Annotated in this window: 46 protein-coding genes and 2 pseudogenes; 19 read left to right on the forward strand and 29 right to left on the reverse strand. The window is 39.2% G+C overall.

Annotation, left to right across the window (positions count from 1 at the left end; all coding sequences use genetic code 11):
- Positions 1-181 precede the first annotated feature (181 nt).
- On the forward strand, positions 182-439 hold the full coding sequence (locus tag IQ259_RS16120; protein ID WP_193886522.1) for a hypothetical protein: 258 nt from the start codon (positions 182-184) through the stop codon (positions 437-439).
- Between the two features lie 236 nt (positions 440-675).
- Here the strand turns inward: IQ259_RS16120 and IQ259_RS16125 are convergent.
- Positions 676-903: pseudogene (locus IQ259_RS16125) on the reverse strand (transposase); the annotation flags it as partial.
- Positions 904-1,088: 185 nt separating this feature from the next.
- On the opposite strand from IQ259_RS16125, the gene IQ259_RS16130 reads away from it, so the two are divergent.
- Entirely contained in the window at positions 1,089-1,883 is a 795-nt protein-coding gene (locus IQ259_RS16130) for a DUF2993 domain-containing protein (RefSeq protein ID WP_193886524.1), read from the forward strand.
- Between the two features lie 278 nt (positions 1,884-2,161).
- Positions 2,162-3,640, forward strand: coding sequence for a dolichyl-phosphate-mannose--protein mannosyltransferase (locus tag IQ259_RS16135; RefSeq protein ID WP_193886534.1), 1,479 nt, complete (start codon positions 2,162-2,164; stop codon positions 3,638-3,640).
- 31 nt (positions 3,641-3,671) lie between these two features.
- Here IQ259_RS16135 and IQ259_RS16140 read toward each other — a convergent pair.
- Positions 3,672-4,631 (reverse strand): annotated as a pseudogene (locus tag IQ259_RS16140) (aldo/keto reductase).
- 79 nt (positions 4,632-4,710) lie between these two features.
- Between IQ259_RS16140 and IQ259_RS16145 the strand changes: the two are divergent.
- Complete coding sequence (locus tag IQ259_RS16145; RefSeq protein ID WP_193886536.1) at positions 4,711-5,304, forward strand: DUF1802 family protein; 594 nt, start codon at positions 4,711-4,713, stop codon at positions 5,302-5,304.
- A gap of 490 nt (positions 5,305-5,794) precedes the next feature.
- Positions 5,795-6,061: a hypothetical protein gene (locus tag IQ259_RS16150; protein ID WP_193886538.1), complete on the forward strand. Its 267-nt coding sequence runs from the start codon at positions 5,795-5,797 to the stop codon at positions 6,059-6,061.
- Between the two features lie 601 nt (positions 6,062-6,662).
- On the opposite strand, the gene ggt is transcribed toward IQ259_RS16150, so the two are convergent.
- Complete coding sequence (gene ggt, locus IQ259_RS16155) at positions 6,663-8,462, reverse strand: gamma-glutamyltransferase (protein WP_193886540.1); 1,800 nt, start codon at positions 8,460-8,462, stop codon at positions 6,663-6,665.
- A gap of 136 nt (positions 8,463-8,598) precedes the next feature.
- Between ggt and IQ259_RS16160 the strand changes: the two genes are divergently transcribed.
- Both IQ259_RS16160 and IQ259_RS16165 read left to right on the forward strand, forming a co-directional pair.
- Positions 8,599-8,910 carry a DUF1778 domain-containing protein gene (locus IQ259_RS16160; RefSeq protein WP_193886542.1) on the forward strand — a complete coding sequence of 104 codons (312 nt, stop codon included), beginning with the start codon at positions 8,599-8,601 and terminating at the stop codon, positions 8,908-8,910.
- Between the two features lie 3 nt (positions 8,911-8,913).
- On the forward strand, positions 8,914-9,426 hold the full coding sequence (locus IQ259_RS16165) for a GNAT family N-acetyltransferase (protein WP_193886544.1): 513 nt from the start codon (positions 8,914-8,916) through the stop codon (positions 9,424-9,426).
- A 91-nt stretch (positions 9,427-9,517) separates the two neighbouring features.
- On the opposite strand, the gene IQ259_RS16170 is transcribed toward IQ259_RS16165, so the two are convergent.
- From IQ259_RS16170 to IQ259_RS16215, 10 genes are all read right to left on the reverse strand, one after another.
- Positions 9,518-10,705 carry a pentapeptide repeat-containing protein gene (locus tag IQ259_RS16170; RefSeq protein WP_193886546.1) on the reverse strand — a complete coding sequence of 396 codons (1,188 nt, stop codon included), beginning with the start codon at positions 10,703-10,705 and terminating at the stop codon, positions 9,518-9,520.
- A gap of 244 nt (positions 10,706-10,949) precedes the next feature.
- Positions 10,950-11,129, reverse strand: coding sequence for a hypothetical protein (locus IQ259_RS27775; RefSeq protein ID WP_370568041.1), 180 nt, complete (start codon positions 11,127-11,129; stop codon positions 10,950-10,952).
- Between the two features lie 36 nt (positions 11,130-11,165).
- Positions 11,166-12,071, reverse strand: coding sequence for a glycine betaine ABC transporter substrate-binding protein (locus tag IQ259_RS16180; RefSeq protein WP_193886548.1), 906 nt, complete (start codon positions 12,069-12,071; stop codon positions 11,166-11,168).
- 26 nt (positions 12,072-12,097) lie between these two features.
- Entirely contained in the window at positions 12,098-12,730 is a 633-nt protein-coding gene (locus IQ259_RS16185) for an ABC transporter permease (protein WP_193886550.1), read from the reverse strand.
- Positions 12,727-13,509 (reverse strand): ATP-binding cassette domain-containing protein, encoded by a 783-nt coding sequence (locus IQ259_RS16190; RefSeq protein WP_193886552.1) that lies wholly within the window; start codon positions 13,507-13,509, stop codon positions 12,727-12,729. Before IQ259_RS16190 ends, IQ259_RS16185 begins: the two co-directional genes overlap by 4 nt.
- A gap of 90 nt (positions 13,510-13,599) precedes the next feature.
- Positions 13,600-15,303: a hypothetical protein gene (locus tag IQ259_RS16195; RefSeq protein WP_193886554.1), complete on the reverse strand. Its 1,704-nt coding sequence runs from the start codon at positions 15,301-15,303 to the stop codon at positions 13,600-13,602.
- Between the two features lie 88 nt (positions 15,304-15,391).
- Positions 15,392-17,302: an ABC transporter permease subunit gene (locus tag IQ259_RS16200; RefSeq protein ID WP_193886556.1), complete on the reverse strand. Its 1,911-nt coding sequence runs from the start codon at positions 17,300-17,302 to the stop codon at positions 15,392-15,394.
- Between the two features lie 34 nt (positions 17,303-17,336).
- Positions 17,337-18,287 carry an ABC transporter ATP-binding protein gene (locus tag IQ259_RS16205; protein ID WP_193886558.1) on the reverse strand — a complete coding sequence of 317 codons (951 nt, stop codon included), beginning with the start codon at positions 18,285-18,287 and terminating at the stop codon, positions 17,337-17,339.
- Positions 18,288-18,442: 155 nt separating this feature from the next.
- The gene (locus tag IQ259_RS16210; protein ID WP_193886560.1) at positions 18,443-19,297 is read right to left on the reverse strand and encodes a mechanosensitive ion channel family protein; all 855 of its coding nucleotides are present in this window, start codon (positions 19,295-19,297) and stop codon (positions 18,443-18,445) included.
- A 463-nt stretch (positions 19,298-19,760) separates the two neighbouring features.
- A complete protein-coding gene (locus IQ259_RS16215) occupies positions 19,761-20,627 on the reverse strand; it encodes a mechanosensitive ion channel family protein (protein WP_193886562.1) in 867 nt (288 codons plus the stop codon).
- 210 nt (positions 20,628-20,837) lie between these two features.
- On the opposite strand from IQ259_RS16215, the gene IQ259_RS16220 reads away from it, so the two are divergent.
- Positions 20,838-21,536 (forward strand): glutathione binding-like protein, encoded by a 699-nt coding sequence (locus IQ259_RS16220; RefSeq protein ID WP_193886563.1) that lies wholly within the window; start codon positions 20,838-20,840, stop codon positions 21,534-21,536.
- A gap of 120 nt (positions 21,537-21,656) precedes the next feature.
- On the opposite strand, the gene IQ259_RS16225 is transcribed toward IQ259_RS16220, so the two are convergent.
- Entirely contained in the window at positions 21,657-22,559 is a 903-nt protein-coding gene (locus tag IQ259_RS16225) for a class I SAM-dependent methyltransferase (protein WP_193886566.1), read from the reverse strand.
- Positions 22,560-22,950: 391 nt separating this feature from the next.
- On the opposite strand from IQ259_RS16225, the gene IQ259_RS16230 reads away from it, so the two are divergent.
- Entirely contained in the window at positions 22,951-23,748 is a 798-nt protein-coding gene (locus tag IQ259_RS16230) for an alpha/beta fold hydrolase (protein ID WP_193886568.1), read from the forward strand.
- 198 nt (positions 23,749-23,946) lie between these two features.
- Here IQ259_RS16230 and IQ259_RS16235 read toward each other — a convergent pair whose 3' ends face one another.
- The 7 genes from IQ259_RS16235 to IQ259_RS16265 form a co-directional block, all read right to left on the reverse strand.
- The gene (locus IQ259_RS16235) at positions 23,947-24,219 is read right to left on the reverse strand and encodes a type II toxin-antitoxin system PemK/MazF family toxin (protein WP_339383920.1); all 273 of its coding nucleotides are present in this window, start codon (positions 24,217-24,219) and stop codon (positions 23,947-23,949) included.
- Positions 24,220-24,285: 66 nt separating this feature from the next.
- The gene (locus IQ259_RS16240) at positions 24,286-24,519 is read right to left on the reverse strand and encodes a hypothetical protein (protein ID WP_193886572.1); all 234 of its coding nucleotides are present in this window, start codon (positions 24,517-24,519) and stop codon (positions 24,286-24,288) included.
- A gap of 133 nt (positions 24,520-24,652) precedes the next feature.
- Positions 24,653-25,387, reverse strand: a complete 735-nt coding sequence (locus tag IQ259_RS16245) for a peptidylprolyl isomerase (RefSeq protein WP_193886575.1) — start codon at positions 25,385-25,387, stop codon at positions 24,653-24,655.
- A gap of 73 nt (positions 25,388-25,460) precedes the next feature.
- Positions 25,461-26,066, reverse strand: a complete 606-nt coding sequence (locus IQ259_RS16250; RefSeq protein WP_193886576.1) for a helix-turn-helix domain-containing protein — start codon at positions 26,064-26,066, stop codon at positions 25,461-25,463.
- 746 nt (positions 26,067-26,812) lie between these two features.
- Positions 26,813-27,934, reverse strand: a complete 1,122-nt coding sequence (locus tag IQ259_RS16255; protein WP_193886578.1) for a T3SS effector HopA1 family protein — start codon at positions 27,932-27,934, stop codon at positions 26,813-26,815.
- Between the two features lie 723 nt (positions 27,935-28,657).
- Positions 28,658-28,906 carry a hypothetical protein gene (locus IQ259_RS16260; protein ID WP_193886580.1) on the reverse strand — a complete coding sequence of 83 codons (249 nt, stop codon included), beginning with the start codon at positions 28,904-28,906 and terminating at the stop codon, positions 28,658-28,660.
- 762 nt (positions 28,907-29,668) lie between these two features.
- On the reverse strand, positions 29,669-30,385 hold the full coding sequence (locus IQ259_RS16265) for a response regulator transcription factor (protein WP_193886582.1): 717 nt from the start codon (positions 30,383-30,385) through the stop codon (positions 29,669-29,671).
- A 537-nt stretch (positions 30,386-30,922) separates the two neighbouring features.
- On the opposite strand from IQ259_RS16265, the gene IQ259_RS16270 reads away from it, so the two are divergent.
- Both IQ259_RS16270 and IQ259_RS16275 read left to right on the forward strand, forming a co-directional pair.
- Entirely contained in the window at positions 30,923-33,307 is a 2,385-nt protein-coding gene (locus IQ259_RS16270; RefSeq protein WP_193886583.1) for an NACHT domain-containing NTPase, read from the forward strand.
- 192 nt (positions 33,308-33,499) lie between these two features.
- A complete protein-coding gene (locus tag IQ259_RS16275; RefSeq protein WP_193886585.1) occupies positions 33,500-33,955 on the forward strand; it encodes a rhodanese-like domain-containing protein in 456 nt (151 codons plus the stop codon).
- 92 nt (positions 33,956-34,047) lie between these two features.
- On the opposite strand, the gene IQ259_RS16280 is transcribed toward IQ259_RS16275, so the two are convergent.
- A complete protein-coding gene (locus IQ259_RS16280; RefSeq protein ID WP_193886587.1) occupies positions 34,048-34,677 on the reverse strand; it encodes a ribonuclease H-like domain-containing protein in 630 nt (209 codons plus the stop codon).
- A 185-nt stretch (positions 34,678-34,862) separates the two neighbouring features.
- Entirely contained in the window at positions 34,863-35,399 is a 537-nt protein-coding gene (locus tag IQ259_RS16285; protein ID WP_193886588.1) for a CAP domain-containing protein, read from the reverse strand.
- 405 nt (positions 35,400-35,804) lie between these two features.
- Here IQ259_RS16285 and purB point away from each other — a divergent pair, with 405 nt between their 5' ends.
- From purB to IQ259_RS16300, 3 genes are all read left to right on the forward strand, one after another.
- On the forward strand, positions 35,805-37,100 hold the full coding sequence (gene purB, locus IQ259_RS16290; protein ID WP_193886591.1) for an adenylosuccinate lyase: 1,296 nt from the start codon (positions 35,805-35,807) through the stop codon (positions 37,098-37,100).
- A gap of 239 nt (positions 37,101-37,339) precedes the next feature.
- The gene (locus tag IQ259_RS16295; protein WP_193886593.1) at positions 37,340-37,888 is read left to right on the forward strand and encodes a DUF4126 domain-containing protein; all 549 of its coding nucleotides are present in this window, start codon (positions 37,340-37,342) and stop codon (positions 37,886-37,888) included.
- Between the two features lie 197 nt (positions 37,889-38,085).
- The gene (locus tag IQ259_RS16300; RefSeq protein WP_193886594.1) at positions 38,086-38,553 is read left to right on the forward strand and encodes a hypothetical protein; all 468 of its coding nucleotides are present in this window, start codon (positions 38,086-38,088) and stop codon (positions 38,551-38,553) included.
- A 278-nt stretch (positions 38,554-38,831) separates the two neighbouring features.
- Here IQ259_RS16300 and IQ259_RS16305 read toward each other — a convergent pair whose 3' ends face one another.
- Together IQ259_RS16305 and IQ259_RS16310 are read right to left on the reverse strand one after the other, a co-directional pair.
- Positions 38,832-39,284: an HNH endonuclease gene (locus IQ259_RS16305; RefSeq protein WP_339383921.1), complete on the reverse strand. Its 453-nt coding sequence runs from the start codon at positions 39,282-39,284 to the stop codon at positions 38,832-38,834.
- The gene (locus IQ259_RS16310; RefSeq protein WP_193886597.1) at positions 39,274-39,513 is read right to left on the reverse strand and encodes a hypothetical protein; all 240 of its coding nucleotides are present in this window, start codon (positions 39,511-39,513) and stop codon (positions 39,274-39,276) included. Before IQ259_RS16310 ends, IQ259_RS16305 begins: the two co-directional genes overlap by 11 nt.
- A gap of 233 nt (positions 39,514-39,746) precedes the next feature.
- Here IQ259_RS16310 and IQ259_RS16315 point away from each other — a divergent pair, with 233 nt between their 5' ends.
- From IQ259_RS16315 to cobM, 3 genes are all read left to right on the forward strand, one after another.
- Positions 39,747-43,235, forward strand: a complete 3,489-nt coding sequence (locus tag IQ259_RS16315) for a tetratricopeptide repeat protein (RefSeq protein WP_193886598.1) — start codon at positions 39,747-39,749, stop codon at positions 43,233-43,235.
- A 336-nt stretch (positions 43,236-43,571) separates the two neighbouring features.
- Positions 43,572-44,426: a prolipoprotein diacylglyceryl transferase gene (gene lgt / locus IQ259_RS16320; RefSeq protein ID WP_193886599.1), complete on the forward strand. Its 855-nt coding sequence runs from the start codon at positions 43,572-43,574 to the stop codon at positions 44,424-44,426.
- A gap of 199 nt (positions 44,427-44,625) precedes the next feature.
- On the forward strand, positions 44,626-45,402 hold the full coding sequence (gene cobM, locus IQ259_RS16325) for a precorrin-4 C(11)-methyltransferase (protein ID WP_193886600.1): 777 nt from the start codon (positions 44,626-44,628) through the stop codon (positions 45,400-45,402).
- Positions 45,403-45,461: 59 nt separating this feature from the next.
- On the opposite strand, the gene clpB is transcribed toward cobM, so the two are convergent.
- From clpB to IQ259_RS16345, 4 genes are all read right to left on the reverse strand, one after another.
- Positions 45,462-48,080 carry an ATP-dependent chaperone ClpB gene (gene clpB / locus IQ259_RS16330; RefSeq protein ID WP_193886601.1) on the reverse strand — a complete coding sequence of 873 codons (2,619 nt, stop codon included), beginning with the start codon at positions 48,078-48,080 and terminating at the stop codon, positions 45,462-45,464.
- Positions 48,081-48,369: 289 nt separating this feature from the next.
- Positions 48,370-48,720 (reverse strand): type II toxin-antitoxin system PemK/MazF family toxin, encoded by a 351-nt coding sequence (locus tag IQ259_RS16335; RefSeq protein ID WP_193886602.1) that lies wholly within the window; start codon positions 48,718-48,720, stop codon positions 48,370-48,372.
- A complete protein-coding gene (locus IQ259_RS16340) occupies positions 48,720-48,926 on the reverse strand; it encodes a hypothetical protein (RefSeq protein ID WP_193886603.1) in 207 nt (68 codons plus the stop codon). Before IQ259_RS16340 ends, IQ259_RS16335 begins: the two co-directional genes overlap by 1 nt.
- A 50-nt stretch (positions 48,927-48,976) precedes the next feature.
- Positions 48,977-49,324 (reverse strand): translation initiation factor, encoded by a 348-nt coding sequence (locus IQ259_RS16345; RefSeq protein ID WP_193886605.1) that lies wholly within the window; start codon positions 49,322-49,324, stop codon positions 48,977-48,979.
- 143 nt (positions 49,325-49,467) lie between these two features.
- Between IQ259_RS16345 and trpB the strand changes: the two genes are divergently transcribed.
- Both trpB and IQ259_RS16355 read left to right on the forward strand, forming a co-directional pair.
- Entirely contained in the window at positions 49,468-50,709 is a 1,242-nt protein-coding gene (trpB, locus tag IQ259_RS16350) for a tryptophan synthase subunit beta (protein ID WP_193886607.1), read from the forward strand.
- A gap of 405 nt (positions 50,710-51,114) precedes the next feature.
- Positions 51,115-51,675 (forward strand): CAP domain-containing protein, encoded by a 561-nt coding sequence (locus IQ259_RS16355; RefSeq protein WP_193886609.1) that lies wholly within the window; start codon positions 51,115-51,117, stop codon positions 51,673-51,675.
- Positions 51,676-51,736 lie beyond the last annotated feature (61 nt).

Below are 51,736 nucleotides of genomic sequence, written 5' to 3' on the forward strand. Positions count from 1 at the left end.
TTACAGAAGAGAGCTTTTCTCACCTCACGGGCATCTGGGCGACTATCTATAAATTCTTGTAGTTCTGCGATGGCTACGCCCGCCGCAGGCATCGCAGGTTGTAGATGCTGATCTATCATTGTTTGTTCTTAGACAGATATATTCCTCCGTATTATCTCGTACACTTTTTCAGAAATCAAATATGATTCCTATACCTGTTTTCGCTGTACGTATGATGCCGAAATCATGGATTGATAAATTAATAAACAATGGTGGATTTGCATTGATTTTTCAGTATCAGCTCTATCCTTGGTCTCACAGTGAGTTAGCTAAACAAGTTTCTAAAAACTTAAAATTGCCTGTGGATTCCCCAAAAGCTATTCAAGATGGAACAATGCAGAGGTTTATCAACTGGCATTTGAATGTGATTTCCAAATTAAATTCACATGGCACTTCTTAAAAACCACGTAATAATAGGCATTACAGCCATTTTTTCCTCTACCCCTATGAATACGTAGTGTCTACTCTCTCCTAGATTCTTTAGCTAGATGTAGCTGTAGTGACCCCACTTGCAATTAAAAATGCCCTTAAGCCACGACCGCACAACTCCCACTAAAAAAGATGCTTACAGCACAATAATTTTCCTTTAAATAAAATAGCGTTTCTTACTTTTTACCTAATCAACCTGAGTTCGGGTTAAAGATAAGGAGGTAAAAGCCACTCTAGTTGAAGGCTAGGTTTCTTAGGTTGATGACAATAAGCGATTAATCCGCAAAGAACGTTAACGCAAAAATTAACGGGGCTGACGCCGGGGTACCGGCTACCGCTTCGCTATCGGTGTCTGGAATGTTCAATCTGAGAAATGTTCTTGAGTTGGTCGTTAATCGTCTCAATAATTGAGCGTTTACGAGACACAAGCTTGTCAGATTAAAATACTGAAATTATGGCTCCTGAATTGTATTTGATAAGCTGTAAAATCGGACACACTATTCACAGAAACATCAGCTATCTCAGATCAGTCTATCAGCACAATTAATCAGGGGATCGCTTGCTGTATTCTTTATATTTTGTTACAAAAGTACAAAGAACTTCTAGAGACCCATAACCAAATGTTCGGCGGACTAACTGGTTTACAAGATCCTAAAGGCACCGACTGGGGTGAGCGGATGCTCAACACAGTCGCCAGCCAAACGATTCGCCATTTGTTTACGCAAAGCGAGTCAGTAGAAGTCTTTGTACGCTGCTATCCCTCCAGCAAGTTGTTGCAAGGCAGCATTGATAGTTTCAAAATGAGTGGTCGTGGCTTAGTCATCCGTAGAGACTTTGCGGTAGAGGAGATGTCTTTTGAAACGGATGCGGTGGCAATTGATTTTGGTGCGGTGTTGAGTGGGAAATTGAACCTCAAGCAAACTACCCAAGCGATCGCTCAAGTTGTATTATCCGAAGCAGGCATTAACCAAGCCTTCAAGGCAGAACTGGTGAAGAAGCGGCTTGTAAATCTTGATGTACCTACCTTGACACAATTATCTGGTGGTAAGCCAGTTTCTTTTCCTGAAGTTCAGGTACAACTGCTGCCAGAAAATCGCCTGCGGATTGCGGCAAAGGCAGATTTAGATAATGGCGAACTAGTTCCTATCAACATGACAGTCACCATAGCTGTGGAAAGGCGGAGGCAGATTTCTTTTAAAAACCCACAAATAAATCTTGAGCAAGTACCAGCAGCCCAAAAGGAAATTTCTCAAACCCTCGGCGTGGCACTAGCAAATATTTTAGATAATATGGTCGATTTAGATCGATTTGACCTCGATGGAGTCAAAATGCGGCTCAACCGTTTAGAAACTGAAGGGCAAAAATTAATTTTTAGTGGATATGCGGAGATTGAACGTATTCCAAGTAACGCTTGAAATTACAGTTTTATGTCAAAACATGCAGCATATCTTGGCTAATTGATTACTTATAATCGCACCGCCGAATTGCTGCTGAACACATGATTTAAGGATTTTTCTGATCATGACTTACCAAAAATCAGATGGTGTTGAGACTTTGAACTGAGGATAGATTCAGAATTTGCGATCGCATAATAGTAGTGGTAGGGTGGGCAATGCTCACCCTAAAAATTTTTGTTAAAAAGCAAGACAAAGGGGAAAATAACTAAAGATTAATGACTGATGACGGTTGAGTAATGACTAAAACTTGGTTCCACATTGGGTTGGTGAGTATATTTCTGTTTTCACTTGCTTTGAGATTTTGGGGACTAGATAGATTTAACACCTTAGTCTTTGATGAAGTTTACTACGCTAAATTTGGGAATAACTATCTCACCCATGTCCCATTTTTTGATGGTCATCCACCATTAGGTAAATATATTATTGCAATCGGTATTTGGTTGGGTAGCCATGTGCCATTTTGGCATAATAACGTGAATGGACTCACAGGTTCACTGCGATCGCCTTGGGACTATCGGTGGATGAATGCGTTCTTAGGTTCATTTATTCCTTTACTAATTGCTGGAATTGCTTATCAGTTAAGTTATCGTCGCAGTTTTGCTTTACTGGCTGGTTTATTTACCGCTGTTGATGGTATATTTATCGTCGAGTCTCGCTATGCTTTAATCAATATATATATAGTTTTATTTGGTTTATTGGGGCAGTGGTTATTTCTTTTAGCATTAAATAATCAGAGAAAAAAGCGCAAATTATTTTTAGCAATTGCTGGTATTGCTTTTGGTGCATCCATTGCTACCAAGTGGAATGGTTTATTTTTTCTTGCAGGGATCTATTTCCTGTGGATAATTGCTTGGATATGGCAAATATTAGTCAAAAAAATTGATGGAATTGATAATTTATCTAATTCATCTATTAGCTATGAAAAATCAAATTCACAATGGTTATCGCCATTACAAAAATTAACACAATTGCATGTTTGGCAAGTTTCATTGTTTTTAGGAATTCTCCCAATTATTGTTTATAGCCTGACTTGGATTCCCCATTTACAGTTAGATACAAAGTATGAATTTATAGAAGTACACAAGCAAATTTTGGCTTTTCATGAACGCCTTGGTGGTAATAATGCCCAAGTTCACCCCTACTGTGCTGCTTGGTATAAATGGCCATTGATAACGCGACCAATGGCATATTATTATCAAACAGCCCAAAATACTACCGCTCCATTACCTGTATTTGGCCCTACTTTACCATCTGGTACAGGAAAAGTTATTTATGATGTTCATGCAATGGGCAATCCTTTTTTGTGGTGGTTTGGGATAGCGGCTATTTTCTTTTTATTTGGGATGCTAATTGTATCAATGGTCATGTTTTGGGAGCAACAAAAGCGTTTTACTTTACCTAAAAATTTCAGTGTCGATACATGGATTGCTCTGTATTTAGTGGTGAATTACGCCGCTAACTTAGTACCTTGGATGAAGGTGACACGGTGCGTTTTTATTTACCATTACATGACGGCTGTGGTATTTGTCTTTTTAGCGATCGCTTGGTTTGTCGATCAGTGTCTTCGCAGCTATTATCATCCACTCCGGGCTATAGGTGTTACTATTTCTATCGTCATTTTCGGCGCTTTTGTGTTTTGGTTGCCCGTTTATTTAGGTTTACCTCTTTCATCCGAAGGTTATAAACTACGGATGTGGTTTAACTCATGGATTTAAATCTTCGCTAATTTTTTTATTTGCAAGTCTTTTACCAATTCCACATGACTGGGTTGTTATCGAGGTGATCGGTGACAATTCTCCCAATAGCATCGATTTCGGCAATTTCATCAGCAGACAATTTCACATCAGCTGCTAAAGCGTTGTCTTTTGCTTGTTCAGGATAACGCGCACCTGCGATCGCATTTGTTTGGGGTTGGGCAATTAACCAAGCCAGGGCTAACTGAGCCAGGGTACAATTATGGCGTTTAGCTATGGGGCGCAATTTATCTAAGGCTTGTTGAGCGCGTTCAAAGTTTTCACCTTGAAATAGTTTATTCTTCGCCCGGTTATCTTCTGGCGGAAATTTCTGGCTGCGGCTAAACTTTTCCGTTAACAATCCTTGAGCTAAGGGTGAATAAGCCACGATGGAAATTTGATTTTCGATACAATAGGGCATAGCATCTTGTTCAACTTGCCGCCAAAATAGAGAATAAGCGGGTTGCAAGCTATCAATACGTCCATATTGTGATGCTTCTACCAATTGAACGCGAGAAAAGTTAGAAACACCAATCGCCTTAATTTTTCCCTGATCTTTGAGATAATTTAAAGCATTCATTGTTTCCTGAATCGGCACGATCGCACTATTAAAAGCTCCGGCAGGCCAATGAATTTGATAAAGGTCGATATAATCGGTTTTGAGGTTTTTTAAAGAGCGATCGCAAGCCTCAATCACTTGATCATACTTGAGATGGTTGGCAAAAACTTTTGTGGCATACTCTACTTGGTCGCGCACATCTGATAGAGCTTCGGCTACAATGCGCTCAGAGTGACCTTCACCATAAACTTCAGCGGTGTCTACAGTGGTGATTCCGGCTTCAAATGCAGCGCGGATAGTTTTAATTGAATCAGCGTCTTCAATTCCTACCCACATTTTTTTACCAGCTTGCTAAGTTCCCATAATTATGGGTGTGATTTCTACGGTAGATGTACCTAATCTTCGTTTTTTCATGATGCTTCCCTAATTCATTTCCCTGGATAGTTTCATACTTTAACGGTCTTAGCTTGAAATTAAATCAGAGTTACAGTAGATGCTGATGGAATTGACTACGACTTTACATGCTCTCAAAGAATGGTCTGTGGCGATCAATGCCTTGGAAAGCAGCCAAACAATCATGTTGCTCCGCAAAGGTGGTATCCATGAAAAAAATGGACGTTTCCAAGTTGCTCATAAGCAAGTTTTACTTTTCCCAACTTATGAACATCAACAGCCTTTTTTGCTAAAATCTGAATATGCTAACCTGGTATGCTCAGTAACTCCTGGTTGGCATCCAGAAACGATTCGCATCGGCAGTTGGGCTGAAATTACAGATATTTTGCCAATTAATGAGGAGTCAACTGTTAACGCTTTACTCCCGTTTCATATCTGGAATGAGTATTTTATTAGCGATCGCCTCAAGTGGAAACCAAATCAACCACTGTATATCCTCCTACTGCGGACTTATAAACTATCCCAAGTGCAAGAAATTCCCTATCTTCCGCAATACGGTGGCTGCAAATCATGGATTGATTTACCACAACCAATTAAGATTCAAGGTTCAACGCCAGTTTTGTCAGATTCTGACTATTCCAAAATAGTAGAAGAAATTCAAGCGATGGTTGATGCGCCTACGCCGCTATCTTGACTCAGCACTGATAACTAAAATTTACTGATGTAACTAGTAAAACAAATCATTTGTTATTGAACCATACCCCAAAACAGTAACTCTTGTTACATACACTAGCAAAAACCGCGGATACGATCAGAAAAATATTGCTCTCATAACCAGTGGAGCATTGCTGAGATGGGCTATGTTAATTCGCCTGTAAGCAATGCTTAGTTATTACCAGTCACAAAGTCAAGGAGATTAAGTCATAAAAAGCTTTTTAGTACAAAATTCTCAGCTATGGACACTTTTTGCAAGTGTATGTAGTCGAGGATGGAGTGATTTTGGAGTACTGCATCTGAAAAATTTCTCCAGATCCTCTATCAATTGGCTTAAGTAATTTTACTAAACCAATTTGTAGATAAATGGCCACATACTGGGGAGATAAAAAATTATCCCACAAGGGTGATGCAGGACTTGACAAAAGTCTGCGATTATGCAAATTTAGCTAAACACTAAGGAGTTTACCATGCATCGACAAATGTGCTGGTTATCTAAGTCTGGCAACGACGGAGAGAAAATTTTGTATTTGCAAGCCACATCTAATCAACCTTGGCGGCCTTACACAGCTTTTCCTCAATTTGCGGTTCCAGACTATCAAATCCCTGGTGGTTCTAAAGGTTGGGCAACTTATCAAAAACTTCTGAAGGCAGGCTGGACATTAGTACCCAGCGCTAGAGCAAATGAGTTTGGCACTCAGACTCAATACTCAGAGTCTATGGTGCAGAACCAATAGTGTAAGTGCTGAGTTGCAAGTGCTGTTAGCGTAGCGAGGCGCAAGCCCGTGCTGAGTGTAAACACCCGAAAATAGTGGGAAACTTGGTAGCCTCGTCTTTTCAAAGCGAGGCGGAAAAGTGACCCATGCGATTTTAATCGCAGTCAGAAAAATGGTAAAATAACAGAGTAAGTAAGGTAATACTCCTGCACGTTGAAGCTCCCTAGTACGGCGAACTCCCGGCATCTTCGGAATCGCATTGTGACGATATCCCAGGAATGTAAGTAATGGCAGGTAGCTGAGTGTACCGCAACATTGGCTTAGTGGAGAACCCCGGAAAGCATTAATTAATTAAATAACGTAGCTGCAAGACTCATGAGTGTTATATGTTCAGTGATGTCAAGCAGGTAGGGGGACTTTTGACTGTCCCTTCTAAGTGCTTCTTAGAGAATCCCCCGACTTTTTGCTTAAACGAGCAAAGCGAGGTTTAAGCAAAAAGTCGGGCGAGTGTCAAATTTAAGTTAAAGCTTAAAGCAATCAACAGCGTCCTAATCTATGTGACTACGACTGTACTTGAAAAATTTTCAGAAATGACAGTGTTGCATGAATAAGTCACAGCTGTTTACCAGCCTCTAGGCGAACCTTCACCGCGAGGATCGGCTGCTGCTTCTAAGCTGCCATCTGCTTGGACTACGATCGCATTAGCATTACCCCAAGGAGTATTTTGTTCTTTGATGTTATGTCCACGGCGGCGTAAGTCTTGCAGCGTCAAAGCATCCAAACTCCAAGGTTCCACACGCAACTCATCAGGAAGCCACTGGTGATGTATGCGAGGCACAGAGACAGCTGCACCAACGTCCATGTTGTATTCCAGCACATTCAGAATCACTTGCAATACCTGAGTGATGATTGTACTACCACCAGGGCTTCCCACTGCCATGCGGAGGTGATTATTTTCTGTAATTATTGTCGGAGTCATACTGGATAGGGGCGTTTTACGCGGTGCGATGCTGTTGGCTTCATTACCAACCAAGCCAAAGGCGTTAGGCACTCCTGGCGCGGCGGCAAAATCATCCATCTCATTGTTGAGTAAAATTCCAGTTCCTGGTGTCACCACACCAGCACCAAAACCCAGATTAATTGTAAAAGTCAGGCTGACAGCATTGCGTTGTTCATCCACAACGTTAAGATGGCTTGTCTCAGGCGATTCGTAGCGAGTGGCTTGCAGTCTTAACAACTTGTCGGGTAGAGGAACTATTTGATGACTAACTTGGCCAAAACGTTTGAGGATTTCTGGCGCTACTGGTTTGACTTCTGTTGCAGGTTTCGCCACATCTAAATTAATTTCTTGACGGCGCTTTTTGGCGTAACCTGGGCTAATTAGCGCTTGTGTAGGAACTTTAACAAAATCGGGATCGCCTAAATATTGTGAGCGATCGCTGTACGCAATCTTCATTGCCTCCACCATAAGATGTAAAATATGAGGATGATGCCATCCCCAAGATTTCAAATCAATGTCACCAATAATGTTCAACATCTGCAATAGATGAACACCACCCGATGATGGTGGTGGCATTGAACAGACTTTAGCTTTGCGAAATTTACCACACAGTGGAGTCCGCCAGATAGGTTTGTAGGCTTTGAGGTCTTCTAGTGTAATTAGACCACCATTTTGTGCCATATCTGAGGCGATCGCACGGGCAATTTTTCCAGTATAAAAACTTTGGGGATTCTCGGCAATGCTTTCTAAGGTGTGTGCTAAGTCTCGTTGGACTAATTTTTCTCCAGGCTGATAAAATTCGCCGTTGCGGCTAAAAATGGCGCGTGCAGCCTCATTATAGAGAATTTTTTTTTGTCTGGCTTGCAGAACTTGCAAAAGCCGCCAGTTTGATTCAGTGCCAATCACAAAGCCATTTTTAGCTAGAGCGATCGCAGGTTTGAGTACTTCTTTCCACGGCAGCTTACCATAACGGCGATGCACTTCATACATCCCTGCTACCGTTCCCGGTGTCGCCACTGCTAAATAACCATTCACACTTGCATTCGGACGCACCTTACCTTCTGCATCCAAGTACATATTTCTAGTGGCTTTGATAGGTGCGCGTTCCCGAAAATCCAACGCTTTGATGTCGCCAGTTTTCTCAGAATGCAGCAGTAAAAATCCACCGCCACCAATTCCCGCAGACAAAGGCTCTACTACAGATATACCAAAAGTTGTAGCTACTGCTGCATCGACAGCGTTACCACCCTGGCGTAACATTGCAAGTCCCGCCTCGCTGGCGAGGGGATGAGCAGATACTACCATCCCTTTTTTGCTGCGTAGCGGTAAAGTGATAGTGGCTGATGCAGCTTGGCTGTAACAAAGAATGCCAAAAGAAACTATGGTAAATACAACCCGTTTGGGTTTAGCAAAGATCCGCATTTTTATAGTGATTTGTTTAATATGTCTTAGCCTATCGCTTGATAACGTAATTATTTAATGAAATTTGCATAAATACTCAGGTAATATGAATATGTAAGGACAAAAGCCGTACATTAAAAATTAACTAGAGGTAATCATGGCTGATGCAATATCTAAAACCAGCCAAGCAAATTCAAAACTTTCTAAAACTCAACGTTTAGAAGCGCGAATTACAGAAGAGCAAAAAGAACTATTCCAGCGTGCTGCGGAAATTCAAGGTAGAACACTCACAGATTTTGTGATTAGCAATCTGATCAACGCAGCAAATCAGATTATTCAAGAACATGAAATAATGATTCTAAGTAAACGAGATCAAGAAGTTTTTATAGAAGCATTGTTTAATCCACCAGAGCCTAGCGCAAAATTAAAAGCTGCGGCTCAAAGTTATAAACAAAGAATGGGTATTTGAGCAGTGTTACCTGGTGCTAATGACGATTATTTTATAGAACCCCTAGGAAAACATGACAGAACAGCCTTTGATTGCGATGTCGAATCATTAGATCGTTATTTTAAACAGCAAGCCGGACAAGACGTGCGTCGGCGTGTGGCTGCTCCTTTTGTTTTGATTGAAAAAAGTTCTGGGAATATCTCTGGGTATTATACCCTATCAGCAACAAGCATTAAATTTTCAGAATTACCACCTGAAATAACTAAAAAACTACCAAAATATCCAACTGTTCCAGTAACTCTTTTAGGTCGATTAGCAGTTGACCAAAACCATCAACAAAAAGGTTTAGGAGAAATGCTATTAATGGATGTTCTCTATCGCAGTTTGCAAAGCGAAATAGCAACTATAGCCGTAGTAGTTGATGCCAAAGATGATGTGGCTCTTTCGTTTTATGAACATTATAATTTTATTCGCTTTACTGATTTTTCTCATCGACTATTTCTGATGATGGAGACAATTGCTAACATATTTATATGAGTATGTTAGGCAAGAAACAAAAATCAACATCATCAAGAGTAAAGGTAATTATAGCTGATGCAGTATCTAGGAGCAGCCAAGCAAGTTCAAATTATTTATTGTCTTTTAATTCTACTACTATGCCAAGCTGCTGACTAAAACTGGCATCATACTTAGCAGATTCCCAGCCTATAGCCTCTTTCATTTGACTCAATGTTAAACCGATAGCACCTCTAAAATCAGCCCCGTTTATCCTAGCTTCTTTAAAAGTAGCACCTGTGAGAATACTACCTTTAAAATTAACATTATATAGCGTAGTTTTATTGAAATTACTATCTTTTAAATTGTATGCAGACAAGTTGAATTCACGTAAATCAATTTCACTTAAATCAGCTTTTTCCTCCAGCTTACGCAGACCTTGCTCTTGGGGATTGAAGTTCGAGGGAAAAATAGTTCTATGATCGTAAATAGCTTTTTGTAGTTGAGTGCCTTGTAATTTTGCACCACTCAAATTTACAGCATTTAAATTAGCACCTCCCAAATTCGCACCTGTTAAATCAGCATTGGTTAAATCAGATCCGAATAAATTAGCACTAGAGAGAATAGCCTTATTCAGCTTAATATTTGTAAGTTGAGATGCCAAAAATTGGGCATAAGATAGCTGCGCCTGATTTAGATTAGCATTGGTTAAGTTAGCATAGGAGAAGTCAGAGTTAAATAAATTTGCTCCCTTCAAATTAATTTGAGATAAATAAGCATTTTTAGCGTTAATCCCTGACAAATCAACTTTGCGTTCATTTAAGTTTTGCAATGCGCTAATTCTACCGCTACTGGCTTTTTTACCCTCGTTAACGTTAATAATTGCCCAAGCATTATAATTAGCCTTTTCTATCTCTGTTGCTTTTTGTTCTCGCCGTTGAGGAATTTCATAAACAAAGGTGATAACACCTATCAAAACTGATAAACTACCTAAAGATGCAATGAGACGAGCTAATGGCTCAATCCGTTGTTTAAACTGTACAACAGGTGATAGTAACCAAGACCTTAGTGCTTCTGTTTCAACTTGTTTATTACAATAATTAGTGAATAATAATCTAACACTTTCCATTGGTAGATTATATTTTTGACTTATCCGGCACAATTCATATTCTTGATGAATTGGATCTTGGTTTTTGTAGAGAGTATTAAAACAGTTTAATAATTCTTTTAATTCTTCATTATTTATTTTTTCTACTTCTATTTTGGTTTCTTCTTCTAGTCTATTTAAATCTAAATTAGGTTGTTCTGATTCCTGCATCATATTATCTTTTTCCCTGGTTTGAGGTAATCTAATATTCAAGAATGGCTTTGTATATAGCCATCTTTAGGCAAAACTAAACTTTGTAAGTAAATCAAGCTTACTTACATTTTGTTTCTCTATTATTTTTCCCAATTTTCCTTAAAAAAATACAATTATAGCGATTATTGCATAGCAGCCTTACAAAATAAGGATTTTAGCAAAAACTTTGATTTTTATTTTCTGAAATTTATTCAGCAATGCCAAATCAAAAGGCTGGTTTACTTACTAAAACAAAACCCCGTGTTTTACCTGAAGTTCTATCAGTAGTGTTAATCGCTTTCCACGAATCTGTTACTTTTACCCAAACAGTTCCATGAGAAACACACAGCCAAATAATTGCAGTTTTAATATTTGTATCGATAGTTTTATGTAAAGTAGCTTTCATAAAGTTTATATCTCAATAATAAAATAGGTTTGTGCTTTAGCGTGAGGCTAAACCTTTAGATTTAAGAAACTCACTTACAACTTCTTTAATATCTCGTAATTCACCCTCAACTAAATAATTTAACTGCCGCATTTCATCTGCGGAAATTTTACCAGTAAGTTGAGCGATCGCCTGCTTTAATTCAGGGTATTTGTTTAGAATTTCTTGTCGTACAATGGGCGTAGCTTCGTATGGCGGAAAATACTGTTTATCATCCTTTAACACGGCTAAACCCAAACGAGCAATTTGCCCATCTGTAGAATTTCCTGCCACCATGTCTACCTGCTTTTGTACCAAAGCCCGGTATATTAAGCCCAAGTCCATAATTTGCGGTGATTTAGAGAAACGCAAATCATAAGTTTTCGCTAATCCTGGAAAACCATCTTCCCGTTCTAAAAATTCGTAACCAAAACCGCCGCGCCATTGAGGTGTATATTGTGTAGCCTGAGACAAGGTTTGAACATTGTATTTCTTAGCATCTTCGCCGCGTATTACTATTGCAAAAGTATTTTCAAAACCCAAGCTAGGCATAACTTCAAGCTTAAATTGTTGAGCGTATGCTTGTTTTAACTTCTCATAAACTACTTTTGGGTCATTGACAGATTTTTGTTTTAAAATTCCAGTAAAAGCTGTGCCTGTATACTCGATATAAGCATCTATTTTGCCAGCCAGAATGGCATTATGACAAACAAAAGAACCGCCTAAACGAGGACGACGGGCAACTTTAAGATTAGTTGTCGCTTCGATTTGTTGAGCTAATAATTCGCCTAAAATATCTTGTTCTGTAAAATCTTTAGAAGCAACGATAATATCGCCATTGCTATTATTAGAACTGGGATTACAAGCTGCGATCGCAAGCACCAAAGCAAAAGTTAAAATGAAAAATAGCAAAAATTTTTTCATTACTTCCCACTCATAAACATCCTCTGTTAATTTTTAATTTTTAATCTTTTCTCTAACCAGCCAATTAGCAAATCAGCGATTAATGCAATGATGGCGGCTGGAACTGCCCCTGCTAAAATTAACTCATTATTTACTACTGCAATTCCCCGAAAAATAAATACACCTAAACCACCAGCACCAATAGCTGCGGCAATAGTTGCAATTCCAATAGCAATTACTGTAGCAACTCTTACCCCAGCTAAAATTATACCCATTGCTAAGGGAATTTCCACTTGTAACAGCAACTGTCTATCAGTCATGCCCATACCTTTACCAGCTTCACGAATTGCTGGATCTACACTCGTAATACCTGTGTAAGTGTTGCGAATGATCGGCAGAAAAGAGTATACAGTTAAAGCTACAATTGCCGGAACAACACCAATACCCCCAATCACAGGTACAGGAATTAGTAAACCAAACAATGCTAAACTAGGAATAGTTTGCAGCACATTCGCAATACCGAGAATTGGTTGGCGCAGACGAGTTTGGCGGGTAATTAAAATGCCTAGAGGAATGCCGATAAGTGTTGCAATGGCAATGGCAATGCCCACCAAAAATAAATGTTCTAGCGTGTGCTGTAAAATTTCCGGGGCGTACTTAATCAGGAAAAAATCTTTCATATATTGTCTTGCAGAGAACGCAGACATTGTAGGAAAACTAGTTTTTCTGGATGTTGCGATCGCGAATCTCCTGCGGAGGAGGTTTGCAAAAATTCTTCTTTTGTACCCAATACTACCAGTTCTCCGCCGTACATCAAACCAATTCTGGATGCCAAAATAAAAGCTTCTTGGATGTCGTGGGTAACAAAAACTACTGTCTTGCCTAATTCTTGCTGTAACCGTCGAAATTCTTGTTGCAATTCCAGACGTGTAATCGGATCGAGTGCGCCAAATGGTTCATCCATCAACAAAACTGGCGGATCTGCGGCTAAAGCCCTTGCTACACCTACTCTTTGCCTTTGCCCTCCCGAAAGTTCATGGGGATAGCGCCCAGCAAATTGTCCGGGATCTAAACCTACTAGTTGCAACAATTCATAAACTCGTGTTTTGATTTGTTTTGGTTTCCAAGCTTCTAAACTGGGGACTAAACCGACATTGCGTTCTACAGTGAAATGAGGAAATAAACCAGTTTCTTGAATTACATAACCAATCTTGCGCCGCAGTTTAATTTCATCCCATTGAGTGGTGGGAATGCTATCAAAAACCACTTCACCTTTCGTCGGTGTAAAGAGGCGATTGATTAATTTCATTGTGGTGGTTTTGCCGCTACCACTGCGTCCAAGTAATACTAAAGCTTCTCCCTGATAAATGGAGAAATTTAGGTTAGATACTAAGGGGCGATGGTTGCGACTAAAGGTGACATCGCGGAATTCAACAGCAATTTGCCGATTTTGCGTCATGTTTGACTGTTGGTAAAGGCTAGTTATGCGATCGCTTTTGTTTCGTTCTGGTTATTTTAAATCCTAAAGTATGTAAGCAACACAAATCTGTTAATTTTTTGCCAACAATGCTTTAGTAGCAGACTCTCCTGCTTTTTGTAACTTCCGTGTCAGTTGAGATACTAATATTGTCAGAATACAAAAATGCCCAAGAATTGCTAGAAAAGGAGCAAATGATAATGTGTTGTCTCCTGGAGGAGATAAAGCAATTAGTGGTGCAGCAATTGAAAAGAGCCACACAAAAGAATTGTTGTCAGGATTAGAAAAGAATAAAGCTAAGAGAATTGGGGGTAAAACAATAACTGCAATTAAAACACCTGTTGCCCACAATAGCCGCTGCTCGTTTTTCGTGAACAAAATTAATTGGGTTAAGGCGGCATAAATTATGGCTAAACTACCAGCAAAAGCCAGTGCCATCAAAGAATTAACTTTTTCATCTGTGCTGACATGCGAGAGTAAAATTAATAAGCTAATACAGGTAATAGCGATTGTGGCATTAATTGCGATCGCTAAAATTCCTGGACTTTTTTCACCCCAAATTAAATCATTAAGTAAGCTAGGTTGCTCCAATCTTTTGCTATAAGAAATGTGTCTATATCTTGCCCAGTCTTGTAGTGTTTGGCGACTTGGAATTAGGGCAGCAATTAAATATAAAATTAGCCCTAAATTTAAAATCATTAACAACGCAATATTTTCGTGAATTACATAATAACCATGTGAATAACTGAAGACTAATTTTTGCCAGTTAGCACATCCTAAAGTGATGAGTGTAAAGCAAATAGTGAGTAAATAACTTTGCTTTTTACTTAACATGGTGGTGTTGGAGACACGAAAGCAACGCTGTAAAGATTGCCAAATAAAGTACGCACCTATAAAGTAAACTACCAAAGCAAAGCCAATAGTAGTAATAAAATCTTTTCCTAAAGGCAAGATAAACCAATTGAAGTTGGTAAACTGTGGAATGCGATCGATGAATTTAAAATTGAAGTTAGGTGATGGAATTAAAAAATATGGATTAATTAATCCAAGCATAGTAAGTGGAGAATCAGCAGAGAAATTAGGTGCGATCGCTTGCTTAGTAAATATGAGATAACCTAATAATGCGCCACTACCTAACCAAGCTTGAAAACTACCCAACCAAGTACCTACTAAGCCAAATAGTAATGCAGCGCTGTAGTAGCAAAAACTGGCAGCAACAACCACAGTGTAAAAAATCAGAATTGAACTTAAAGAAAGTTTGGCGTTCAATCCTGACCATAAATTTAAAGGTAATGCTACCAATACTGCAACATACAATAAGACAGGAACACCTAGCATTTTTCCCCATAAAATACTTTGGGGTGACTGAGGACTAAGGCGAATAAAATTGAGTGTATCTCGCTGTTCTTCCGTTGCTAAATCATTAATTAGTAAATAGGTTCCCGCTACTAATAATGTAAAGCAAGCAATAATACTCAACCAAGTGAAGATATCAAACGACCACAATTGCCAATTGATAATGACTTTACCTAATCCATCACTTAGGCATTCTGGTAAACTATATGGTGTTTCACCTGTACAATATTTGTTGGGAATTTTTTGAAATCCACTCAGACGCGTAGGTAACTGGGCTTGGAACGACATGAATAATATAAATTGACCCAGCAGCGATATCGTAGACGCTAATAAGATGTTACGTGGCTTAAGTCGCCCTTTGAGTTCCCGAAATAACTGAGGATTCCAATTTCCTAGGCGAGTTATTAAAGTTTGTATCATGCCTCGTTCTCCAAATGATTATTTAGAAAATAGGTTTAAAGAAACTAGATATTTTATTATTCTCTAGTTCCTAGTTTTTATTTCTGATCTAGCGTCCTGCTAACAATGCTTTTGTAGCAGATTCTCCGGCTAATTTTACCTGATTTGTTAAATGTAAATTTAACAATCCTAAAACAGTGAAATTAGCTAAAAATGATAGAAAAACTGTAATTGTTGCTGAGTCTTTCAGCCCCATCCAAGGAAAAGTAGAAAATAGCCACAAGAAAGAATTAGTTTCAGGTGTGATTCTCAGCACACCGAAAATTATCGGCGGTACAAACATCACTATACCTACAGTTGCGATCGCCCACAACACCCGCTTAGGAGTTTTTAGTAATAGGATTCTCTGGGCTATGGTGGCGTAAATCATTGTCATGGTGATGAATAGAGCCACAGCTAAAATGGCTTTCATTCTGCCAATTGTGTTGACCCAATCTATACTGTTGTTATGGTTAATATTTAAAGCTGGTGCAAGGACAATCCAAACTAACACAGGGATAGTAATTATCAACAGACTAATCCCTATTGTTACAATTACAGGACTTTTATCGTTCCAAATTAAATCCCCCCATAAAGATTTCTTCACAAAAGTATTATCACTAGATGTTTGTTGATGGCGATATCTTGCCCAATCTTGTATTTGTTGTCGGTGAGGAGACAAAGTTGCTAACAAGCCAATGAGTAAAACTAAGTTAAATGCTACAAGAAAAACAAAGTTTTGACCAATTTGGTGATTCAAATCGTAATAACAAGTATTAGTGTCATATCTAGGGTAAGACGGGCAGTAATTTTTTGTATATTGTAGAGTAAAACCCCAAAAAATTACTTGAGAACAAATTACGACTAAGTAACTTTGACCTTTACTTAGCAGTGTTGTATTTGGATTGCGAAAGCGCCGTTTTAGCGCTTGCCAAATCCAATATGAACCAACGGCATAATTCAACAAATTTAATCCCAGAAATGTGAAAATGCTTTTTCCGAATGGTACATAGAAAAACTGCACTTCCTGAAATACCGATTGATTATTTCTGCGAAACAAATTTGGAAATAGATACTTGGTCATATCAAAAGGACTTAATAGCCTGAGCCAAGTAGCTGTATTATGAAAGCTTGGTGTATGAAATGCAAATTGCATTGTAGTCATCAAAAATATGATAACTGCACCACTGGCTAACCAAGGCTGAAAACTACTAAATCGATTACTTATTAAGCCAAATAATAATGTGGCACTGTAGAAAAAGAAGCAACTAGCAGCTAGAACTAGATAAAAGCTGAAAATGTAACTTGAGGCAATTTTTGCAGAAATTCCTGACCAGATATGTAAAGGAATCGCAGCCAGAGTCATCAGATAAATAACAATTGGTACTCCTAACATTTTGCCAGTTAAGATGCTGGTTTCTGATTGAGGACTGAGGCGTAAAAAATTTAAAGTACCACGTCGTTCTTCTTGGGCTAAGTTATTGACTAGTAAATAAGTACCTGCTACTAAAAGCATGTAGATAAAAACTACACAGAGTGTGAGAAATATGTATTCCCAGTGGTCTCGCCACCACATTTGAAAGTTAATTTCTGGTGTGGGACATGATTGCTGATATAAAATACCATCTAACTGCTTTTGTTGTGCTTGCAGAGATTGTAATTGCCCTTTGAAATGCTGAACTTGTGTTAAATCATAGTTTTTCTTACTGTTATAGAAAGTGATTTTTGTCTGAGTTTGCGATATGAGTTTATAAACTGAGTTTAGTTGTTGTTGATAGCCTTTACTCAGATTACAGTACCCGCCATTCATGGGATATTTATCACTAGGATATTGTCCAAGCTGATAGAGAAAAAGTCCTAGTTGCCCAATTAGCGATATAGTGAAGGCAAATATTACATTAAAAATTTTCAGACGACCTTTAATTTCCCGCAAAAGCTGTGGATTCCAGTCACCTATTTTGTCTAAGAGATTGAGATACATATTGTAAATTCTTTAAATTTTGAAGGATTATGCTTCATGATGCTTGTTTATGACCTAGCTTGAGAAAAATAGTTTCTAGGTCTTCTTGAGTGCAATGAAACTCAGTAATGAGAATACCAGATTGAATAAGCGATCGCAGTAATTCTGCACAAGCTTCTTGATCACCAGAAAAGTTCACTCGGACGCTGTTATTTCCGGGTAAAATTTCCCATTCTTCGACGAAAGGATGATTTTTTAATTCACTGATAACTGCGTCTATTTTTCCCAAAGTTGACAACATAATTTGTTGCCGAGATAAACGCTGGTAAAGTTGTTTTAGCGAGGCGCTTTCGACTAAAAAACCCAATTCCATAATGCCTACAGAAGTACACAGTTCTGCTAAGTCGCTCAGAACGTGGGAAGAAATCAAGATTGTCATCCCAGCTTCTTGCAACGCTTTAATAATTTCGCGGAACTGCATTCTGGCTATGGGGTCAAGCCCGGAAACAGGTTCATCTAGTAATAGTAAAATTGGTTCGTGGATAATAGTTCGCGCTAAACTTAGGCGCTGCTTCATTCCCCGCGACAGTGTAGAAATCAGGCTGTTGCGTTTATTACCCAGTTGGATGAGTTCTAAAACTTCGTGTAGACGTTGGGTGCGGCGAGGTTCTCGCAAACGATATAAACGAGCAAAATAATCTAGGTAATCCCAGACTGTCAAATCTTCATACAGAGGATAGTCATCGGGTAAGTAGCCAAGACGACGCTTGATAGTGGGATTACTCTTGTCACGTACCATGCGATCGCCATTAATATAAATCTCACCCGTAGTTGGTTCCTCAGCAGTCGCCAACATGCGGATGAGAGTCGTTTTACCCGCGCCATTCGGCCCAATCAGTCCATATACTTCACCCGCTTGGATTTCTAAATCAACATCATTAACGGCTACGTACCGTTCAAATTGCTTAGTTAGTCCACAGGTGCGAATTGCTAATTCTTTTACCATAGCTGCTAGAGTACGGCAGTTGATTACACACTAACCTAGCCTCTCTCTACAGCTGTTGTCAGTCTCGTTTCGGAAATTGAAACTGACTATATGTAAAATATAGTAGAATTACTAAGCATTATTGCTTAACAAGTTTGTGAAAGTATTAAGTATGATTAACTCATCAAAGATGCAGATGAAACACCGGGCTTTGACCCATCTGGTGATAAGCTACTAAATGCGTAGCGTTGCTCAGGTATGGGATAACCAGCCTCGCCAAAAGTTTCACGGATAGCTTTATTGGTGTCGAAATAGACTTGCCAGTAGTGATCATTATTGCAGTAAGGACGAACGGCTAATACTGGCCCTGCCAAATTAAATGTGATAATTTCGACATCTGGTGCAGGATTATCTAGTACATTAGGGATTTGGCTGATTCTGGCTTTTAAACGAGCGATCGCATCATTATGATTAACATCGTGATGAAGTTGTACTAGTAAGTCAACTCGACGGTAAGCATTCGCCGAGAAATTCTGGATATTATCCGAAAAAATCTTATTGTTGGCGACAATTGTCAACACATTATCTGGGGTGTTGATACTAGAGGTGAACAGTCCAATTTCTGTAACTGTACCTGTGACACCTGCGGCTGTGATAAAGTCACCCACTTTAAATGGACGAAACACAATTAAAAATGCGCCAGCGGCAAAGTTTGCTAACAGTCCACCCCAAGCTGCGCCAATTGCTATACCAACTGCTGCGAGTAATGCAGCAAAAGAAGTCGTTTCAATGCCAAAAAAGCCGAGAATTGCTACTATGAGAACAATTCTGAAAGTTACGGCAATAATATTAATCAAATAGTTAATGAGTGTCGGTTCAACCTGTTGACTGCGGAACCATCGCCGTAATAGCTTTAATCCAAAATCAATCAACTTCTGAGCAACAATCCATAGAAGAATTGCACCGATAAGTTTCAGCCCAAACTGAGTTAGAAGTGCAATAGCAACTTGACCAATTTCATTTAAATTCATACACTTTTATTTTTTATACAGGCATTCAAAAATAACAGCAATTAAGCAAAAAAAATGTACAGATAATTTTTGATTTTCTGTAGTTGTCATAATAGTTTGAATATTTAGCATACTACTCTACCTCATTCCCAAGTAGTATTTATAAATTCTGCCTTTTGGCAGAGATGTATCAAAAGAAATATGGAGTATTAAGTCCAGTATCAACAAGCTATGTAAGCATTTTTATATGATTCTCTAACTTAAAAAATTGCCCGCTAACTATTAATATATTTCCTAGGTAAAATTCTCGAAAATATTGTTTTAAAAGTATTAATTAAGACTAATTTAATTTTATGAATATCTTTGAAACTAGTTTGAAAAAGCGAATAAAAAAGTAGATAAAGTAACTACTCTACCTACTTTTCTATAAATATTTTATTTTGAGAACAACTTCCAAATTTAGTTTGGCTTGACTATTGCAAACTTAACTCATTAAAGATGCTGATGAAATAATTGATTGTGCATCATCCGGTGTCCCATTTGATAATTGGTTACTAAATGCGTAGCGTTGTTCAGGTATGGGATAACCAGCCTCGCCAAAAGTTTCACGGATAGCTTTATTGGTGTCGAAATAGACTTGCCAGTAGTGATCATTATTACAGTAAGGACGCACTGCTAATACTGGCCCTGCTAAGTTAAAAGTGATAATTTCGACATCTGGTGCAGGATTATCTAGTACATTAGGGATTTGACTGATTCTGGCTTTTAAACGAGCGATCGCATCATTATGATTAACATCGTGATGAAGTTGTGCCAATAAGTCAACCCGACGGTAAGGATTAGCCGAGAAATTCTGAATATTGTCCGAAAAAATCTTATTATTGGCGACAATTGTTAAAACATTATCTGGGGTGTTGATACTAGAGGTGAACAGTCCAATTTCTGTAACTGTACCTGTGACACCTGCGGCTGTGATAAAGTCACCCACTTTAAATGGACGAAACACAATTAAAAATGCGCCAGCGGCAAAGTTTGCTAACAGTCCACCCCAGGCTGCGCCAATTGCCACACCTGCTGCGGCTAATAATGCAGCAAAAGAAGTAGTTTCAATACCAAAAAAGCCAAGAATTGCAACAATTAAAACAATTCTTAATGTTACGCCAATGATATTGAGCAGGTAGTTAATTAGAGTAGGATCGACATGCTGAGTGCGAAAAGCACGTCGGACTAACTTGAGTGCAAAATCAATCAACTTCTGTGCGACAATCCAGAGGGCAATGGCCCATAAAATTTGCACTCCAAACTGCGCCAACATCGGAGCAGCAGCTTGTGCAATTTCTTTTAAATTCATAACCTTTTTTATTTTTGGCTAGTTTTATCAAAAACATACAAGAAACTGAGCCAAAAATGCCGATGAACAGTTTTTTTTTAACCTTTGCTGCGACATAGCGCATTTAACAGTTCACAGACTTACCAAACAATATGACTGTTGCCCAATGAGTGCGGATTTTGAGGCTTATGCAATTTAGAGCTTTTTTACTTTTCCCAGGGGAATTAAATCATGATTGAGCTTTACTATTGGACAACACCCAACGGTCATAAAATAACGATGTTTCTGGAAGAAGCGGAACTACCGTACACCATTGTGCCTGTAAATATTGGCGCTGGGGAGCAATTTCAACCAGACTTTCTCAAGGTTTCTCCTAATAATCGTATCCCGGCGATCGTTGATCATGAACCAGCAGATGGGGGTGCGCCAGTGTCGGTTTTTGAATCTGGCGCAATTTTGCTATATTTGGCTGAAAAAACCGGGAAATTAATCCCTCAAAATCTCAGAAAACGGGTAGAAGTGCTTCAGTGGTTGTTTTGGCAAATGGCAGGTTTGGGGCCAATGGCGGGGCAGAATCACCACTTTAGCAACTATGCTCCCGAAAAAATTGATTACGCAATTAACCGCTATGTCAACGAAACAGGGCGCTTGTATGCAGTGCTAAATAAGCAACTGGCGGATAGAGAATTTGTCGCTGGCGATTATTCCATTGCTGATATTGCCGCTTATCCTTGGATTGTGCCTTATGAACGCCAAGGTCAGAAACTAGAAGATTTTCCCAACTTACAGCGCTGGTTTGAGACAATTAAAGCTCGTCCAGCAACGATTCGCGCTTACGAGAAAGCCGAAGCTTTCAAAAATCAGGCAATGGATATTGAAAAATCACGAGATTTGTTGTTTAATCAGTCGGCAAAAACAATTACAAACTGAGTACAGCACAAAAACCCAACATCCTAATCCATGTTGGGTTTCGCGTTGCTGTAGCTGCTTGTTTTATTATTGCTGGAATTGCGATCGCCTTACAAAAAACAGCGCCAACATCATTCGCACTTAAACATGGCGTGTGGCAATACACATTAGTGATAGGGCTGCTTGTGATGAATTAGGATTTATCCCTGACAATAACTGAGCGTAGCGATACTTCCAGTTAGACTTGCCATAATTACCCTGAAAAATTTCTGCACCCAACTGATGGTTATGGGGATAAATTTTAACAGTAAAGCCAAGCGGTTCCAGGGTTTTGTGGAAAAGTTCTGATGTTACACCATCACCAGGTCGATGGTGAACCTCGCTTGCTAAACCCCAAGTTTGCTCCGCTACTGAGGCGTGTCCGCCTCGTTTGATTAGGCGATACAATTCTAAACGTGACCGCCATAACCACATACCTAACCCCTTGAAATTCCAAGCACTCAGATGAGGGTCGTGATCTGTGATTAACATACCACCCGGACGGACTAAACGAGCTGCTTGCCCTAAAACCACATCCATCTGCTCACAATGATGCAATGTCGCATTAATTACTACAATATCAGCAAAACTAGAAATAAAAGGAAGGTTGTGGGCATCTGCTAACACAGGTGTATAGCCAAGAGATTGAGCCATTTCCAGCGCTCTGTAGCTCACATCTACGCCAATTAGTAATTTCGGCGTTCCCCCCAGTGTGGCAAAGAGATTGCCAGGGCCACAACCGATGTCTACCACAATTTTGTCATCCCAACTACCTGTAGCCGCCAGCCAGCGAGACTTGAATATATCATCGCGGTGACAGGCTTCAAAGTAGTTTTTCGCCCATTCAGGATGCCCAAAATAATAGCTGTTGGCTTTGATAGCAGGACTCTCGCTAGGAATTGGGTAAGCGAGAATGCTTTTTGCGTCTGCATCAATACTAAGATCAGAAGCAAGGTAAGGTTGCAAGATTGAATATGAAGAAGTTTTGATGGCTAATACCTCCATTTAGATTTAGAAAATGTTTTAAATTCATGAACAAAAATACTTCTAACCTAGGGGTTTAGCTCCACTTTATATGTTTCGATAAAACGTATTTACATATGCTTAAGTCCATATTTCAAGATATGGGAAAAATACAATATCACCAAAAATCATCAAATTAATCTATCTCTTGTTTCATCCATTAGTCTTCAGTAAAATCCCCCAATTACAAATTGGTTATACCATTTATGTGGCTATTTATTAATAAAAGATTGGGTATAGTAAATTGACTAATATTGAAATAAAACAAGGCATATTCTTTTTTATTTGTGCTTAATTTTGTTTGTATTACAGAGTAATTTAGATGCGCTTGTTATAGGAAAATAACTAATGAATAGCGATTATTAATTAACTAATGCCAAAAATTCAAGTTAACGAAATTGAATTATTTTACGAAATCAAAGGTACAGGGGAACCTTTGCTATTAATTGCTGGGTTTATGTGCGATCGCTCCTATTGGTCACTATTGTTACCATATCTTGTTTCCCAATATCAAGTGATTCGTTTCGATAACCGAGGTATAGGGCAAACTTCTGCTCCTGATAGTCTTTATAGTATTCAGCAAATGGCAAATGATACGGCAGTATTGCTGGATATTCTCGGTCTTAATCAGGTACACGTCGCGGGTCATTCAATGGGTGGACAGATTGCCCAAGAACTCGCCATATCATATCCTCAAAAAGTTAAAAGTTTGATTCTCTTCTCTTCTTTAACTAAAGGTAATGAAAGATTTAATAGTATTATTAAAGCCTGGGGTGATATTACCGCCAAACTAGACTTAAATCTATACGAACAACTCATATTACCTTGGATATTTACTGATGATTTCTATTCTATTCCTGGAATGGTAGACCAACTAATTGAGTGGGCAATTAACTATCCTTATGCACCAAAAGCACATGGACTGTACCATCAAAGCCGAGCAATTATCAACCATGATGCAACAAGTAGAATTAAATACATTAATTGTCCAACTTTAGTGATGGTAGGAAAACAAGACATTCTCACTCCAGTCAAATTCTCTGAGCAACTTGCACAAGGTATTCCTTTAGCTGAACTGATAGTAATTGAGCATGGTGGTCATGGCTTTTTAATTGAATCAACAGAAGTCATTGCTAAAGCCATACTCAAATTTTTAGGAAAATTTCAATAATTAGTTTAATTGATTAATGATATTATCCTTGGGTGAATTATGGAAAACTTCAAAAAAACAATAGCCAACTTAGCAAGCAAAGACCTCGAAATGCGAAAAAATTGTTATTCTCCAGCAGCAGAGGCTTATAACAAAGCAAGACTCATTAATAATGTTGTAAATTCTCTAGAGAATTAGAGTTTCAAGTCTTGCTTGCACTTATTCCACTAATTCTTCTGAAACTTTCTCAACAAATCTGACCCTTCTTTTTTTGCAATCTAATGTTTTAATTTGATCTGCTAAAACTACGCCTTGTGTTATCAAACCCTCGTAGAGAAGAACTTCAAAACTAAGACCTTTTGAATTACTGCTAATGGGACAAGTTAACACTAACGAAGATATCTGGTTATATCTAATTGGAGACATAACAAGAACAAGGCGATAACCAACTTGCTCACGACCCTGTTGCTGCGTTTCATTGTTTAACGTAATCTAGAAACAACTGCTGTCATGATTGACCTCAAGCATTTTTTATAGTTACACACTAAATTCAGAAAATTACGGTGCAACCTCTTTCCTCATGACGTATATACTTTGAACATACTGATTCCAACATGGAGTATCAATAAACAGTAAAAATTTAATAAAGAGTGTGTAGTGTGTAGCTAACACCTCAAATCCTTTGATAATCGCTGTAATCTCTTTATTAATAAATGGTTTAACTGACTTAGGGCTAACTTTACGTGCTTTTAGACCATCATAGAGATTATTTTTAGCCAGGCTTTTCGCCATAACACACTTAAAACAGGCTTTTAGATACCTCAGGCGTTCTTCTACACTGGTTTTTAGTCTTTAAGCATACCCTTGATCGAGGTGAAGTCACGAGTTCAATTTTCTTCACGAGCTTTTTGAAGAAATTAGATAATTAGATTTGCACCACAATTTTAATTTCATCAAGTTGTTGCTTTAACCAAGCAGAAAAAAATTCTCTTAGAATTTTACAGCGTAGTTCTTCGTCTAAATGAGGCTGAATAATTTCTTCAACCCAAATGAGATGAACTCCTTTTTGTGTGACAATTGGTTTGAGAATCTGCGGTGGATGAGCAGTAAAGACACAATCTGCGATCGCTGGACTAAAGTTGCTACGGCATCGTATCCCGCAATATCCACCAACGCGGCGCAGTTCAGGTTCTTGTATGTATCGCTGGGCAATATCTGGGAAGCAGATTTTATTCTCTTGCAGTGCATAAAACAGTTCCCAAGCCAAGTCTTCATCATCTAAAACAACTTCGTAAGTAATAGATGCAGCATAATCAAGTAGATGTTCAAAAAAGAAAGGTTCAACTTGCTCCGCAAATAGATGATTGGCTAACTTTGCCGAAAGCAGGGAAATTTGGACTAATTCTTTGAACTCATTTAGAGAAAGATAATGTTTTTCTAGCCACGCTTCGGTGTCTTTAGCTTTGACAAGTTTTTTTGCCAATCGCATTTTATCTGCTGTCTGCTGAAGCTCTCCTGTCTCAACTTTTATGCCTGCTTTATCAGCAGCATCGGCAATAATTTTACGAATGGCTATTGCTTCAATCATATCGGGAATTTGGCAGGAAAGTTTAATTTGATACAAGATATCTTCACCAGAAATAATAAAAAAATCAGTCATTACTTAATTCCCATTTTTTAATAGAGAGCCAACTTTCAGATTGTGTCGCTAAAATCTTTCATTTGCAACAAAATTAGTGGTTAGTATTAACAAAATTGAGTGACCATTCAAAACTATTAACATCACAGGGCAATTGTAGGTCGCATATGGTAATGTCAGAATCTTGAATATCGGCAGTTTCTTGTTTACAATTATTGTTTCTTTGTTTCGTAGACAGTCCCATTTGTTTAAGCAAACGACTGATGTGGCGTTCTGTAATTTTAATCCCAATTTCACTTGCTAAATGTTTGCTTAACCATTGCGCCGTCCAGCTTTGAAATGGATAGCCATACTCATGAGGACTATGAGTTACCAATTCTTTTAAGCGTTCTATATATTGCTCGTTAACACTCTTTGGCCTGCCTATTCGTTGTTCCTGCCACTGGTGAGCTAATCCAGCCTTTGCTACACCACTCCAATATCTTGCCATATGGTAAGAACAACCTAATATTTGACAAATTTTACTTGGAGAATTCCCTTGATCTGCTAGTAACATAATTTCGATTCGACGACGGTATTCAGGTTGTAAACTTGCTTGGAGGTTTTTTAGTAGAACTTTTTGCTGAAAAGGTGTTAAAAACTTGCTGGTATTAAAGTTATAGTTTTCAAAATCTAGAAATTGATTGATTTTATGTGACATATAAATTACAAACCTCATCCAACTCAAAAAACATCCCAAATTGGTGTTCTTGCAATAACAGCCATTTAATGACTCTGTTTAGCTCAATTTTTTTGAAAAATATATTCCACTAGTCTCCTCTATAACCTGATTTAGTTTTTAGCTTTTTTATGCCCAGGTTATAGTGAAGTACAATTTAACGAAAGTGAATTGCTTTGCTAAATAGCAAATTTTTTCCTTTCTTTAAGTAACTTCAATATTAGTAAATGACTTTTAGCAATCACAGCCATAAATAGTAGTAAAGTAATTTATTGAGGTTTTATTGAATTTCTATCCTCGGAAGGATTAAAATGATTAGTGATTTATTAGTATACAGAACTTACGTACAAATTACGGAATATCGTAGACGCGGTAGCAGTTTGCCGCAGCCTACCACAGAGGACGCAGAGGACACGGAGAAATAAGAATTTGGGAAGGTTTTTGCGTAAGTTATAATATAAATAAAAAAGTGTTTAAATTATATAAAATAATTGATTTATGGCATGTGAATTTAATATCAAAAAAAATCATGATGTCACTAATACCAATGATCTCTTAAAAAAAGCCCTTAGTCTAAGATAAATACTTGAGACTAAGGGCAATTACTAAAGGCTAACAATCATAAATATGCAATTTAACATTTTCTTGTCTATGACTTAGTTTAAAAATGGGCTAATTTCAGCTTATAAGTTTTACTATGCCATAGACTCTATGCCACAAAAAACTATTTATAAAGCTAATATTGCGTAAATATCTTGAGAGTTGGAATTAAGATAAGGACGTTGTAATTCAATTTCCTGTAAGGCAAATTGTTTGATCATCAAAGCCATACGATTTTCTTTTGATTCATCTTTTTGTCGGAAAGCGTCCAGTAGAGCATTGGTAATAATTTGACAACGGTTTAAGCCAAAACTTTCGTTTTCAGAAAATTTATTATCTGGTTCTTCTGCAAGAGCAAGTCCTGGCGCAAGTAATTTTGTGAACAGAGGTACTTCGTCTTTAAAATGTGACTTATACTTTACATAAATATATTGCAACACTTGTTGAATAACTGGATATTTGTTTTTTTCAAAGTAAAGCACTGCTGTATCGTAACGCTCGTAGTCTGAAGGATTGTAGAGCGCTTTAAAAGTGAAGGGGATAAACATGTTGTTTAATTGGTGTGTTAGGTTGTTCATCACGGCAACTGCACCTTCAGGACTTAAATTAAAATAGACGCGTGCAAGGTGTGAATCCATGGCTGTATCAGCACGACTTACTCCAGCATTTCCAACCGCCATATAAAAACCGTTCTGTACTAAGTTACGAGGCATTTTGATCGCCACTATATCTCCAGCGATCGCATTTTGTTCGGTATCTTGAAGATGGCGATCGCGTTCTATATGCAAAGTCAAGTCACCTTTTTTCACCACAACAGAGCGATCGCTCTCTTCCTTTAAAACTTGCCAATCAGGATCAAAGTACCCTTTACCTTTGTTAGACAAGTGCAATTGCTCATAAAAGTCCACATCTACTCCAAGATAAGTATTATTTTCCAGATTCTTAGATATTGTCGAACTTACTGGATTTATATCTAAAGACAGAGTAGTTCGTCCAGCACCGCAATAGTAGATGCTGTAGAGAAAATTGCACAATTGTGAATTCAGAAACTTGTACTGAAGGTTTAATGGTAACTGCTGAAAACGCGAAATTGCCTCATCAGGAAGTTTTAAGGGTTTATAATTTGGGTGAGAAATGCAAAAGTTGGATTGAATCTGAATTTTAGTGGCTATATCTTCCAACGTAGTTAGTAATGGCTGGTTCGGAGGATTTCTAGGTTGTAATTTCTGCGAATTTAGTAGTTGCGTCATTTTCTGTTGTTAATTAAAACTAGCTTAAAAAGAGAGAATAGAGATATAGAAGAAAGTTATTCATTTTTGGTTATGGGGTTTTTCCATGATTAGCTGACTAGGAAAATTACACTCATGCTGAGTGAGTAAAGTTGTTATTAATCAGACAACATTAAAAGCATGGCTTAATTTTTCTGCGATCGGTTATTTTGCTATTGTCCCAATTTTTTTCACTAAAGTTACCTGTGAAAATCGGGTAATCAATAATAGTTTTGTTAGTTAATAATACAACATTGCTTGAAAACTTTTTCTATCTGCAATTTTTCTGAAGAGGAGATACAATTTTGTGACCGACTTTGAGAAGAATCAATAAATGACTTGATTATCGACATAATATCAGAGATAGCACATTTGACTAACTCATACTCCAATAACTTTTGTTCGCAGTTGCTATCCTGAGAAGAATCTATAGTTTTTCCTCCATGTATCATAACGGAATCTGTATCAGATAATTCTTGGAAAAAATTTTCACAACTATGAAATGGTTCAGCAAGAGTAGAGTGTAGTTCAGTTAATGTTCTAGCCATTGTTTTTACTCTCTAAATCATTATTGATGTTATTGATAGACTGATTAATTTGAGCAGGATAAAGAAATTAAAGACTTAATCCTGCTCATAATCTTACTTGAGTAGGATTCAGTAATCATAAGCTGAACCCTATTCAATAGAGAGATTTCAACTATTCCTATTCAGCAGGAGGGGGAGTAGGACCATTAGGGAGAACAGGAGCAGCGCTAAATGTCTTAGCGATGGAAACAATATTATTCAGTGCATAAACATTTACACCGAATTCCAACAATTTGTTGATGTCGGGGCCTGCTCCTCCCTGCAAGTTCATCGCATCTGTGTCAGCTAGGTCTTGCAGAAAGCTTTCAGCATCCATAAACAGTTCAGAACCAGCAGGATTGAGTGCAGATTTTTGGGTATTAGCCATTGGTTTTTCCTCCAATTAATTTGAGAATAAAAGATGAGTATTTGTTTGCGATTAAGCTTCAATTGCTTAACCTCACACTTGTATTTTTAGTTAAAAAATATCAATTTACAAGCATAAAGCCTTGATTTATTCGACACAAATTGACTATTTATGTCGAAGTCAATCTTTTAAATATGTCCTGGCTATTTTTTGTTTTTTTAATTAATAGATATAGATTTAAATTTGCTCTAAACTTAGGTAAAAACAGTTCCAAAAATGACTATTTATGGGCAAATCAACCCAACTATTCAGATAAAGGCATAATTCTAAGTAGAAAGGTGCAAATAAACCGAACTATGTAACGGAAAGTAAAGTAGCTTGAAAACCTCTTCCCTTCTGCCTTCTGCCCTCTGCCTCCTGCCTTGTCATAACGACAATTTTTAACACCGACCTACTTACTGTCTTATGCTTTGATTTCTCAAATATTATTTATGAGTGAACTAAATAAAGACTCGGAATAATTTTCTAAAACTTATTCTGAGCAAGCTTTTTAGCCTGAACAAAGCTACTAGCAGCAGCTTTACTACCTTTCGGAAGCGATGTATATCCCAAACTTTAGAGACATAATTAGACAAGTTTTGTCTTTAAAAAAGGCGTAAGACTTGCTGTAATGCGTTTAAGCGCAAAGCCTAAGTTGAGCCGAGACATCACTATATTTGGAGATTTAAAGTAAAAAGTACTTGCTCTGCTTGAATTTGAGTATTTGCTATTGTCTTGTGCTTATTAACCAGTTGTTGCTTCCGGCAATTCAAATTTATAACCGAAGCCGCGAACTGTCTTAATAAACTCAGGTACATTATGATCAACTTCTAGTTTTTTACGGAGTTGGCCAATGTGTACGTCAACAACCCGTCCATCTCCCACATAGTCACAACCCCAAATTTTTTTGATGAGTTGTGGACGACTCCACGCTTGACCAGGATGACTCGCTAAAAAATGTAAAATATTAAACTCCAAAGCCGTCAAATTTAGAGGTTTATCATTTAGTGTGACTTCTCTACCTTCTGGGTTAATTGCTAGTTGCTTGAACACTAGGCGCTGTGCAGGAGAAGGAGTGATGCAACGTACGCGTCTTAAAAGTGCTTGTACTCGAACTTCAACTTCTGCCAAGCTAAACGGTTTCGTTATAAAGTCATCAGCACCCGCAGTCAGAATTTTAATTTTATCTTCTTCCGCATTTCTACTAGTCAGTATCATTACTAAGACATTAGTACGGCTCTGCATTTCCTCACACAGACTGTAGCCGCTGATATCTGGCAAATTCCAATCCAAAATTACTAAAGCTGGATTAAATTGCTCAAACAAAGATAGAGCAGTTTTTCCATCTGCCGCAGACTCTATTTGATATTTTCGGCAGAGAAAGCGATATATAAGATTACGTACACCAAAGTCGTCGTCTACAACAAGAATTTTAGGATTTGTAGCAGGAAGCATGACCATAACGTTTTAGCCTATTATTTATCTGGCAACTCGCGGTTGATATAGCTTTTTTGGAGTACGAGAAGCCATCCTAAAGAAGTCCATATTACAAAATTTTTTAGAATTTTTTGACATTTACCTAAGCTAAGTACTTAAGCATAAAACAGTTTTTTGCCAGATATTGCCACTGTTATACTGAGATACACTTAATTTTCTATTAAATTTATAAAAACTTCAGCTATTATAGTGCATACCAAATGTATAAGTTTTGTATGACTTTTGTATGTTCTTGAAAATCAAAGTAGTATCTAATACCTTAATATTGGAAATAAGTTAAATTCCTTGACTATTTCTTAAAAACAAATAACCTTCAGACAGAAAGTAAATTGCTCACCAACCAAGCTCTCAACTGACTGCACTTATAAATCTGGTAGGATGTTTTACTCTAAAATTTCCAAAATTTATTTCATTTGGAAAAGTACGGACATCTGTCTAGGGTATGTCTACTTACAACCACATTCTCGAATGTAATAAAAATCACTTAAAACAGATGGTAGTATGACAAGCCAAGGACTAAGAGCTTCTTCAGAAGGCATCAGGGTTGCAAAAACAGCCTTAACTGACAAAACTTTAAGTCAACACAAATTAGCAACAGCTTTAGGTATCACGCGTCAACCAGTATCTAAGTTTTTTGCAGGTGAGCCAGTTTCTCGTAGTTGCTTTGTACAAATTTGCCAACATTTAGGGTTATCTTGGCAAAAAATTGCTATTCCCCTGGAAGGTATCACTTCAGACGCAACTGCTAAATTACACGCCAAAAATATAGATTTAAATATATTGGTGCAGGAAATTCGTCAAAAGCGCCAAGACAAAATTCAAGACCAGTGTGGTACTCTGCAAATGTTGGATATTGGCCAGGTAATTCAATTGGTCGATATTTATACTACTGTTCATGTCTCAGAAAAGATTACTAGCCAAAAATGGCTAGAGATTGCAGATTTGTTGAAAGACTTCAGTTTTGAATCAGGCTATAAGCAACTCGGACAAGATCAGCTTATAGAAAAATTACCAGGGTTAGAACTTGCATCGCTTTACTCAAAGTTGATGGTGTTAGGTAAACCTGGTTCAGGTAAAACAATATTTTTAAAATATTTGGCGATTGAGTGTAATAAAGGGGAATTTCAAGGAAATTATATAGCCATTTTTATCAGTCTCAAAGACTATGTGGAATATTTTATAGATAATAATGACTTTAGTTTGTTGAAATATATTAGCCAAGAATTTCTTAGTTGTGGGATTAGTGCAGAATCAACACTAAGTATATTAACTGAAGGCAAAGCACTGATTTTGCTAGATGGATTAGATGAAGTATTAGCTGAGGATGTAAATCGGGTTAACAGAGAAATTAGGCAATTTTCTCAGATTTATTACAAAAATCGGTTTGTGATCAGCTGTAGAATAGCTGCTCAAAAATACAAATTTCCGGGATTTACGGAAATTGAAATTGCAGACTTTGATCTGCAACAAGTTGAAGATTTTGTAAAAAAATGGTTTGTCACAGTTGTTCATAAATCTAGGGAAGAAGGGGAAGCTATAGGGAATTTACTAATTCATCAACTGCATTTACCAGAAAATAAGCAATTACGAGAATTAGCCGCAACACCAATCCTAATACATCTAATTTGCTTATTCTTCCAAACAAAATCTGAATTTATATTTAAACCAGCTAAATTGTATGAGCAAGCATTAAATATTTTGTTGAGTCGATGGGATAAAATCAGAGGCATTCAAAGGTATTCATGTGATTTGAACTTAGCTAATAAAAAAAAGCTACTGGCTCATATTGCTGCTGTTACTTTTGAAGAGGGAGATTATTTTTTTGAACAAGAAAAAATTCAGTTGTTAATAGATCAGTATTTAAGTAAACATTATTATCTTTTTTCAATACCTTCAGAACTTAGCAATCAGCAATTTCCAAATAGTGAAGTATTACTGAACTTATTTGAGGTGCAACATGGTTTATTAGTGGAGCGATCGCAGGAAATTTATTCTTTTTCACACCTGACTTTACAAGAGTATTTAACTGCAAAAAATATTGTAGAAAATTACAAAGATAATTCTGTAAATCAGCTAATTATTCACATAACTGAAAAACGGTGGCAAAATATCTTTTTGCTTGCTGTAAGTATGTTACCAACTGCTGATGAAATGCTGCGGTTAATGAAACAAAAAATTGATTTTTTAGTAGCTGATGACCAGAAAATCCAAAGTTTTTTACTATGGTTACATCAAAAATCGCACTCAATACCTACTCAGTATAAACTATTTGCTCTTCGGGCTTTTTACCTGGTTTGTGTTAGTCGTTCACTAGAGGTGTTTCTTAAAGGTAGTAATTTTTCTCAACACCAAATTTTCTGTCATTCATTTAGCTATAGTCTTGAGCCTACTATTATTGATAATTTAGCATTTAATCCAGAACTTGCAGTTGACGAGTTTCTTACTAGTACTTTTACTTGTGCGGGTGAACTAGAGTTTGGCTGTCATTATATCTTGAATGATGTTATTATTTTTGATCATGCTCATGCCTTAAATATTACATTTGATAAAGCTTTGAATTTGGTTGTTGAATCTAAATTTAAGCAATCTCTACATTATCTTAAAAAACAATTGCCGAATATCCAAAGCCATCCTCATAAAATTCGCAAATGGTGGACAGAACAGGGTAAATTCTGGATTGAGAAATTCAGAGAAGTGTTAATTAAATATCGGAATATTTGTCATGATTGGCAGTTTAATAAACAGCAAATAGACTTACTTCAGCAATATTATAATGTTAATAAGTTACTGATAAACTGCCTCAATAATTCTACAAATATTACGCCAGTAATTCAAGAAGAAATAAAAGAAGAATTGCTATTAGCGATCGCACAGCTAAAAAAATAAATGTATAGATATTTTGGAGTTTAAAATATGTATTTTTTAAAATTAGGTTTAGAAAATTTTGAACATGACAAAAATCTAAAAAATTAGCTAATGTGCCAGAAGAAAGACTTTTAGAATATTCATACTAAAGAAAGAGCAATTAAGTGTGTTGATATCGTTAAATTGCTGTTAGGAATCAATTAGGGATATTTTATGACTAACAATCTAGTAAGCGGTATTATTCCTCCACAGCCACCCATAGAGCCTCAGACTGATGTTCATGTCCTAAAATCTCGCTTAGAATGGGGCGAACCAGCTTTTACAATTTTGGATGTGCGCGATCGCCAGACATATAACGAAGGTCATATCATGGGAGCAATGCCCATGCCAATCGATGAATTAGCAGAGCGCGCAGTACCATCTTTAGCTAAAAGCCGCGATATTTATGTTTATGGTACTAACGACGAAGAATCTGCTCAATCTGCACAAGTTTTACGTTCTGCGGGTTTTGAACATGTATCACAACTCAAGGGTGGTTTAGCTGCATGGAAGGCAATTGGCGGCCCAACAGAAGGTATTGTTGAATCTAGAACTCCTGCAGGTGCAGACGACTATAATGTTGTCTCTCGTCTGAAAAACCATGTAGAAACTCAGCAAAAAGAAGTATAAATTTTTGGTCAACAGTCAATGGTCATGAGTAATCAGTAAACCAAGGTGGTGAGGCAAGATTTACTATGAACTATTGACTATTGACCTTTGAACTAATGTTCAAATAAATCTTTGAACTGTAATAAATCTAATGAAACTACAGTTGGTAGAACTTGAAAGCATTCTTGTGCTAATTGCCAACGTTCTTCTCGTTTGAGCATTTCACTCAGCTTGTGTTGGACACTTATTAAATAGCGTACATCATTGGCAGCATAACTTAATTGCGCTTCAGTTAAATTAGCAGCATTGCCCCAATCAGAGCTTTGGGCGCTTTTATCGAGTTCTACTTGTTCTAACTCTTGTACTACCTCTTTAAGTCCGTGGCGGTTGGTGTAAGTACGGGCTAACTTACTCGCAATTTTGGTACAAAAAACAGGCTGGACGTAAATATCCAAGTTGTAGCGCAAAGTAGCAAGGTCAAAGCGAGCAAAGTGAAATATCTTCAGCACATTCTTTGCTTCGAGGAGTTGCTTTAAATTGGGGGACTCAGTTTGTCCTCTAGCAATGCGGATTGCTGTTACTTTACCATCCGAGTTGCACAGCTGAACGAGGCATAAGCGATCGCGCTGTGGTAATAACCCCATTGTTTCTGTATCCACAGCGATTGTCTCAGATTTTAAGTACTCACTCAGGATAGAGTCATTAATATCGCGATCGCAAACCTGAAAATCGGGTAATGTCATGAATTACTCAACAATAAATGCAGTGTCTTCCACAAAAGAATACCCTTAGACACCACATGATTTCAGCAACTAAACTATGATTTCTCTGAGGTGACGTAGTATTTAGGCTGAAATCACATATCACGAAGTCAAGATTTATGGATCAGCTTTTACTATAGTTTATGGATAGGCTTATTTAGCTTGAGCTAATTACTCAGCAGGAAAATTTGCGTTAAGTAGACTTCGCCTTGCTGATTAGTAGCCACACCAACGCCTGTCAGGTTGTAATTACCTTTAATATTCTTCAAATGTCCAGGACTATCTAACCAACCAACGACAGCTTGACTAGCAGGATTACTGTATCCCTGATTAACTGCAACATTTTCACCCGCACTATTGAAGCGAATCGAAATAGCTGTGACTCGCTTTTCTAATCCGTGATGGCTAAACTGAACTTTCCCTTTAGCCATATCTTGACTGTGAATCCTTGCTTGTTGAGAGATATTAGCATTCAGAGTTAACTTTGGCAGTTTTTGAGAAACTCGATAGCGATTAATTTGTTCAAAAACTGATTTCTCTAATGCAGTCGTATCAAAGGTAGTGGTTGATGTAGCAACCTGACTAGAAGCAAGCTGTTGACTTGTTTGGTTGGTAGAAGAGTGGCTTGGTATGGGAGTATTCATGAATCCACTAGCAAGGACAAGCGTACTTAAAGCGATGCCAAAAGCAGGTTGTCGAAACATGGAGAATTACGCAATATAAATGATTAAGACCTATACTCTACCTTCGAGTTTCCAGAATACATAACAGGATATTCTTAAAAATTGCTTAACAGAGGTCATTTTGGCAAATTCTGAGGTTCTCTAAAAATACTGCAATTTCAAAAATGGGCGTTGCTGAATGAACGGATGAATTGATTAGGGACAGGGGGTAGGGAGAAGAGGTGACTGTAGGTACAAACCGAACTTCGTTCCGCTCCGCTAACACCCCTTGTGGGTGGCTTTTCTCCCCTACTCCCTGCTCCCTTCCTCCCTGCTTTTTTATTCAGGGACACAAAGGAAACAAAAAATACTTTCTCTGTTCCCTTCTTGATGTATATCTAGGCTAATTAGACTGTAAAATATGACAGTTGTATTCTGCCGCGAACGTTGATTGAGCGTTATACCTTGCCCGAAATGGGCAACCTGTGGACTGAATTTTATAAATTCAAAACCTGGCTTCAGGTAGAGATTGCAGCTTGTGAAGCCCAATCGGAACTGGGTTACATTCCCTCTAGTGCAGTTGAAGAAATCAAAGCCAAGGCTAATTTTGAACCCCAGCGGATTCTAGAAATTGAAGCGGAAGTCCGTCATGATGTCATCGCTTTCTTGACAAATGTCAATGAATATGTAGGTGAAGCAGGACGTTATATTCACTTAGGTTTAACAAGTTCGGATGTACTGGATACAGCCTTAGCACTGCAACTGATTGCCAGCTTAGATATATTATCCCAACGCCTGGAAGATTTGACTAAGGCAATTCGCCACAAGGCACGGGAACACAAGCGTACCGTGATGATTGGCCGATCGCATGGCATCCACGCCGAACCAATCACCTTTGGTTTTAAGTTAGCTGGGTGGTTGGCGGAAGTATTGCGACACCAAGAACGCTTGAAAATTCTCCGCGAAACCATTGCTGTCGGGAAGATTTCTGGTGCAGTGGGAACCTATGCCAATATTGAACCGCGTGTGGAAGCGATCGCTTGTCAAAAACTGGGACTCAAACCCGATACAGCTTCCACACAAGTAATTTCCCGCGATCGCCATGCCGATTATGTGCAGCAATTGGCATTACTCGCTGCTTCCATTGAACGCTTTGCCGTGGAAATCCGCAATCTGCAAAAAACAGACGTTCTGGAAGTTGAAGAATTCTTCGCCAAAGGCCAAAAAGGTTCCAGTGCAATGCCCCACAAGCGCAACCCCATCCGTTCCGAACGGCTGACGGGGATGGCGCGGCTGGTGAGAAGTAATGCTGGTGCAGCCTTAGAAAACGTTGCTTTGTGGCATGAACGAGATATTTCCCACAGTTCTGTAGAACGAGTAGTTTTGCCAGATGCCTGCATTTTGACTCACTTCATGCTGGTAGAAATCACCGACTTGGTGAAAAATCTGCTGGTGTATCCCGAAAATATGGCGCGAAATCTCAACTGTTATGGTGGTGTAGTTTTCAGCCAGAGAGTACTACTCACCTTAATAGATAAGGGATTGAACCGTGAAGAAGCTTATGCGATCGTGCAACAAAGCGCCCACGCTGCTTGGAATAAGCCAGAAGGCAATTTTCACGATTTGATTAGTCAAGATCCGCGAGTCAACGAAAAGCTTTCACCAGCAGAAATTGAAAAGTGTTTTGATCCGCAGCACCATCTCCAGCATTTGGATGAAGTTTACCAACGGTTGGATATTTAATCTAATCCCCCCTTTTTGGGGGGATGATCAGCAAGTTAAAAGTTAAAACTCAAAATTCAAAACAATAAAACTGAGTAGCAGTAAGAAATTTAGCTCTAAAAGTGAGCAAACAACATAAATATATAAAGATACTTAAAATATTCAATATCGATCGCTAAATAATTTCTACCTCTGCTGGAATTATCGCCAGTGGTGGGTAAGATGAATAACAAATATTTGCTGATTTATAGAACTTCCTAATGATTGAAATTCTTGCCATGCTTTCTGCTTCTGCGGCAGCAGGAATGAGAATAGGCATACCTCTATTGATCATCGGACTGTTGCAGGGCAGCAACTTGTGGTCACAGATTCCAATTTTATCTCACATTTCCCCACCAATTTTATTAGGCTTTCTCACCAGTTGGTCATTATTAGAATTATTGGCTTCTAAAAAACTGTTGGGACAGAGAATTATCCAAGTAGTTCAGTTATTGTTATCTCCCCTTGTGGGGGCAATTATGGGGTTAGCAGTCGCTTCTGCCACAGCCGCACCCAATTGGTTGATTGCCTTAATTGGTGGATTGTTAGCTTTAGTATTACAACTTGTACAAGTTGGTTGGTTTTATCGCTTGCGTGGCTTACCTTTGTGGGCAATTTTTCTGCAAGATACTCTTTGCATTGCTCTAGTGTTATTTGCTTTTGATGCTCCTTGGCAAGGTGGATTAATTGCTTTAATATTGCTTTGGTTTGCCGTGCGTAGCGCTAAACAATGGTATGACTGGCGTTATAAAAGGGGAAGTATAGATTAACAATTTAGTTTGTGAAAATATAGAGACTAAGATCCCCGACTTCTTTGAGAAGTCGGGGATCTTATTTTTTCCAAGTGATTTAAGATTGCTATAAATTTCTAGTATTTAAAGCGTTATCTAGAGTTATCGGAAAGATTAGCGATCGCTCTACAGCTTTGGGAATACTGGAGTTAAGAGTATACAAGGTTGTAGTAAATATGGCAGAAAATCGTATCAGTGCCAATCTTTCCGCAGCAGATAGGGATGCAGTTATGCAGGCGATTACCACTATCCGCGAAAAGTTACCGTTCTTGGTAGATTTGACAATAGAGGAGCGTAAATCCTTGCCTAAGCTTGGGGACAAGAGTCGAGCGTTTGTCAGTAAAGCGTTGGAAATAGCTGCACAAAACCCTGACTTCTTACCTCGTTCTTTTGACTTAGATGAAATGCGGCGCGATATTGAGCTATTTGAAGCTTTGTATCCCATTATGATTTCTTTGACCCAACTGCAAGAATTGGTGGATGATACATCCGTGGCTGTGGGCAGTGAAGCTTATGCGGCGGGGTTGATGGTTTACAATTATGCTAAAGCCAGTGGTAAAGGTGCAGGTTTAGATTCGATGGTCGATGATTTAGGACGCAGGTTTGCGCGTAAATCGAAAAAAGTGCAACCACAAGCATCGTAAATAGAACAATTAACACGACAATTCAAGCTCTAAACTCGGATGTTTCAGTTTCAAGTGAAACATTCCAAGTTCAGAGCTTGTCTTTTTTAGTTTCAAGTGAGAACGTTCTTGTTTTAAGTGAGGACGTTTTTGTTTTAAGTGAGAACGTTCTTGTTTGAAATAAGAATGCTTCTGTTTCAAGTGAGAACGTTTTCACTTGAAGTTAAAGTATTCCTTTTTAGAATTAAACAGCAGTAGTTTCAAAAGCAATACGCTTCAGTTAAAGATCATCGTAGCGACTAGCTTACCCTTGAATCTTCACTTGGAGGATGTAAGCCAGCCTTCACCCAAAAACCCCGCGCACTCCGAACAGAGTCATCTTCGGGATAGCGATCGTCGTTCATATCTAGTCGCTTGCAGGTTGCTCTCCCAATGGGGGTAACTCCAATAATTGTCGTACCATTTGCTGACCAAATAAAATGCTCTGACCAAATTTTTTGACGAGGATTAAATAGGGGTACTACTGCGTTAGTTTCTAAGTCATATCCGGCGACAAAATTATAACGACGCTCATTACAACGACGACAAGCCAAGGCTAAATTATTAAGTTCATCAGAACCACCAATAGATTTTGGTATCAGATGGTCTATTGTAAATCTCGTTGTGGAAATGCGTTCTGGAGAATGGCAATACTCGCACAGATAATTGGCGCGTTTTCGGACGATTTCTTTAGTAGCATCATCAATCATTATTCTGAGCTACCAGCATCGCATTGATATGTGTAAAAATTCTATCTAATTCTCCGATTTCTTCAAGTTCAATTACTTCTTCGGGAGTTAGTAGGTCAGCTTTTTTGCGTTCTAAAAGTTCTTCCATCCGTGCTTGCAATTCATCATTAAATTTGAACAGGTGAAATTTATCAAGCTTTTCTATTTGGATACTGCCAATCAATGATGAAGGTCTAGCGATTACAGTTTTCATAGTCAGCGCAAGATAATTTATCGATGTGTGCTTTTATTTTAGTGTTTTAGTAGCTGTTCACTAGTTAATCTGCTTGTAAAACTGCGATCGCTTTGATTATATATTTACTGTTTTGACGCTGTTATCGTGCAGCTGGCTGCATAGCCAAGAATTAAGTCTTTCTAAATCCGCAATGGCTAATGCGTACTGAGTAGTTATCTTATATGTATTAGACCTTACACCAGAATCTTGTAATGAACCCGCCAAATAAGCCCAAGAGTTTACAGGATATTCTCAAACAACGTCAACAATCAGGGTTTGTTGGTCGTGAGGAACAAGTTAATCTATTTCGCCAAAACCTAGAATTACCTTGGGGAGACGACAGACAGCGCTTTATCTTTAATGTTTGGGGTCAAGGGGGAGTTGGTAAAACTACACTGCTGCGACAGTTTCGCCAAATTGTAGAAGGGGCAAAAATTATCCCGGCTTACGTTGATGAGGGTGAAAAAAGCGTACCGGAAGTTATGGGGCGTTTGGCGGAAGACTTAGAACAGCAAGGTCATAAGCTGGCGCAATTTACAGAACGCTACAAAGTTTATCGCCAGAAGCGTCAAGAATTAGAAACCGACCCCGAAGCACCGCAAGGTTTCTCGGCTTTTGTGGGGAAAACTGTAGCTAAAGCTGGAATGGGTATGGCTAAACAAGTTCCGGGTGCTGGTGCTGTGTTTGGCTTGATAAATGAAGATGCTTTTGCTACCCAAGCCGGGGAATGGACAGCTTATGTAGCGAAAAAATTAACGAATAAAGACGAAATTCGCTTAGTCCAAGAACCTGTGGAGGTGCTGACTCCTTTATTTTTAGAAGATATTTGTAAAATTGCTCAAAAATCTGGTCTTGGGTTGTTCTTTGATACTTATGAACGCAGTGAGGAATTTCTCGATAGCTGGCTAAGGGAAATTCTGGATGGTCGCCACGGTGAAGTACCACTCAATATATTGATTATTATTGCTGGTCGGCAAGAATTAGATAAAAACCATTGGGCATTTTATGAGGGGTTAATGTTTCGTTTTCCTTTAGAACCATTTACAGAAGCAGAAGCCCAACAATATCTTACGCGTAAAGGAATTACTAACAGTCGGGTTATTGAAGTAATTTTACGTCTTTCGGGAAATTTACCCTTGTTAGTCGCCACCTTGGCGGCGGAAACTCCCAGCGACCCCAGTCAAGTAGGCGATCCTAGCGGTACAGCAGTAGAACGCTTTTTAAAATGGATTGATGACCCCAAGCGCCGACAATTAGCTGTAGATGCTGCACTTCCCCTGTGTTTAAATCGGGATGTGTTGGCTAAATTGCGAGGCGAAGAAGAGGCGGACGGTTTATTTAGCTGGCTGAAAGAAATGCCATTTATTGACGAACGCACTGATGGTTGGGCTTATCATGATGTCGTCAAAACGCAAATGCTTCGCCACAAGCGGCTTGTATCTCCGCAAAGTTGGGCTGATTTACATGGCAAGTTAGCAGACTATTACGACACATTGAGAAATGATTTACACCTGGAGGAAGACAAAAAACAGCGTGATCCTCTTTGGCAAAATTACACCCTCAATGTTTTGTATCACGGTTTATGTCAGTCACCACAGAGAAGTTTACCTGCGGCTTTAAATGAGTTCCTTGCTGCATTTAAAAATCAACGTTCTTTTGCCCAACGCTGGGCAGAAAGAATGATACAAGCGGGTAAAGATACGGATGTAGCTGAAATTCAACTTTGGGGTGAGCAACTAGCTAATGCTTTAAAAGCATACGATAAAGAACAGTATGAAATTGCTGCTGAAATGTTGACAGCGTTGTTGAGTGATACCTTTATTGAAGTCAAATGTCGTGCAGTAGCTTTAGGCTTGCGTGGTTATGTTTATTTTTTATCTAATAAAGACTCAAAAGCTTTGGAAGATTTAAATAAAGCTATAAAGTTAGCCCCAGAAGAAGCTATGTATTTATCAGCCCGAGGGTTTACTTACCAAGCAATGGAGCATTATCAAGAAGCACTGCAAGATTTTGATCGCGCTATTGAACTTGATCCCCAGTACAAGCAGGCAAATGCAGGTAGAGGTCTGACTTACAAATCAATGGAGCGTTATGAGGAAGCACTGCCAGATTTCAACCGCGCCGTTGAACTTGATCCTAAATACGAAGGGGCGATCGCACAACGTGGTGAAACATACCGCTTAATGAAGCGTTATGAGGAAGCACTGCCAGATTTCAACCGCGCCATTGAACTTAATCCTAAATTTGATTGGGCGATCGCACAACGTGGTGAAACATACCGATTAATGAAGCGTTATCAGGAAGCACTTCAAAATTTCAACCGCGCCATTGAACTTAATCCTAAATCTGATTGGGCGATCGCACAACGTGGTTTAACTTATCAATCAATGCAGCGATATCAGGAAGCACTCCAAAATTTCGACCGCGCTATTGAACTTAATCCTAAATCTGATTGGGCGATCGCACAACGTGGTTTAACTTATCAATCAATGCAGCGATATCAGGAAGCACTCCAAAATTTCGACCGCGCTATTGAACTTAATCCTAAATCTGATTGGGCGATCGCAAATCGAGGTGAAACTTACCGCCTAATGCAGCGTTATCAAGAAGCACTGCAAGATTTTGACCACGCCATTGAACTTAATCCTAAATCCGATTGGGCGATCGCACAACGTGGTTTAACTTATCAATCAATGCAGCGATATCAGGAAGCACTCCAAGATTTCGACCACGCCATTGAACTTAATCCTAATTTGGATGGAGCGATCAGAGAGCGAGGAGAAACTTACCGTTTAATGCAGCGATATCAAGAAGCACTTCAAGATTTCGACCGCGCCATTGAACTTAATCCTAAATCTGATTGGGCGATCGCACAACGTGGTTTAACTTATCAATCAATGGAGCGTTATCCCGAAGCACTACAAGATTTCAACCGCGCCATTGAACTTAATCCTCAACTTGATTGGGGGATTACTAATCGAGGTTTGATTTACAAATCAATGGGACTTTATCAGGAAGCATTGCAAGATTTCAACCGCGCCATTGAACTTAATCCTAATTTGGATGGAGCGATCACAGGTAGAGGTGACATTTATCGCTTGAAACATCGTTATCAGGAAGCATTGCAAGATTTCGACCTGGCGATTGAACTTAATCCCAAACTTGACTGGGCGATCGCACAACGTGGTTTAACTTATCAATCAATGGAGCGTTATCAGGAAGCACTGCAAGATTTCGACTGCGCCATTGAACTTAATCCTAAACTTGATTGGGCGATCGCAGGTCGTGGTCAAACTTACCAATCAATGAAGCGTTATCAAGAAGCACTCCAAGATTTTAATATTGCTATCAATTTAAACATTCAAAATGATTGGTGTTTATATAGACGTGCTTTAACATATATAGCTATTAATCAAAAAAACAAATCACAGGCTGATTTAGCACTTGCTATTAATATTGCTCAACAACGTTACGAAAAAGATGCTTATAACTGGCAGAATGTTTTTAATTTAGCTATTTACTATTTAGCAGATGAATATACAAAACCAGCAGAAGAATTGTATCACCATGCCTTGTTTCACTGTCCTCTTGTAGAACTAAAATTTGAAGCTATCCAAGATTTGAATGAACTATTAACCATTTTCCCTAATCATGTACAAGCTCAAGGTATGCGTCAGTTATTACAATCTTCCTTGACATGATCGGGAAAAAATAGATCCCCGACTTTTTGAAAAAGTCGGGGATCTGGACAACACGAATTTTCACAACTCATTGCAGTTTTTTCCGCAGCTAGTAGGGTGCGTTGCTTTAACGCACCATCAAATCCGGTGCGTTACGGCTAATTTCTAATCTTTTTAACGCTCAAATCCTTATATAGCCGTAACACACCCTACGGAATTGAACTAAGCGGGATATCTGACGAGTGTGAGACTCTACAAGCAAAACCTGCTCTAATGGTTTATAGACACAAATCCCCTAGCAGTGATAGGGTTATCAGCTGCTCAAGCTAAACACTGTAGTTAACTAGGTAGTTTTGCATGGTACTGGATATCTCTTCTTTGCCTTTGGCATTTCAATTTACTTCTCCAGGCCCCATTCTGGTAAGAATCGGCCCATTAACTGTCCGCTGGTATGGTTTATTAATTGCGACGGCGGTTTTGATTGGTGTCAGCCTTTCTCAGTACTTGGCAAAACGCCGTAATGTTAATCCAGAGTTGCTGAGTGATTTGTCAATTTGGCTGGTGATTGGGGCAATTCCCGCAGCGCGGTTATATTACGTTTTGTTTGAATGGGCAGAATATGCCCAGCGTCCAGAAAAAATTATCGCTATTTGGGAAGGCGGGATTGCCATTCACGGCGCAATTATCGGTGGAACAATAGCCGCCTTAATCTTTGCTAAACTCAAGCAGGTTTCTTTTTGGCAATTAGCAGACTTAGTTGCACCTTCGCTAATTTTAGGACAGGCGATCGGGCGATGGGGCAATTTCTTTAACTCGGAAGCTTTTGGCAGTCCTACTAATTTACCTTGGAAGCTATACATTTCACCAGAACACCGCCCTTCAGGATTAGAAAATTTTGAATACTTCCATCCCACCTTTTTGTATGAATCGCTTTGGAATTTAATGGTGTTTGCCTTGCTATTAAATTTATTTTTTCGGGGTGTCTCAGGCAAACTACGCCTGAAAGTAGGCACTTTAATTATGGTTTACTTAACAGCCTACAGCGTGGGGCGCTTTTGGATTGAAGGTTTACGCACTGATAGCTTGATGTTGGGGCCGCTAAGAATAGCCCAAGTGGTTAGTTTAGCAGGCATTCTTTTAGGGTTAGCTGGGTTAGCTTGGCTTTACTTGCGTAAACGTCCTTTACCTGATGTAGTTGCGTCCAGTAATTAGACGATGAGGACACAAGACAAATGCCCAGAAATAAAAAATGCCCCAGATTTGACTCTAGGGCTTAACCAGGGTGCATCTACCATTCCACTCTTCTATAGTTAGAGGGTTAATCCGGAAGGATACTGAGAAAATGCCAAGAGATTTTTTTGAGCTATTTTTCCTTACGGGTAAATACGTAAAAATAATATAAGTTTTTTGTATGGAAAATCAGCTAAATTCTCTAAAAACAGCAGTTTATATTGTAGGTGCGGGGCCGGGAGATCCAGATTTATTAACGGTTAAGGCACAAAAGCTCCTTTCTACGGCAGATGTAATTTTATTTGCTGATGCTTTAGTGCCAGAACAAATATTAGATTTGTGCCGACAAGATGCGGAAATTATTCGGACTGCGGATAAGACTTTAGAAGAGATTGTAGCGCTGATGGTAGAGAGGGTGCGATCGCAACACAAATCCGTCGTTCGTCTCCATTCTGGTGATCCTAGTCTCTACAGTGCTGTCCACGAACAAATGCAGATGTTGGCTGAGGCGAATATCCCTTTTGAAGTCATACCAGGAATTAGCGCTTTTCAAGCGGCGGCTGCCAAACTCAAGGTAGAATTGACTGTTCCCGGTTTAGTCCAGACTATTATCCTGACACGCATTAGCGGACGAACAGAAGTCCCCACCACAGAAGAGTTAACCACTCTCGCTGCCCATCAAGCTAGTTTATGCTTATATCTGAGTGCGCGTCATGTCGAAAATGCCCAAGCCAAATTACTAGAACATTATCTAAGTGATACCTTAGTAGCAATTTGCTTTCGTTTAGGGTGGCCTGATGAAAAAATTCGGGTTGTCCCCCTTAACCAAATGGCAGAATGCACCCATCAAGAAAATTTAATTCGCACCACACTTTATATAATTAGTCCGGCACTCTTGCCAACAAGTGGGCGATCGCGTTTATATAATCCTGAATATCATCATTTATTTCGTTCTTAATAAAAAAGTGCAAAGACACACCTCTGCATCTTTGCACCTTTACGTGAAATAATCTGAATTTAATTGCTAAATATCTCCGCAGGTAAGCGACTAAAAGCCAGCCGTTCATTCTGCACATCGACAAAGATGGTGTCACCGTCGTGGAATTCGCCGCGGAGTATGGCTTTGGCAATTTGTGTTTCTAACTCGCGCTGAATTGCTCGTTTTAGTGGACGCGCCCCAAATACGGGGTCGTATCCTACTTCTGCTAAGAAATCAAGAGAAGCATCGGAGAGTTTGAGTGAGATTTTGCGATCGCTCAATCTTTCTCTTAATCTTGCGACTTGCAACTGGACTATATGCCGCAGTTCTTTCTTATCTAAACTGTGGAAGATGATAATCTCATCAATCCGGTTGAGGAACTCTGGCCGGAAGCTATTCCGCATCGCCTCCATTACCCGATGGCGCATTTCGTCGTAGCGGTTGTTATCCCCAGCAATATCGAGAATGAATTGCGAACCGATGTTGCTGGTCATGATTATAATTGAGTTCTTGAAGTCCACAGTATGACCTTGGGCATCGGTGACGCGCCCATCATCCAGAATTTGCAGGAAGATATTAAATACATCTGGGTGTGCTTTTTCGATTTCGTCAAACAAAATCACTGAGTATGGACGACGACGAATCGATTCGGTGAGTTGTCCGCCTTCTTCATAACCCACGTATCCGGGAGGCGCACCGATTAACCGCGACACGGCGTGTTTTTCCATGTACTCAGACATATCAATTCGCACCAGTGCATCTTCAGTGTCGAACATATACCCCGCCAAAGCTTTCGCTAACTCGGTTTTACCAACACCTGTGGGGCCGAGGAAAACAAAGCTGGCGATGGGACGATTAGGATCAGCCAATCCAGCCCGCGATCGCTGAATCGCATCGGCGACTGCTGTGACGGCTTCATCTTGTCCAACTACCCGCTGATGCAGTTCGTCTTCTAAATGCAGCAGTTTTTCCTTCTCCGATTCCACCAACTTACTGATGGGAATTCCTGTCCATTTAGATATAACTTCAGCAATATCAGATTCGGTGACTTCTTCCCGCAATAGAGATTTACCGCTTCTTTGGGCGTTGGCTAATTCACTTTCGGCTACTTCTAATTTGCGATGTAAATCTGTCAAATTACCGTATTTCAATTCCGCAGCGCGGTTGAGGTCGTAGTTGCGTTCTGCTTGCTGAATTTCTAAGTTAACCCGTTCAATTTCTTTTTTAACAGACTGAATTTTATTGATAATATCTTTCTCAGACTGCCATTGAGTGCTGAGAGTTCTTTGTTCTTCTTTGAGGTCAGCAATTTCTTTTTCTAATCGTCCTAGCCGTTCACGAGAAGCTGCATCGCTTTCTTTTTGCAAAGATAGTTTCTCCATTTCTAATTGGAGAATCTTGCGATCAATTTCGTCGAGTTCTTCGGGTTTGGAGGTAATTTCCATTTTCAACCTAGCGGCGGCTTCATCTACCAAGTCAATGGCTTTGTCTGGTAAAAAGCGATCGCTAATATATCTACCCGAAAGTTGCGCCGCAGCTACTAAAGCACTATCGGAAATCTTTACACCGTGGTGGTTTTCATAGCGTTCTCGCAAGCCGCGCAAAATGGAAATCGTATCTTCGACGCTGGGTTGATCCACATAAACTTGTTGGAAGCGTCTTTCTAAAGCGGCATCTTTTTCGATATATTTGCGATACTCATCTAAAGTTGTCGCCCCTATACAACGCAACTCACCCCGCGCCAACATCGGTTTTAACAAATTCCCTGCATCCATCGCGCCTTGGGTTGCACCCGCACCGACAACGGTGTGAATTTCATCAATAAATAGAACTATATTACCGCCAGATTCGGTAACTTCTTTTAAGACCGCTTTGAGGCGTTCTTCAAATTCTCCCCGGAATTTTGCCCCAGCAATCAAAGCACCCATATCCAAAGCAATTAGCTTGCGGTCTTTGAGAGATTGGGGAACATCACCAGCTACGATGCGCTGGGCTAATCCTTCCGCGATCGCAGTTTTACCAACACCAGGTTCCCCAATCAACACAGGGTTATTTTTGGTACGGCGCGAGAGAATCTGCACAGTCCGGCGAATCTCATCATCCCGGCCAATCACCGGATCGAGTTGACCTTTGCGGGCTGCTTCTGTGAGGTCACGTCCATATTTTTCCAGTGCTTCGTATTTACCTTCTGGATTTTGGTCGGTCACTTTCTGGCTCCCACGAATTTGTTTAATAATATTTTTCAGCTTGCCTTCGTCTAAACCGAATTCTTGGAGTAGACTCTTACCAAAGCGGTCATCTTTGGCATAACCCAGTAACAAGTGTTCTATAGAAATATATTCGTCTTTGAAGTCTTTGCGATAGCCATCAGCCCGATCTAACAGGGTATCTAAACTGCGTCCTAAGAACACAGAACTACTTGTACCAGATACCTTTGGCTGACGTTGCAGAAATTGATCGGTGCGATCGCGGATTTTTTGCAGATTTACACCCGCTTTGGTTAAAATACTGCTGGCTAGACCTTCTTGTTCCAGCAAGGCTTTCATCAGGTGTTCGCTTTCGATTTGCTGTTGTTGATATTGTTTAACAATATCTGGCGTGTGGGCGATCGCTTCCCAGGCTTTTTCGGTAAATTGGTTAGGATTAGTAGGTTGCATAGGCTTTTTGAATAACCACTCCCGACATGAGGCGCAGAAAAAATCTTATATGGCTATTGTATGAAGCGGAGCGCAACTAACTGGATCGGTCTTCACGTCTTTATGAAGTAGTATTATTACCTGAATAATAAAAACAACTACGGCTGATACCACCCACAAAAGATCCTCCACGGCATTAGGACAGGCGTTAATTAGTTGTTAATTATACTTCAACTTTAACAATTGATATTATCTGCCTCTTGTCTGTTAATTCATTGGTAATTTTATCCTACACTAAGGTAGTTTCGCTTTATTCTAATAATTGAAAGGCTTGAATCATAATTTCATTTAGTTTTTGTATATGCTGAGTCATTAACTGACCCAAGCGTCTTAGAACTAAAAGACGATTTAAGGTAGCAATTTTCGTGACTCTCACTTTAGAAGAAATACGTAATCCTGTTTTAACAAAATCTGCATCGGAGTCTAATATTGCAAATTCTTCTGATGTCAAATTATTAACATCCTGAGATGAAATAAAGCAAAGAGTAATTTCATCTTTTGCTGAATCTACCCACAGTATCACCGCAGGACGTAATTTTGTTTGACTTAAATCTGTGAAGGGAAATTGAGTTAGAACAATATCACCCTTGTTCAAAGTCATTAAACAGGTTCTCCATCTTCGGCGGTGTAAATATCAGGTTCATCATGTAAGAAATCCAAAGCTCTACCTTTTTCTGCGAGGTTCATCAGTTCCAGGGTTGAAGGGTAACTCACATCGCTAAATAATTTTTTTTCGAGTAAGGCTTGTTCTGTTACGGAAAGTGCGCGGATAATTTGCACTAAAGTATCAATTAATTGAGTATTCACAGCTTTATGTTTTGGTCATTGTTGTGTCAGGTATATTTTCATGCTATTCATTAGCCGCCACTGAGTTTGGCTTTGTAACCTAGTTTAGTGACAATCTCCAAAATTTTCTGCTTGTGTTCGCCTTGAATTTCAATGGTGTCATCTTTAACAGTCCCACCAGTACCACATTGGGTTTTTAACTGTTTAAGTAAATCGGCTAAAGTTTCGGGTTTGGTTTGAAACCCAGTAATCACCGTCACCGTTTTACCCTTGCGTCCGGTGCGAGTGGCTTGGATTCTCAAGTTTTGCTGTTGCGGCGGTAGTTCCTGAATTGGTCTTTCAGTGGCGGCGGAGTTATCATTACCAAATTCGCGGTAGACAAACTGTTTATCAGAAGAATTGGATTTAGAAGCAGACATAAACAATTGCGGTAGTGATCAGTTCTACTACATTTATTATGCTGTCAGACTTTCGTAATTACGAATTACGAATTACGAATTACGAATTATTGCCCAGACTCCCTATAATTAATGAAGTCTTTACTTGTGATCAATATCCTTCCGTGACTACAACTCCCCTTTCTCCAAATTCTTCCACAACTGCTCAGGTTCCCGACACTCAAGGACGCTTTGGACGCTTTGGCGGTAAGTACGTCCCGGAAACGCTGATGCCAGCTTTAGCGGAGCTTGAAACAGCTTACCAGCAATATCGCCATGCCCCAGAGTTTCAAGCAGAACTCCAACAACTGCTGCGGGATTATGTAGGACGTGCGACACCGTTGTATTTTGCTGAACGTTTGACTGCTCATTATGCCCGACCTGATGGCACAGGGGTACAAATTTATTTGAAGCGGGAAGATTTAAATCACACAGGCGCACACAAAATCAATAATGCCCTGGGTCAGGTCTTGTTAGCGAAGCGCATGGGTAAAAAGCGGATTATTGCCGAAACTGGCGCTGGACAGCATGGAGTCGCTACAGCAACCGTTTGCGCTCGTTTTGGCTTGGAATGTGTGATTTACATGGGCGTTCACGATATGGAACGCCAAGCTTTAAACGTGTTTAGAATGCGGTTGATGGGTGCAGAAGTTCGCCCGGTGGCAGCGGGTACAGGTACTCTCAAAGATGCGACTTCGGAAGCGATTCGAGATTGGGTAACAAATGTCGAAACAACTCACTACATCCTCGGTTCGGTAGCAGGGCCACACCCTTACCCGATGATGGTGCGAGATTTTCATGCGGTGATTGGTCAAGAAACTCGCGCCCAAGCTTTAGAAAAGTGGGGTGGTTTACCCGACATTCTCATGGCTTGTGTGGGTGGTGGTTCTAATGCAATGGGACTTTTTTATGAATTTGTGAATGAGCCATCTGTGCGGTTAATTGGCGTGGAAGCTGCCGGTGAAGGTGTGAATACAGACAAACACGCTGCCACTTTGACAAAAGGGCGAGTTGGTGTATTGCATGGAGCAATGAGCTATCTACTGCAAGATGAGGACGGACAAGTAACTGAGGCTCACTCGATTAGTGCTGGGTTAGATTATCCTGGTGTGGGGCCAGAACACAGTTATTTGAAAGATATAAATCGCGCTGAATACTACAGTGTAACTGATGCAGAAGCTTTGGCAGCATTCCAAAAACTCTCTCGCTTAGAAGGGATTATCCCCGCTTTGGAAACATCCCATGCGATCGCCTACCTCGAAACTCTCTGTCCTCAATTAAGCGGTAGTCCCCGAATTATCATTAACTGTTCTGGACGCGGCGATAAAGATGTACAAACCGTAGCAAAATTTTTAACTCCGCAATGAGGAGTACTGAGTTAAACGTGCTGGCTCAACGCCCAGCACTCAGTTAATTTAGGTGCGAACTATGATGAAAGTTAAAACGCTGTCAATTTCCCTCTAGAATGCCCTTATTCCCTTGAGCAATTGCTTGATGTCAATTGGTTAAGTAATTCAAATGACTGAAAAAAGGTATTGCATCTTACACCCAATCTCAACATCTAATCCTTTGTGGGTAAGTCCGATAAATATTTTTCTCTCCAGAGAATGATGATTTATGGAAAATTATGAATATGCAAGTTGGCTGGAAGTATTGCAAGGTATAGCGGTATAAATCCCCAGATGCCGACCAATAGAGCATTTGTTCAATTTACATCAGTCCGGTTACATTGTCTGGAAGTTTACTTTCAGTGTGTTTAGGGCTACCTATTAATGATTCAGACAAAAATTTACAGCGCTGCTGTTGGGACTTTGGCTTTGATTGGGGGAGCGATGTCTTACGACAAGCCGCTTCACGTCTACGCTTTTTCCACACCTGCTCAAACTGCTACTCTGCAACCCTCCCAGGTATCAAGTCGTAGCTTCCAACTGGCGCAATCTACTGTGAACACTGCGGCGCTCGAAGTTGCGGTTTTCAATCAAATTAATCAATTTCGAGCTACCCAAGGCTTACCAAGATTAAGTCGTAATTCTGCAATTGACAATCAAGCCAGGATTCACAGTCAAAATATGGCTAGTGGTCGAGTTGCATTTAGTCATTATGGTTTTGGCCCGCGAATTCAAGCGATCGCTATTCCCTATAGAGGAGCATCTGAAAATGTTGCTTATAACCAGGGATATAGAGATTCTGCTACCCAAGCTGTGCAAGGCTGGCTGAGAAGTTCCGGGCATCTTGCTAATATTAGAGGCAATTACAACCTAACCGGCATAGGAGTTGCCAGAAATAGTAGAGGTGCAGTCTACTTCACCCAACTATTTATCCTCCAACGATAAAAAAATAACATTCAATTAAAGCTTGGGGTGCGTTACTTGATTAGAGGCAGGGGGCAGGGGG

Origin of the sequence: Fortiea sp. LEGE XX443 (assembly GCF_015206815.1) — a bacterium.
In the GTDB taxonomy this organism is placed as follows: domain Bacteria; phylum Cyanobacteriota; class Cyanobacteriia; order Cyanobacteriales; family Nostocaceae; genus Nostoc_B.

Coding starts and splice junctions, on each gene's coding strand:
- IQ259_RS16120 (WP_193886522.1), top strand. CDS start 182: ATGATTCCTATACCTGTTTTCGCTGTACGTATGATGCCGAAATCATGG.
- IQ259_RS16130 (WP_193886524.1), top strand. CDS start 1,089: ATGTTCGGCGGACTAACTGGTTTACAAGATCCTAAAGGCACCGACTGG.
- IQ259_RS16135 (WP_193886534.1), top strand. CDS start 2,162: ATGACTAAAACTTGGTTCCACATTGGGTTGGTGAGTATATTTCTGTTT.
- IQ259_RS16145 (WP_193886536.1), top strand. CDS start 4,711: ATGCTGATGGAATTGACTACGACTTTACATGCTCTCAAAGAATGGTCT.
- IQ259_RS16150 (WP_193886538.1), top strand. CDS start 5,795: ATGCATCGACAAATGTGCTGGTTATCTAAGTCTGGCAACGACGGAGAG.
- ggt (WP_193886540.1), bottom strand. CDS start 8,462: ATGCGGATCTTTGCTAAACCCAAACGGGTTGTATTTACCATAGTTTCT.
- IQ259_RS16160 (WP_193886542.1), top strand. CDS start 8,599: ATGGCTGATGCAATATCTAAAACCAGCCAAGCAAATTCAAAACTTTCT.
- IQ259_RS16170 (WP_193886546.1), bottom strand. CDS start 10,705: ATGATGCAGGAATCAGAACAACCTAATTTAGATTTAAATAGACTAGAA.
- IQ259_RS27775 (WP_370568041.1), bottom strand. CDS start 11,129: ATGAAAGCTACTTTACATAAAACTATCGATACAAATATTAAAACTGCA.
- IQ259_RS16180 (WP_193886548.1), bottom strand. CDS start 12,071: ATGAAAAAATTTTTGCTATTTTTCATTTTAACTTTTGCTTTGGTGCTT.
- IQ259_RS16185 (WP_193886550.1), bottom strand. CDS start 12,730: ATGAAAGATTTTTTCCTGATTAAGTACGCCCCGGAAATTTTACAGCAC.
- IQ259_RS16190 (WP_193886552.1), bottom strand. CDS start 13,509: ATGACGCAAAATCGGCAAATTGCTGTTGAATTCCGCGATGTCACCTTT.
- IQ259_RS16195 (WP_193886554.1), bottom strand. CDS start 15,303: ATGATACAAACTTTAATAACTCGCCTAGGAAATTGGAATCCTCAGTTA.
- IQ259_RS16200 (WP_193886556.1), bottom strand. CDS start 17,302: ATGTATCTCAATCTCTTAGACAAAATAGGTGACTGGAATCCACAGCTT.
- IQ259_RS16205 (WP_193886558.1), bottom strand. CDS start 18,287: ATGGTAAAAGAATTAGCAATTCGCACCTGTGGACTAACTAAGCAATTT.
- IQ259_RS16210 (WP_193886560.1), bottom strand. CDS start 19,297: ATGAATTTAAATGAAATTGGTCAAGTTGCTATTGCACTTCTAACTCAG.
- IQ259_RS16215 (WP_193886562.1), bottom strand. CDS start 20,627: ATGAATTTAAAAGAAATTGCACAAGCTGCTGCTCCGATGTTGGCGCAG.
- IQ259_RS16220 (WP_193886563.1), top strand. CDS start 20,838: ATGATTGAGCTTTACTATTGGACAACACCCAACGGTCATAAAATAACG.
- IQ259_RS16225 (WP_193886566.1), bottom strand. CDS start 22,559: ATGGAGGTATTAGCCATCAAAACTTCTTCATATTCAATCTTGCAACCT.
- IQ259_RS16230 (WP_193886568.1), top strand. CDS start 22,951: ATGCCAAAAATTCAAGTTAACGAAATTGAATTATTTTACGAAATCAAA.
- IQ259_RS16240 (WP_193886572.1), bottom strand. CDS start 24,519: ATGGCGAAAAGCCTGGCTAAAAATAATCTCTATGATGGTCTAAAAGCA.
- IQ259_RS16245 (WP_193886575.1), bottom strand. CDS start 25,387: ATGACTGATTTTTTTATTATTTCTGGTGAAGATATCTTGTATCAAATT.
- IQ259_RS16250 (WP_193886576.1), bottom strand. CDS start 26,066: ATGTCACATAAAATCAATCAATTTCTAGATTTTGAAAACTATAACTTT.
- IQ259_RS16255 (WP_193886578.1), bottom strand. CDS start 27,934: ATGACGCAACTACTAAATTCGCAGAAATTACAACCTAGAAATCCTCCG.
- IQ259_RS16260 (WP_193886580.1), bottom strand. CDS start 28,906: ATGGCTAATACCCAAAAATCTGCACTCAATCCTGCTGGTTCTGAACTG.
- IQ259_RS16265 (WP_193886582.1), bottom strand. CDS start 30,385: ATGGTCATGCTTCCTGCTACAAATCCTAAAATTCTTGTTGTAGACGAC.
- IQ259_RS16270 (WP_193886583.1), top strand. CDS start 30,923: ATGACAAGCCAAGGACTAAGAGCTTCTTCAGAAGGCATCAGGGTTGCA.
- IQ259_RS16275 (WP_193886585.1), top strand. CDS start 33,500: ATGACTAACAATCTAGTAAGCGGTATTATTCCTCCACAGCCACCCATA.
- IQ259_RS16280 (WP_193886587.1), bottom strand. CDS start 34,677: ATGACATTACCCGATTTTCAGGTTTGCGATCGCGATATTAATGACTCT.
- IQ259_RS16285 (WP_193886588.1), bottom strand. CDS start 35,399: ATGTTTCGACAACCTGCTTTTGGCATCGCTTTAAGTACGCTTGTCCTT.
- IQ259_RS16295 (WP_193886593.1), top strand. CDS start 37,340: ATGATTGAAATTCTTGCCATGCTTTCTGCTTCTGCGGCAGCAGGAATG.
- IQ259_RS16300 (WP_193886594.1), top strand. CDS start 38,086: ATGGCAGAAAATCGTATCAGTGCCAATCTTTCCGCAGCAGATAGGGAT.
- IQ259_RS16310 (WP_193886597.1), bottom strand. CDS start 39,513: ATGAAAACTGTAATCGCTAGACCTTCATCATTGATTGGCAGTATCCAA.
- IQ259_RS16315 (WP_193886598.1), top strand. CDS start 39,747: ATGAACCCGCCAAATAAGCCCAAGAGTTTACAGGATATTCTCAAACAA.
- lgt (WP_193886599.1), top strand. CDS start 43,572: ATGGTACTGGATATCTCTTCTTTGCCTTTGGCATTTCAATTTACTTCT.
- cobM (WP_193886600.1), top strand. CDS start 44,626: ATGGAAAATCAGCTAAATTCTCTAAAAACAGCAGTTTATATTGTAGGT.
- clpB (WP_193886601.1), bottom strand. CDS start 48,080: ATGCAACCTACTAATCCTAACCAATTTACCGAAAAAGCCTGGGAAGCG.
- IQ259_RS16335 (WP_193886602.1), bottom strand. CDS start 48,720: ATGACTTTGAACAAGGGTGATATTGTTCTAACTCAATTTCCCTTCACA.
- IQ259_RS16345 (WP_193886605.1), bottom strand. CDS start 49,324: ATGTCTGCTTCTAAATCCAATTCTTCTGATAAACAGTTTGTCTACCGC.
- IQ259_RS16355 (WP_193886609.1), top strand. CDS start 51,115: ATGATTCAGACAAAAATTTACAGCGCTGCTGTTGGGACTTTGGCTTTG.